The 55,455-nt window shown below is 68.6% G+C and carries 53 protein-coding genes and 1 other RNA gene (1 of these 54 only partly in view); 32 read left to right on the top strand and 22 right to left on the bottom strand.

Going from position 1 to position 55,455, the window contains the following annotated elements; genetic code table 11:
• On the top strand, positions 1-78 hold the 3' portion of the coding sequence (gene leuC, locus ACE3OK_RS08290; RefSeq protein ID WP_374249069.1) for a 3-isopropylmalate dehydratase large subunit. Its footprint begins 1,344 nt before the window's first position; 78 of the gene's 1,422 nt are visible here — the last part of the coding sequence; its start codon lies off the left edge, out of view; it ends in the stop codon at positions 76-78.
• A complete protein-coding gene (leuD, locus tag ACE3OK_RS08285; RefSeq protein WP_374249068.1) occupies positions 75-719 on the top strand; it encodes a 3-isopropylmalate dehydratase small subunit in 645 nt (214 codons plus the stop codon). The genes leuC and leuD overlap by 4 nt, the downstream gene beginning before the upstream one ends.
• 109 nt (positions 720-828) lie before the next feature.
• On the opposite strand, the gene leuB is transcribed toward leuD, so the two are convergent.
• The 6 genes from leuB to ilvC are packed head-to-tail and all read right to left on the bottom strand — an operon-like array spanning position 829 to position 7,528.
• Complete coding sequence (gene leuB, locus ACE3OK_RS08280; RefSeq protein ID WP_374249067.1) at positions 829-1,920, bottom strand: 3-isopropylmalate dehydrogenase; 1,092 nt, start codon at positions 1,918-1,920, stop codon at positions 829-831.
• A gap of 21 nt (positions 1,921-1,941) precedes the next feature.
• The gene (locus tag ACE3OK_RS08275) at positions 1,942-3,480 is read right to left on the bottom strand and encodes a 2-isopropylmalate synthase (RefSeq protein ID WP_374249066.1); all 1,539 of its coding nucleotides are present in this window, start codon (positions 3,478-3,480) and stop codon (positions 1,942-1,944) included.
• Entirely contained in the window at positions 3,477-4,580 is a 1,104-nt protein-coding gene (locus ACE3OK_RS08270) for a threonine dehydratase (protein WP_374249065.1), read from the bottom strand. Before ACE3OK_RS08270 ends, ACE3OK_RS08275 begins: the two co-directional genes overlap by 4 nt.
• Positions 4,577-4,810, bottom strand: a complete 234-nt coding sequence (locus tag ACE3OK_RS08265) for an ACT domain-containing protein (RefSeq protein WP_374249064.1) — start codon at positions 4,808-4,810, stop codon at positions 4,577-4,579. The genes ACE3OK_RS08270 and ACE3OK_RS08265 overlap by 4 nt, the downstream gene beginning before the upstream one ends.
• Positions 4,794-6,536 (bottom strand): acetolactate synthase 2 catalytic subunit, encoded by a 1,743-nt coding sequence (gene ilvG / locus ACE3OK_RS08260; RefSeq protein WP_374249063.1) that lies wholly within the window; start codon positions 6,534-6,536, stop codon positions 4,794-4,796. The genes ACE3OK_RS08265 and ilvG overlap by 17 nt, the downstream gene beginning before the upstream one ends.
• Positions 6,536-7,528 (bottom strand): ketol-acid reductoisomerase, encoded by a 993-nt coding sequence (ilvC, locus tag ACE3OK_RS08255; protein ID WP_374249062.1) that lies wholly within the window; start codon positions 7,526-7,528, stop codon positions 6,536-6,538. Before ilvC ends, ilvG begins: the two co-directional genes overlap by 1 nt.
• 366 nt (positions 7,529-7,894) lie before the next feature.
• On the opposite strand from ilvC, the gene ilvD reads away from it, so the two are divergent.
• On the top strand, positions 7,895-9,736 hold the full coding sequence (ilvD, locus tag ACE3OK_RS08250) for a dihydroxy-acid dehydratase (RefSeq protein ID WP_374249061.1): 1,842 nt from the start codon (positions 7,895-7,897) through the stop codon (positions 9,734-9,736).
• A 9-nt stretch (positions 9,737-9,745) separates the two neighbouring features.
• On the opposite strand, the gene rpiA is transcribed toward ilvD, so the two are convergent.
• From rpiA to ACE3OK_RS08215, 7 genes are all read right to left on the bottom strand, one after another.
• Positions 9,746-10,393, bottom strand: a complete 648-nt coding sequence (rpiA, locus tag ACE3OK_RS08245; protein WP_374249060.1) for a ribose-5-phosphate isomerase RpiA — start codon at positions 10,391-10,393, stop codon at positions 9,746-9,748.
• A 4-nt stretch (positions 10,394-10,397) separates the two neighbouring features.
• Positions 10,398-10,868 (bottom strand): EVE domain-containing protein, encoded by a 471-nt coding sequence (locus ACE3OK_RS08240; RefSeq protein WP_374249059.1) that lies wholly within the window; start codon positions 10,866-10,868, stop codon positions 10,398-10,400.
• Positions 10,865-11,482 (bottom strand): 5-formyltetrahydrofolate cyclo-ligase, encoded by a 618-nt coding sequence (locus ACE3OK_RS08235; RefSeq protein ID WP_374249058.1) that lies wholly within the window; start codon positions 11,480-11,482, stop codon positions 10,865-10,867. The genes ACE3OK_RS08240 and ACE3OK_RS08235 overlap by 4 nt, the downstream gene beginning before the upstream one ends.
• A 29-nt stretch (positions 11,483-11,511) precedes the next feature.
• Positions 11,512-11,694: non-coding RNA, 6S RNA (ssrS, locus tag ACE3OK_RS08230), on the bottom strand.
• A gap of 61 nt (positions 11,695-11,755) precedes the next feature.
• The gene (locus ACE3OK_RS08225) at positions 11,756-12,046 is read right to left on the bottom strand and encodes a cell division protein ZapA (RefSeq protein ID WP_374249057.1); all 291 of its coding nucleotides are present in this window, start codon (positions 12,044-12,046) and stop codon (positions 11,756-11,758) included.
• Positions 12,043-12,264: a TIGR02449 family protein gene (locus tag ACE3OK_RS08220; protein WP_374249056.1), complete on the bottom strand. Its 222-nt coding sequence runs from the start codon at positions 12,262-12,264 to the stop codon at positions 12,043-12,045. Before ACE3OK_RS08220 ends, ACE3OK_RS08225 begins: the two co-directional genes overlap by 4 nt.
• A gap of 9 nt (positions 12,265-12,273) precedes the next feature.
• Positions 12,274-14,583: a putative bifunctional diguanylate cyclase/phosphodiesterase gene (locus tag ACE3OK_RS08215; protein ID WP_374249055.1), complete on the bottom strand. Its 2,310-nt coding sequence runs from the start codon at positions 14,581-14,583 to the stop codon at positions 12,274-12,276.
• A gap of 88 nt (positions 14,584-14,671) precedes the next feature.
• Between ACE3OK_RS08215 and ACE3OK_RS08210 the strand changes: the two genes are divergently transcribed.
• Both ACE3OK_RS08210 and ACE3OK_RS08205 read left to right on the top strand, forming a co-directional pair.
• The gene (locus ACE3OK_RS08210) at positions 14,672-15,211 is read left to right on the top strand and encodes a UPF0149 family protein (protein WP_374249054.1); all 540 of its coding nucleotides are present in this window, start codon (positions 14,672-14,674) and stop codon (positions 15,209-15,211) included.
• A 6-nt stretch (positions 15,212-15,217) separates the two neighbouring features.
• On the top strand, positions 15,218-16,540 hold the full coding sequence (locus ACE3OK_RS08205) for an aminopeptidase P N-terminal domain-containing protein (protein WP_374249053.1): 1,323 nt from the start codon (positions 15,218-15,220) through the stop codon (positions 16,538-16,540).
• Positions 16,541-16,611: 71 nt separating this feature from the next.
• Here the strand turns inward: ACE3OK_RS08205 and pepQ are convergent, their stop codons facing one another.
• From pepQ to rph, 6 genes are all read right to left on the bottom strand, one after another.
• The gene (gene pepQ, locus ACE3OK_RS08200) at positions 16,612-17,928 is read right to left on the bottom strand and encodes a Xaa-Pro dipeptidase (protein ID WP_374249052.1); all 1,317 of its coding nucleotides are present in this window, start codon (positions 17,926-17,928) and stop codon (positions 16,612-16,614) included.
• 76 nt (positions 17,929-18,004) lie between these two features.
• Positions 18,005-18,346: a PilZ domain-containing protein gene (locus tag ACE3OK_RS08195; protein ID WP_374249051.1), complete on the bottom strand. Its 342-nt coding sequence runs from the start codon at positions 18,344-18,346 to the stop codon at positions 18,005-18,007.
• A complete protein-coding gene (locus ACE3OK_RS08190; RefSeq protein ID WP_374249050.1) occupies positions 18,336-20,678 on the bottom strand; it encodes a DUF1631 family protein in 2,343 nt (780 codons plus the stop codon). Before ACE3OK_RS08190 ends, ACE3OK_RS08195 begins: the two co-directional genes overlap by 11 nt.
• A gap of 134 nt (positions 20,679-20,812) precedes the next feature.
• Positions 20,813-21,964 carry a radical SAM family heme chaperone HemW gene (gene hemW / locus ACE3OK_RS08185; RefSeq protein WP_374249049.1) on the bottom strand — a complete coding sequence of 384 codons (1,152 nt, stop codon included), beginning with the start codon at positions 21,962-21,964 and terminating at the stop codon, positions 20,813-20,815.
• A 108-nt stretch (positions 21,965-22,072) separates the two neighbouring features.
• A complete protein-coding gene (rdgB, locus tag ACE3OK_RS08180; protein WP_374249048.1) occupies positions 22,073-22,651 on the bottom strand; it encodes an RdgB/HAM1 family non-canonical purine NTP pyrophosphatase in 579 nt (192 codons plus the stop codon).
• A 13-nt stretch (positions 22,652-22,664) separates the two neighbouring features.
• Positions 22,665-23,408 carry a ribonuclease PH gene (rph, locus tag ACE3OK_RS08175; RefSeq protein WP_374249047.1) on the bottom strand — a complete coding sequence of 248 codons (744 nt, stop codon included), beginning with the start codon at positions 23,406-23,408 and terminating at the stop codon, positions 22,665-22,667.
• Between the two features lie 66 nt (positions 23,409-23,474).
• Here rph and ACE3OK_RS08170 point away from each other — a divergent pair, with 66 nt between their 5' ends.
• The 6 genes from ACE3OK_RS08170 to recG all read left to right on the top strand — a co-directional run bounded on the left by ACE3OK_RS08170 (position 23,475) and on the right by recG (position 30,357).
• On the top strand, positions 23,475-24,338 hold the full coding sequence (locus ACE3OK_RS08170) for a YicC/YloC family endoribonuclease (RefSeq protein WP_374249046.1): 864 nt from the start codon (positions 23,475-23,477) through the stop codon (positions 24,336-24,338).
• Between the two features lie 133 nt (positions 24,339-24,471).
• Positions 24,472-25,089, top strand: a complete 618-nt coding sequence (gene gmk / locus ACE3OK_RS08165) for a guanylate kinase (protein ID WP_374249045.1) — start codon at positions 24,472-24,474, stop codon at positions 25,087-25,089.
• Positions 25,090-25,205: 116 nt separating this feature from the next.
• Entirely contained in the window at positions 25,206-25,505 is a 300-nt protein-coding gene (gene rpoZ, locus ACE3OK_RS08160) for a DNA-directed RNA polymerase subunit omega (RefSeq protein WP_374249044.1), read from the top strand.
• Positions 25,506-25,603: 98 nt separating this feature from the next.
• Positions 25,604-27,775 (top strand): bifunctional (p)ppGpp synthetase/guanosine-3',5'-bis(diphosphate) 3'-pyrophosphohydrolase, encoded by a 2,172-nt coding sequence (locus tag ACE3OK_RS08155; RefSeq protein WP_374249043.1) that lies wholly within the window; start codon positions 25,604-25,606, stop codon positions 27,773-27,775.
• Between the two features lie 86 nt (positions 27,776-27,861).
• Positions 27,862-28,245: a RidA family protein gene (locus ACE3OK_RS08150; RefSeq protein ID WP_374249042.1), complete on the top strand. Its 384-nt coding sequence runs from the start codon at positions 27,862-27,864 to the stop codon at positions 28,243-28,245.
• Positions 28,246-28,263: 18 nt separating this feature from the next.
• Positions 28,264-30,357, top strand: a complete 2,094-nt coding sequence (gene recG, locus ACE3OK_RS08145) for an ATP-dependent DNA helicase RecG (RefSeq protein WP_374249041.1) — start codon at positions 28,264-28,266, stop codon at positions 30,355-30,357.
• 3 nt (positions 30,358-30,360) lie between these two features.
• On the opposite strand, the gene ACE3OK_RS08140 is transcribed toward recG, so the two are convergent.
• The gene (locus tag ACE3OK_RS08140) at positions 30,361-30,660 is read right to left on the bottom strand and encodes an ArsR/SmtB family transcription factor (protein ID WP_374249040.1); all 300 of its coding nucleotides are present in this window, start codon (positions 30,658-30,660) and stop codon (positions 30,361-30,363) included.
• A gap of 157 nt (positions 30,661-30,817) precedes the next feature.
• On the opposite strand from ACE3OK_RS08140, the gene ACE3OK_RS08135 reads away from it, so the two are divergent.
• The 11 genes from ACE3OK_RS08135 to ACE3OK_RS08085 all read left to right on the top strand — a co-directional run bounded on the left by ACE3OK_RS08135 (position 30,818) and on the right by ACE3OK_RS08085 (position 42,041).
• A complete protein-coding gene (locus ACE3OK_RS08135; protein WP_374249039.1) occupies positions 30,818-32,107 on the top strand; it encodes an NAD(P)/FAD-dependent oxidoreductase in 1,290 nt (429 codons plus the stop codon).
• A gap of 40 nt (positions 32,108-32,147) precedes the next feature.
• Complete coding sequence (locus ACE3OK_RS08130) at positions 32,148-32,363, top strand: DUF2892 domain-containing protein (protein ID WP_374249038.1); 216 nt, start codon at positions 32,148-32,150, stop codon at positions 32,361-32,363.
• A gap of 23 nt (positions 32,364-32,386) precedes the next feature.
• Positions 32,387-33,478 (top strand): efflux RND transporter periplasmic adaptor subunit, encoded by a 1,092-nt coding sequence (locus ACE3OK_RS08125; RefSeq protein ID WP_374249037.1) that lies wholly within the window; start codon positions 32,387-32,389, stop codon positions 33,476-33,478.
• Positions 33,479-33,488: 10 nt separating this feature from the next.
• Positions 33,489-36,725, top strand: coding sequence for an efflux RND transporter permease subunit (locus ACE3OK_RS08120; protein WP_374249234.1), 3,237 nt, complete (start codon positions 33,489-33,491; stop codon positions 36,723-36,725).
• Positions 36,722-37,165 carry a thioredoxin TrxC gene (gene trxC / locus ACE3OK_RS08115; protein ID WP_374249036.1) on the top strand — a complete coding sequence of 148 codons (444 nt, stop codon included), beginning with the start codon at positions 36,722-36,724 and terminating at the stop codon, positions 37,163-37,165. The genes ACE3OK_RS08120 and trxC overlap by 4 nt, the downstream gene beginning before the upstream one ends.
• A 16-nt stretch (positions 37,166-37,181) precedes the next feature.
• Positions 37,182-37,541, top strand: coding sequence for a carboxymuconolactone decarboxylase family protein (locus tag ACE3OK_RS08110; RefSeq protein WP_374249035.1), 360 nt, complete (start codon positions 37,182-37,184; stop codon positions 37,539-37,541).
• Positions 37,538-38,056 carry a beta-lactamase hydrolase domain-containing protein gene (locus tag ACE3OK_RS08105; protein WP_374249034.1) on the top strand — a complete coding sequence of 173 codons (519 nt, stop codon included), beginning with the start codon at positions 37,538-37,540 and terminating at the stop codon, positions 38,054-38,056. The genes ACE3OK_RS08110 and ACE3OK_RS08105 overlap by 4 nt, the downstream gene beginning before the upstream one ends.
• Positions 38,057-38,064: 8 nt before the next feature.
• On the top strand, positions 38,065-39,195 hold the full coding sequence (locus ACE3OK_RS08100; protein ID WP_374249033.1) for an NAD(P)/FAD-dependent oxidoreductase: 1,131 nt from the start codon (positions 38,065-38,067) through the stop codon (positions 39,193-39,195).
• 30 nt (positions 39,196-39,225) lie between these two features.
• Entirely contained in the window at positions 39,226-40,173 is a 948-nt protein-coding gene (locus ACE3OK_RS08095; RefSeq protein ID WP_374249032.1) for a nucleoside hydrolase, read from the top strand.
• Positions 40,174-40,322: 149 nt separating this feature from the next.
• Positions 40,323-40,565, top strand: a complete 243-nt coding sequence (locus tag ACE3OK_RS08090) for a type B 50S ribosomal protein L31 (protein ID WP_374249031.1) — start codon at positions 40,323-40,325, stop codon at positions 40,563-40,565.
• A gap of 186 nt (positions 40,566-40,751) precedes the next feature.
• Positions 40,752-42,041: a citrate synthase gene (locus tag ACE3OK_RS08085; RefSeq protein ID WP_374249030.1), complete on the top strand. Its 1,290-nt coding sequence runs from the start codon at positions 40,752-40,754 to the stop codon at positions 42,039-42,041.
• Positions 42,042-42,065: 24 nt separating this feature from the next.
• On the opposite strand, the gene ACE3OK_RS08080 is transcribed toward ACE3OK_RS08085, so the two are convergent.
• Together ACE3OK_RS08080 and ACE3OK_RS08075 are read right to left on the bottom strand one after the other, a co-directional pair.
• A complete protein-coding gene (locus ACE3OK_RS08080; protein WP_374249029.1) occupies positions 42,066-42,728 on the bottom strand; it encodes a hypothetical protein in 663 nt (220 codons plus the stop codon).
• Between the two features lie 47 nt (positions 42,729-42,775).
• Positions 42,776-45,274, bottom strand: coding sequence for a penicillin-binding protein 1A (locus tag ACE3OK_RS08075; protein ID WP_374249028.1), 2,499 nt, complete (start codon positions 45,272-45,274; stop codon positions 42,776-42,778).
• A 238-nt stretch (positions 45,275-45,512) separates the two neighbouring features.
• Between ACE3OK_RS08075 and ACE3OK_RS08070 the strand changes: the two genes are divergently transcribed.
• The 10 genes from ACE3OK_RS08070 to ACE3OK_RS08025 all read left to right on the top strand — a co-directional run.
• Positions 45,513-46,571, top strand: coding sequence for a pilus assembly protein PilM (locus tag ACE3OK_RS08070; protein WP_374249027.1), 1,059 nt, complete (start codon positions 45,513-45,515; stop codon positions 46,569-46,571).
• A complete protein-coding gene (locus ACE3OK_RS08065; protein ID WP_374249026.1) occupies positions 46,571-47,257 on the top strand; it encodes a PilN domain-containing protein in 687 nt (228 codons plus the stop codon). Before ACE3OK_RS08070 ends, ACE3OK_RS08065 begins: the two co-directional genes overlap by 1 nt.
• Complete coding sequence (locus tag ACE3OK_RS08060) at positions 47,254-47,922, top strand: type 4a pilus biogenesis protein PilO (protein WP_374249025.1); 669 nt, start codon at positions 47,254-47,256, stop codon at positions 47,920-47,922. Before ACE3OK_RS08065 ends, ACE3OK_RS08060 begins: the two co-directional genes overlap by 4 nt.
• A gap of 8 nt (positions 47,923-47,930) precedes the next feature.
• Positions 47,931-48,446, top strand: coding sequence for a pilus assembly protein PilP (locus ACE3OK_RS08055; RefSeq protein ID WP_374249024.1), 516 nt, complete (start codon positions 47,931-47,933; stop codon positions 48,444-48,446).
• A 15-nt stretch (positions 48,447-48,461) separates the two neighbouring features.
• A complete protein-coding gene (locus tag ACE3OK_RS08050; RefSeq protein WP_374249023.1) occupies positions 48,462-50,426 on the top strand; it encodes a type IV pilus secretin PilQ in 1,965 nt (654 codons plus the stop codon).
• Between the two features lie 140 nt (positions 50,427-50,566).
• Positions 50,567-51,559: an AAA family ATPase gene (locus ACE3OK_RS08045; RefSeq protein ID WP_374249022.1), complete on the top strand. Its 993-nt coding sequence runs from the start codon at positions 50,567-50,569 to the stop codon at positions 51,557-51,559.
• A 43-nt stretch (positions 51,560-51,602) separates the two neighbouring features.
• Positions 51,603-52,520 carry a DUF58 domain-containing protein gene (locus tag ACE3OK_RS08040; protein WP_374249233.1) on the top strand — a complete coding sequence of 306 codons (918 nt, stop codon included), beginning with the start codon at positions 51,603-51,605 and terminating at the stop codon, positions 52,518-52,520.
• Entirely contained in the window at positions 52,517-52,990 is a 474-nt protein-coding gene (locus ACE3OK_RS08035) for a DUF4381 family protein (RefSeq protein ID WP_374249021.1), read from the top strand. Before ACE3OK_RS08040 ends, ACE3OK_RS08035 begins: the two co-directional genes overlap by 4 nt.
• A complete protein-coding gene (locus ACE3OK_RS08030; RefSeq protein ID WP_374249020.1) occupies positions 52,987-54,000 on the top strand; it encodes a VWA domain-containing protein in 1,014 nt (337 codons plus the stop codon). The genes ACE3OK_RS08035 and ACE3OK_RS08030 overlap by 4 nt, the downstream gene beginning before the upstream one ends.
• Positions 53,997-55,455: VWA domain-containing protein (locus ACE3OK_RS08025; RefSeq protein ID WP_374249019.1), on the top strand; the 1,459-nt coding region annotated here is incomplete at its 3' end. The genes ACE3OK_RS08030 and ACE3OK_RS08025, both read left to right, overlap by 4 nt.

Below are 55,455 nucleotides of genomic sequence, written 5' to 3'. Positions count from 1 at the left end.
ACCCATCTGGTCAGCCCGGCGATGGCAGCCGCCGCCGCCATCGCCGGCCACTTCATCGACGTGCGGGAGCTGCAATGATTCCGTTCACTACGCATACGGGCGTGGCGGTACCGCTGGATCGTGCCAACGTCGATACCGACCAGATCATCCCCAAGCAGTTCCTGAAGTCGATCAAACGCAGCGGCTTCGGCCCCAACCTGTTCGACGAATGGCGCTACCTCGACGTCGGCCAGCCGGGGCAGGACTGCTCGACGCGGCCGCTGAATCCGGACTTCGTGCTCAACCAGCCGCGCCATGCCGGCGCCAGCGTGCTGCTGGCGCGCGCCAACTTCGGCTGCGGCTCCAGCCGCGAGCACGCGCCGTGGGCGCTGGCCGAATACGGCATCCGCGCGATCATCGCGCCCAGCTTCGCCGACATCTTCTACAACAACAGCTTCAAGAACGGGCTGTTGCCGATCGTGCTGGAGGACGACGAAGTGGATGCGCTGTTCGCGCAGTGCGCGGCGACGGAGGGCTATGCGCTGGCCGTGGACCTGGTCGCGCAGACCGTCACCCGCCCCGATGGCGTGCAGTACCGCTTCGACGTCGATGCCTTCCGCAAGCATTGCCTGCTGCACGGGCTGGACGACATCGGCCTGACCCTGCAGCAGGCCGACGCCATCCGCGCCTTCGAGGCGCGCCATCGCGCGGCGCAGCCGTGGGTGTTCGCGCGCGGCTGAGCGCGCTCACTCAGGCGCAGCGGAGCGGGGATCGAGGCGCGACGAATGGGGTCTGAGGTCTTTTCGCTTCGCTGGAAAGACCCCCGACCCCATCTTCAAACAGTTCGCCTCAGTCGCGCAGCTCCATCACCTGGCAGGGCAGTTCCAACTGCTCCAGCACCGCCTCGGTCACGGCGCGGGTGCCAACGGCGCGCGCGCGGTCGCCGGCCAGGTCGGCGGTGAACGCGCCGTCTTCGAGCGCGCGCGATACCGCCAGCTCCACGCACTGCGCCTCGCCCTCCAGCCCCAGCGCATGGCGCAGCAGCATCGCCGCGCTGAGGATGGCGGCGCAGGGATTGGCGATGCCCTTGCCGGCGATGTCCGGCGCACTGCCGTGGATCGGCTCGAAGATCCCGCAGCTGCCGTCTCCAAGGGAAGCCGACGGCAGCAGCCCCAGCGAGCCGGCCAGCATCGAGGCTTCGTCGGTGAGGATGTCGCCGAACATGTTTTCGGTGACGATCACGTCGTATTCGCGCGGGCGCGCCAGCAAGTGCATCGCCATTGAATCCACCAACTGGTGTTCCAGCTGCACGTCCGGGAATTCCTCGTGGACGACGCGCGTCGCCACCTCGCGCCACAGCCGAGAGGTTTCCAGCACGTTGGCCTTGTCCACCGAGGTCAGCCTGCCGCTGCGCGCGCGCGCCAGCCGGGCGGCGTGGCGTACCACGCGTTCGATCTCGGCCACGCTGTAGCGGCACAGGTCGCTGGCATCGGTGTCGCTGCGGGTCTTGTCGCCGAAATAGATGCCGCCGGTGAGTTCGCGCACCACCAGCAGGTCCACGCCCTGCAGCAAGTGCGGTTTGATCGGCGATGCCGCCAGCGTGGCTGGATGCGGCGCCACCGGGCGCAGGTTGGCGTACAGGCCCAGCGCCTTGCGGATCGCCAGCAGTCCCTGTTCCGGGCGCACTTTTGCGCCGGGATCCGACCACTTCGGGCCACCCACCGCGCCCAGCAGGACGGCATCGGCGCGCTTGGCGGCCTGCAGGGTGGCCTCGGGCAGGGCCGTGCCGGTGGCGTCGATGGCGGCGCCGCCGATCAGGTGTTCGCTGAAGTCGAAGTCGTGGCCATAGCGCGCGGCCACCGCGCGCAGGACGGCAACGGCGGCGGCGGTGACTTCGGGGCCGATGCCGTCGCCGGGCAGGACAAGGATGTTGGCATTCATGAGGAAGTCCGGAAGAGGGGGTCAGGCGAAGGCGGCCACGCGCTGCATGGCATGGCTGCGCAGCACGCGGTTGGCCACGTCCAGCCAGGCGATGGCGGACGCTTCCAGCACGTCACGGCTGGTGCCCTGGCCGCTGTAGGTATCACCGCCGATGCGGGTGCTGAGGTTCGCTTCGCCACGGGCGTCGCGACCTATGCCCATGCTGTGCACTTCGTAGCTTTCCAGTTCGAAATCCACGCCGGTGGCACGCGCCAGCGCGGCGAACAAGGCGGCGATCGGGCCGTCGCCGCGGGCATCCTGCTTCACCCGGCGGTTGTCGGGGTCGGACAATTCGACATGCGCGCGGGTGTGCTGGCCTTCGTCGATCAGGCTCATCGCGGCAATGCGCCAGCCGCTATCGCCGTGGTCCCCGGCCACCAGCCGCAGCAGGTCGGCATCGCCGACCACGTGCTGGGTGTGGGTGAGGGTCTTGGCGGCGGCAATCACCTGGTCCAGGCGTGCATCGTCCAGCACATGGCCCAATGCGCGCAGGCGGTTGGCCATGGCGGCGCGGCCACTGTGGCGGCCCAGCACCAGCTGTGAATCCGGCCAGCCGATATCCTGCGGGCGCATGATTTCGTAGGTATCGCGGTTCTTCAGCATGCCGTGCTGGTGGATGCCGGATTCGTGCGCGAACGCGTTCAGGCCGACGATGGCCTTGTTGCGCTGCACCTGGATGCCGGTGATGCGCGAGAGCAGGCGCGAGGTGTCCAGCAGCTTCTGGGTGTGGATGCCGGTGTCGGCGTTGTACCAGCCGCCGCGCACCTTCAGTGCCATGACGAGTTCCTCCAGCGCGGCGTTGCCGGCGCGCTCGCCGATGCCGTTGATGGTGCACTCCACCTGGCGTGCGCCGCCTTCGATGGCGGCCAGCGAGTTGGCCACCGCCAGCCCCAGGTCGTTGTGGCAGTGGGCGCTGAACACCACGTCGTCGGCCCCCTGCACGTGTGCGCGCAGATGTCGGAACAAGGCGCGTATTTCATCGGGGGTGGCATAGCCCACGGTGTCGGGTACGTTCAGGGTGGTGGCCCCGGCGGCCACCGCGGCGTTGAACACCTCGACCAGGAAGTCCGGCTCGGTGCGGAACGCGTCTTCGGCGGAAAACTCGACATCGTCCACGTGTTTGCGCGCCAATGTGATACCCATGCGGGCGTGCTCGATCACCTGCTCGCGGGTCATGTTCAACTTGAACTGGCGATGCAGCGGGCTGGTGGAAATGAAGACGTGGATGCGCGGTGCGGCGGCACCGTCGAGTGCGCGCGCGCACGCGTCGATGTCGCCGGGATGGCAGCGTGCCAGCGCAGCGATGGTGGTGTCGCGCACCGCGCGGGCGATGCTGTGCACGGAATGGAAATCGGCCGGCGAGCTGCAGGGGAAACCGGCTTCGATGACGTCCACGCCCAACTCGGCCAGCGCGTGGGCGAAGGCGATTTTCTGCGCGCCACTCATGGTGAAGCCGGGGGATTGTTCACCGTCGCGCAGGCTGGTGTCGAAAATACGGATGTGGTTGTTGGATGCGTTCATGCAGGGAGCTCTTCTTTGAAGGTGGCGTGCGCTTTGTGCGGCGTGGGATGCGGGTGCGACAAGGAACTGGGCAAGCCGGCAGGCAGTGGAAGGGGTGTACCTGCCGGCGGCATAAGTCGCTCCTGCCTGCGTTGCCGCGGTTTGCGCGGCGGGCGCGGGCGCACGTCCTGCAGCAGCCCCGCCAGCACAGCTGCATCGAGATTGCCGCCGGAGACCACCGCGCACTTGCGCTTGGCGGCGACGCGCTTGCCCGCGGCCAGCGCCAGCGCGCCCGCGCCCTCGGCGATCAGGTGCTCCTCCAGTGCCAGCCGCACCAGCGTCTCGCGCAGCTCGGCTTCGCGCACGATGACCACGTCGTCCAGCAGCTCCGCCAGCACGCGGCGGGTCAGCGCGCCCGGGATCTTCACCTTCACGCCGTCGGCCAACGTGGCCACCGGTTCGATGATCCGGTCGTCGCCACGCAGCGCGCGCGCCATCGCATCGACGCCTTCCACTTGCGCGCCGATCACCCGCACGCCTTGTGTCTTCAGCGCCAGCGCAACGCCCGCTGCCAGCCCGCCGCCGCCGATCGGCACGATCACCGCGTCCGGCGACAGCGCGCTGGCGATTTCCAGGCCCACGGTGCCCTGCCCGGCGATCACGTCGGGGTCGTCGAAGGCGGACAGCAGCCGGTAGCCATGCTGCGCGGCCAGCTCGGCGGCGAAGGCCCTGGCTTCGTCGTAGCTGTCGCCGTGCAGGCGCACGGTGGCGCCCCAGTGGGCGACGCCGGCGATCTTGGTGGCCGGCGCGGTTTTCGGCATCACCGTGATCGCCTGCATGCCCAGCCGGTAGGCGGCCCAGGCCAGGCCCTGCGCGTGGTTGCCGGCGGAGGCGGCGATGGTGGGCCGCAGGTCGCCGCGTTCGCGCGCGGCCAGCAGCGCGTTCATCGCGCCGCGCACCTTGTACGAGCCGGTGCGCTGCAGGTTCTCGAGTTTCAACCAGCAGCCGGAGCGCTCGGCGTAGTGCAGCGGCGTCGGCCCGAGGTGGCGGCGCAGCCGCGCCTGCGCGGCCAGCACGTCGCTGGCGGTGGGTGCGCGAGGCGTGGTCGCATCCGTGTTCATGCTTCGCGTACGTCCACCGCCAGGCAGTCGTACAGCCCGGCCAGCTGGTGCCGCAGGCTTTCCGGTTCGCGGCTGCCTTCCACGGTCATGCGCAGGTGCCAGCGATCGCCGTCGTCCTGGGTTTCGCCATCGACGCTGACGGGCTGGAAGCCTCGGCGCTCGGCGGTGCCCAGCACGCGGGCCAGCGCGCCCTCGGCGCGGCGCAGGGTGAGATCAAGCTGGTAGCGCATGGGGCGTCTCCGTGGCGGTTCGGGCGGGCGCGACGACCGCGTCGTCGACGGCGGGATCGAGCATCTGCGCGTTGTTGCGGTTGGGCGGCACCAGCGGCCAGACATTGGCGGCGGTGTCGATGGCCACGTGCAGCAAGGCCGGGCCGTCGGCATCCAGCAGCGCCTGCAGCGCGGCATCGACGCCATCGGCGCGGTCCACGTGCAGGGCGGTGATGCCGAAGGCGGCGGCGACCGCGGCGAAGTCCGGGTTGTCGGACAGGTCGATCTCGGAATAACGCCGGTCGAAGAACAGTTCCTGCCACTGCCGGACCATGCCCAGCGCCTGGTTGTCCAGCAGCACGATCTTCACCGGCGAGCGGTAGCGCTTGAGCGTCGCCAGCTCCTGGATGTTCATCATGATCGAGCCGTCGCCGCTCACGCAGACCACCCGCGCATCGGGATGGGCCTCCTGCGCGCCCAGCGCCGCCGGCAGGCCGAAGCCCATCGCGCCGAGGCCGCCGGAGGTCAGGTGCTTGCGCGGATGGTCCAGGCGCCAGTGCTGCGCCACCCACATCTGGTGCTGGCCGACGTCGCAGGCCACGGTGGCATCCGGCGCCAGCTCCGACAGCCGCTTCAGCAGCATGGGCGCGTACACGCCGCTGCCGGGCGCGTCATAGCGCGGGGCGAACTGCTGCGCGCGCTGCCGGCACTGCGCGCGCCAGGCCTTGCGCGCGGCACCGTGGCGGCCGTGCAGGTGGGCGGCGCAGGCGAGTGTCAGCCGCGTCAGGGTGGTGGCGATGTCGCCGCGCACGCCGGCATCGGCGTGGCGCAGCTTGCCGATCTCGCAGGCGTCGATGTCCATGTGGACGACGCGCGCATGCGGCGCGAACTCGGCCAGCTTGCCGGTGGCGCGGTCGTCGAAGCGCGCGCCCACCACCACCAGCAGGTCGGCTTCCTGCACCGCCAGGTTGGCAGCGCGGCTGCCGTGCATGCCCAGCATGCCGAGGTTGAGCGGGTGCTGCGTCGGCAGTGCGCCGAGGCCCTTCAGGGTCAGCACGGCCGGGATCTGGGTGGCATCGACGAAGGTGCGGAACGCCTGGACGGCATCGCCCAGCACGATCCCACCGCCGCCGTACAGCACCGGCCGCTGCGCCTGCGCGATCAGCGCCAGCGCTTCGTGCAGGGAGGCGTCCTTGGGCGCTTCCGGCGCGTCGGTACCGGACGACATATGCGGCGGCAGGTGCGTGGCATCGGCGACCTGCACGTCCTTCGGCAGGTCGATCAGCACCGGGCCGGGGCGACCGCTGCGCGCCAGCCGGAACGCCTCGCCCACCATCAGCGGCAGGTCCTCGACGCGCCGGGCGATGAAGCTGTGCTTCACCATCGGCATCGTCATCCCGAACACGTCCAGCTCCTGGAACGCGTCCGTACCCATCAGGTGGGTGGGCACCTGTCCGGTGATGACCACCATCGGCACCGAGTCCAGCATCGCATCCGCGATGCCGGTGACCAGGTTGGACGCGCCGGGGCCGGAGGTGGCCACGCATACGCCGACGCGCCCGCTGGCCCGCGCATACCCGTTCGCCGCGAACGCCGCGCCCTGCTCGTGGCGGGGCAGCACGTGGCGCAGCCGGGGGGTGTCGTGCAGGGCGTCGTAGAACGGCATGATCGCGCCGCCCGGATAGCCGAACAGCGTGTCGACGCCTTCGGCCACCAACGCCTGCGCCAGCCAGCGGGCGCCGTTCATCACGCGGCCTCGGCTTGCTTGGCAGCCGGCTGCGGCGCGTTGGCCAGCCACTGCATGTTGGCGCGCAGCTTCCTGCCGGTGGCCTCGATCGGGTGCTCCAGGTCGGCCTGCTTCAGCGCCTTGTAGTTGGCATTGCCGGCCGCGTACTCGGCAATCCACTGGCGCGCGAAGGTGCCGTCCTGGATCTCGGTGAGCACCTTCTTCATCTGCGCGCGGGTATTGGCGTCCACCACGTAGTCGCCGCGGGTCAGCGCGCCGTACTGCGCGGTCTCGCTGATGAACTCGTGCATGCGGGTGATGCCGCCTTCGTAGAACAGGTCGACGATCAGCTTCAGTTCGTGCAGGCATTCGTAGTAGGCGACCTCGGGCTGGTAGCCGGCTTCGACCAGCGTTTCCCAACCCGCCTGCACCAGCCGCGTGGCGCCGCCGCACAGCACCGCCTGCTCGCCGAACAGGTCGGTTTCGGTTTCCTCCTTGAAGGTGGTCTTGATGGCGTTCTGGCGCGCGCCGCCGATGCCGGCGCAGTAGGTCATCGCCAGTTGCTCGGCCTGGCCGCTGCGGTCCTGGTGCACCGCATACACGGACGGCACGCCGCGGCCGATCTCGTATTCGCGGCGCACCAGCGCGCCCGGACCCTTGGGTGCGACCAGCACCACGTCGAGGTCGTCGCGCGGGGTGATCTGGCCGTAGTGGACGTTGAAGCCGTGCGCGAACAGCAGGCAGGCGCCCTGGTCGATGTTCGGCTCGATGACTTCGCCGTACAGCTGCGGCTGCACCATGTCGGGGGTGAGCACGGCGACGATCTGCGCGCCCTTCACCGCCTCGGCGGGGGTCTTGACGCTGAAGCCGTCGGCCTTCGCCTTGAATTCGGTCGGGCCGCCCGGGCGCAGGCCGATGGTGACGTCGAAGCCGGAGTCGCGCAGGTTGAGCGCATGTGCGCGGCCCTGGCTGCCGTAGCCGATGATGGCGATGCGGGGTTTGTTGCTGGTCATTGCGGTGGTTCCTGTCGGGAGGGGTTTGCGAAGGGCCCACAACGAAAAACCCCGCACCTTGCGGTGCGGGGTTCTGCGATTCGGGCGTTGGTTTGTTGCCTGTCTTACACGCCGGATCGTCCCGCACCTGTGGGCGAGGTAATAAGTACGAGGACGAGGAGGGACGCCGCCTTCGAGGCGGTCATCGGGGTCGGCGGTGGCATATGGCGCTGCAACATGGCTTCAGGTAAACATGATTCCGCAGTGCCTGTCAACTGTCCCGCACATGCCGTTTTCGCATGAGCGAAGGTTGCAAACGAAACCGCGCAAATGCAGCAGGATCAAGGCCTGCAGAGATGCCCGCACCCCCGCCACGGATCCCCCACGATGCCCGACTACCGTTCCAGGACTTCCACCCACGGTCGCAACATGGCCGGCGCGCGCGCGCTGTGGCGCGCCACCGGCATGGTCGATGCCGACTTCCACAAGCCGATCATCGCGATCGCCAATTCCTTCACCCAGTTCGTGCCCGGCCACGTGCACCTGAAGGATCTCGGCCAACTGGTCGCGCGCGAAGTCGAGCTCGCCGGCGGCGTCGCCAAGGAGTTCAACACGATCGCCGTGGATGACGGCATCGCGATGGGACACGACGGCATGCTGTATTCGCTGCCCTCGCGCGAAGTGATCGCCGATTCGGTCGAATACATGGCGAACGCGCACTGCGCCGACGCGCTGGTGTGCATCAGCAACTGCGACAAGATCACCCCCGGCATGCTGATGGCCGCGCTGCGGCTGGACATCCCCACGGTGTTCGTGTCCGGCGGGCCGATGGAAGCCGGCAAGACCGCGCTGGCGGATCAAAAACTCGATCTGGTCGACGCGATGGTGATGGCGGCCGATGCGGCGGTGAGCGACGAACAGGTGGCGGCGGTGGAGCGCAGCGCCTGCCCGACCTGCGGCTCGTGCAGCGGCATGTTCACCGCCAATTCGATGAACTGCCTGACCGAGGCACTGGGCCTGTCGCTGCCCGGCAACGGCACCACGCTGGCCACCCACGCCGACCGCGAGGCGCTGTTCAAGCGCGCCGGCCGGCTGATCGTCGAGTTGTGCCATCGCTGGTACGGCGGCGGGGACGCCAGCGCGCTGCCGCGCGGCATCGCCACCTTCGAAGCGTTCGAGAACGCGATGGCGCTGGACATCGCGATGGGCGGCTCCACCAACACCATCCTGCACCTGCTCGCCGCGGCGCAGGAAGCGGAGGTCGCCTTCGACCTGCGCGACATCGACCGGTTGTCGCGGCGCATTCCGCAGCTGTGCAAGGTGGCGCCGAACTCACCGAAGTACCACGTCGAGGACGTGCATCGCGCCGGCGGGATCATGGCGATCCTCGGCGAACTGGCACGCGGCGGCTTGCTGCACACGGGCGTGCCGACCGTGCACGCGAAGTCGCTGGGCGAGGCGATCGCGAAGTGGGACATCGCCTCTGTCGATGACGAAGCGGTGCGCACGTTCTACCGGGCCGGCCCGGCCGGCATCCCGACCCAGGTCGCCTTCAGCCAGTCCACCCGCTGGCCGACGCTGGATGCGGATCGCAGCGAAGGCTGCATCCGCGACTTGGCGCATGCGTATTCGCAGGAAGGTGGCCTCGCCGTGCTGTACGGCAACCTCGCGGCCGATGGCTGCGTGGTCAAGACCGCAGGCGTGGACGAGTCCATCCACGTGTTCGAGGGCCGCGCGCGCGTCTACGAGAGCCAGGACGCGGCGGTGGCCGCCATCCTTGGTGACGAGGTGCAGGCCGGCGACGTGGTGGTGATCCGCTACGAGGGCCCGAAGGGCGGGCCGGGCATGCAGGAAATGCTGTACCCGACCAGCTACCTCAAATCGAAAGGCCTCGGGAAAGCCTGCGCGCTGCTCACCGACGGGCGTTTCTCCGGCGGCACCTCGGGCCTGTCGATCGGCCACGTCTCGCCGGAAGCGGCGGCGGGCGGGGCGATCGCACTGGTCCACGATGGCGATCGCATCCGCATCGATATTCCCGCCCGCGGCATCGAACTGCTTGTTGCGGACGAGGAGCTTGCCGCCCGCCGTGCCGTGCAGGCCGCGCGGGGCTGGAAGCCCGCGCAGCCGCGCGCCCGCAAGGTCAGCGTGGCACTGAAGGCCTACGCCCTGCTGGCGACCAGCGCAGACAGGGGCGCGGTGCGCGACCGCGCGCTGCTGGAAGGCACCTGACGCGCGGCGTCAGAGCACCTGCGGCGGCTGCCTGCCGACGATCACCACGTCGGCCGGGCGGCGCGCGAACAGGCCCACGGCGACCACGCCGGGGATCTGGTTGAGTTCACGCTCCATCGCCACCGGATCGACGATGGCCAGGTTGTGCACGTCGAGGATGATGTTGCCGTTGTCGGTGGTGACGCCGTCGCGCCACACCGGCTGGCCGCCGGTCATGCGCAGGATTTCGCGGGCCACCAGGCTGCGCGCCATCGGGATCACTTCCACCGGCAGCGGGAACTTGCCCAGCACGTCCACCTGCTTGGAGGGGTCGATGATGCAAATGAAGCGCTCGCTGGCCTCGGCGATGATCTTCTCGCGGGTCAGCGCCGCGCCGCCGCCCTTGATCAGGTGCTTGCGCGGGTCGCATTCGTCGGCGCCGTCGACATACAGCGACAAGGTGCCGGCGGCGTTGAGGTCGATCACCTCGATGCCATGCGACTTCAGCCGCGCGGTGCTCTGCTCGGAGCTGGACACCGCGCCCTGGATGCGGTCCTTCCACGCCGCCAGCGCATCGATGAAATAGGCCACGGTGGAGCCGGTGCCGACGCCGACGATCATGCCGTCTTCGAGATAGTCGATGGCCTTTTCGGCGGCCAGTTTCTTCATGTCACTCATTGCGTCATTCCAGTGAGAGCAGCAGATGCCATTGCGCGTGGGTGACCGGGAACACCGACAGCCGGCTGCCACGCGCGGTGAGGGGAAAGCCTTCGCCGAGGGCATCGACGTGCCGGCGGATTTCCTCGAGCGCGATGCAACGCCCGAGCTTGCGTTCGAAGGCGACATCCACCAGGAACCAGCGCGGCGTTTCGCGGGTGGCCTTGGGGTCGAAATAGTGCGAGGTGGGGTCGAACTGGGTGTCGTCCGGATACGCATGGCTGGCCACGCGGGCCACGCCGACGATGCCCGGTATCTTGCAGTTGGAGTGATAGAACAGCACGCCATCCCCCACCCGCATGCCATCGCGCATGAAGTTGCGGGCTTGATAGTTGCGTACGCCGTTCCACGGTTCGGTACCGGCCCGTTCGAGATCGTCGATGGAGAACGCGTCGGGCTCCGACTTCATCATCCAGTAGCGCTTGCGCGTGCTCATGCGGACTCCTGTCCGGCGGGGTGGGCGAGGAAGGTGGCGTCTTCGCAGCAGACCGCATCCAGCCGCACGTCCCAGGCCGCGCGCGGCAGTGCGTCCACCCGCTGCGCCGCGAACGCCGCGCCGACCAGCCACGGCGGAGCGGGGCGGTCGTGGCGGAAGGCGAGGCTGCGGTCGTACCAGCCGCCGCCCATGCCCAGCCGGTGGCAGTCGGCGTCGAAGCCGACCAGCGGCATGACCAGCACCGCCATGTCCTCGGCGCGCAAGGCGCCGGCGGGGGTGACGTCCGGTTCGGGAATGCCGTAGCGGTTGGTGACCAGCGGGTCGCCGCTGCGCCACGGTGCGAACCGCAGGCTGCCGTCTTCATGCAGCAGCGGCAGGCAGTACACCAGCGATGCAGGCAGCCGCAGTTGCAGCGCGTGCAGGCCGATTTCGCCATCCATCGCCCAGTAACCGGCAACGTATCCCGAGCCGGGCAGGAACGGCAGTGCCAGCAGTCGATCGGCCAGCGTGTTGGCGGCGGCGATGCGATGCTGCGGCGGGAGGTTGCGGCGGTACTCGCGCAGTGACTTGCGCAGTGACTTGCGCAACGCGGCGCGGTCGTTGTGCGGGCTCACGCGCGGCGGGCTCGGGCGGCGGGAAGGAAATGTCTCCGCTGTGGCGATGCATGCGAAACGACCTTGAACCCGGGGTTCAAGTGGGAACGCGTGGTGGCCATCGGGCTTCCCGCTCGGGGCGGACTTGCACTCCCGGCAACCAGTGCGTCCCCGTGGTCGTCATTAAGGGACAAGGCGAATGTTGCGCACGCCGTCGCACACAGCAGAGGACGCGCGCAGTATAGCCGTTCGCGGCGCGGATGCGCAGGTGCGTGCAGGTTCCTGACGGGTGGTTCAGCCCAGTGCCAGCAAGGCTTCCAGCTTGCGGTTGGCTTCGTCCAGCAGCGTGAACGGGTCGCCGCCGCGCGTGGCAGGCGGGTGTTGTTGCTGCAACAGTTCGTGGGCCAGGTTCAGGGCGGTGAGCACGGCCAGGCGGTCGGGGGCCACCAGCTTGTTGCCGCCGCGCACTTCGCGCATGCGGGTATCCAGCATGCGTGCCGCAGCAGTCAGGCTGTCGCGTTCGGCATCGCCCACGCCGACGGTGTATTCGCGATCGAGGATGCGGACGGTGACCGGTTCGCTCATGTGTGCTGCTCCAGCGATTTGAGCCGGCTGATCATCGCCTCGACGCGGCTGCGCGCCTGTTCCTGCTTGGTCAGCAATTGCACGCGCTCACCGGCCATTTGCTCGACTTGCTGGCGCAGGCTGCGGTTTTCCTCATGCAGGCGTTGCATGCGGCCGGCCAGCAGATCCACCCGCGCCAGCAGCTTGTGCAATTCGCCATGCAGGTCGCGGTTGTCCATCCGCCCACCTTAGGCAGGCAGGGCACCGTGGTCAAGCTGCAGCGGGGCTGGCCCGGCGCGATCCTGGGCGTCCAGCAGGAAGCGCAGGCAGGCGTCGGCCCCCATCGGTCGTGCGATCCAGTAGCCCTGCGCGATGTCGCAGGCGTGGCGGCGCAGGAAATCCAGCTGGGCGGCGGTTTCCACGCCCTCGGCCACGGTGCGCAGACCCAGTGTGCGTGCCATCGCGATCACCGTGGTGGTGATGGTGGTGTCTTCCTGGTCGCCGGGGGTGGCGAGGCCGTCGATGAAGGCCTTGTCGATCTTCAGGGTGGTGATCGGCAGGCGGTGCAGGTAGGCAAGCGAGGAGTAGCCGGTGCCGAAGTCGTCCACCGCGATCGACACGCCGTGGTCGCGGAAGGCCTGCAGGCGTTCGCTGGCCAGCGCGGCATTGGCCATCAGCACGCTTTCGGTCAGCTCCAGCTCCAGCGCCGTGCTTGGCAGGGCGGTGTCGGCGAGGATGCCGGCCACGCTGTGCGAAAGCTCGCCACGCAGCAATTGCACTGCGGATACGTTGACCGACATCGCCAGGCGCGGGTCGAGGCCGGCGCTGCGCCAACTGGCCAGCGTGCGGCAGGCCTGTGCCAACACCCAGTGGCCGATCGCCACGATGCTGCCGCTGTCCTCGGCCAGCGGGATGAATTGCTGGGGCGGCACTTCGCCGAATTCGGGACTGTCCCAGCGCAACAATGCCTCGACCGCGGCAAAGCGGTTGTCGGCCAGTGCCAGTTGCGGCTGGAACACCAGCCGCAGCTCGCCGCGTTCCACCGCGCGCCGCAGGCCGGCCACCATCCCGGCGCGGCGGCGGATGTCGCCTTCCATCTCCGGGGCGTAGCGCATGAAGGCGTGCTTGCCGGTGCCCTTGGCGCGGTACATCGCGGTATCCGCGTGCTTGAGCAGGTCGGTGGGGACCAGGGCGTGCTCGGGGAACAGGCTGATGCCGATCGACGGCGAGATGGTGAAGTCGCGGCGGTCGTCCAGCGCCAGCGGGGCATCGAAGGCATCGAGGATGGCGCGCGCCAAGGCATCCGCTTCGGCCGGGTCGCCGAGATTTTCCAGCAGGATCGCGAACTCGTCACCGCTGATGCGGGCCACCGTGCACGCCGTCCCGGCCACGTCCTGCAGGCGCTGTGCGGTGGCCCGCAGCACGCGGTCGCCGGTGGCGTGGCCCAGCGAGTCGTTGATGTCCTTGAAATTGTCGAGATCGAGGAACAGCAGTGCCAGGCGGCGGCCGTGCCGGCGCGCCTGCACGATGGCATGCGACAGGCGTTCGGCCAGCAGGGTGCGGTTGGGCAGGTTGGTCAGCGGGTCGAAGTTGGCCAGATAGCGCAGTTCCTGCTCGATCCGCCGGCGCTCGGTGATGTCGCTGGTGACCAGCACGTACAGGCGCTGCTGGGTGCCCGGGTCTTCGATCGCGTTGCATTGCATCGCGCACAGGAACTCCCGCCCGTCCTTGCGCCGTTGCCACATTTCGCCGGTCCAGCTGCTGCGCGCCAGGATCTGCTGGCGGGCCTGCTGGTGGAATTCCGCCGGATGGCGGCTGCCGTTGAGCAGGGCGGCATCCCTGCCGATCACCTCATCCCCGTCGTAGCCGCTCATCTGGCTGAAGGCGGGGTTGACCGCGACGAAATGGAAATCAGCGTCCAGCACCACCACCGACTCGGCCATGTTGCGCAGCACTTCCCCGGCGATCTGGCGCTGGCTTTCCAGTTCGCGCAGGGCATCGATGTTGCGTGCGGTACCGGCGATGCGGGTGACCCGGCCATTGGCATCGTGGCCCACCGCGCGGCCGCGCACGCGCACCCATTGCCACTGCCCGTCGTCGCCGCGCATGCGGTGCTCGGAGCGGAAAATCGGTGATTTGCCGTGCAGGTAGGCGCGCAGCTGCGCCAGCGTCCGTGGCAGGTCTTCCGGATGGATCTGCGGGCCGTGGTCCAGGCCGAAATGGGCGACGAGGTCGTTGGTCTTGTCCGGGGAGACTTGGGTTCTTTCCAGCTCGCGGCGGCGCAGGTCGTACTGCCAATACAGTTCGTTGGAAGCCCACAGTGACAGTCGCAACCGTTGGTCGTGTTCACGCAGTGCCTTGAGGTGGGCTTGCTGGTCGCGCACGCGACGCTGGTGGCTGGCGATGGCCAGCCATGCCAGCAGCAGCACCAGCAGCGCCAGCAGCAGGACCAGCCAGTGGTCTCCCGGTGTGCCGAGATCGGCGGCCAGCGCCGGCAGCGGGGCCAGCAGCATGCTGCCGCCCAGGGCCCGGTTGCCGGAAGAGTGATGGCGCGCCATGGTGCCGAGTGTAGGCTCCGGGGTGCGGATGCAACAAGCCGCAGGCCGTGGTTGTTACACTCGCGGGATCGAGTGGCGAGGGGTGTGCGTGGCTTCCAACGAATTGCCGGATTGGATCGAGGTGGCCCAGGTCGCCGACCGTATGCAGCTGGCCAGCACGCCGGCGGAATTGCATGGCGCACTGTGCGGCTGGCTTTCGGGCGGTGGTGCCGATGCCACCGGCTGGCCGGCGCTGGTGCTGGCCGATCCCGGCCTGCCGGCACCCAAGGCCGGCGATGCGCTCGACCGCTTGCGGTGTGCCAGTGCGGCCCAATTGGCGGACCCGGGGTTCGGCTTCGAGTTGCTGCTGCCCGAAGACGCCGGCACCAAGCCGCGCGCGGAAGCCCTGTTTGCCTGGTGCCGCGCTTTCCTTGGCGGGTTCGGGTTGGCGGTGGGGCAGCGGCCGTTGTCCGAAGAAGGGCAGGAGGCCTTGGGCGATCTGGCCAACCTGGCCGGCGCGCAACTGGATACCGAAGAGGACGACGACGAGGAGTCGTTGGCCGAAATCGAGGAATACCTGCGGATGGCGGTGCTGCTGCTGCACGCCGACTGCGTGCTGGGGGCACGGCAGCGCCAGCGGCTGCACTGACCGGCCATGCCCGCACTTGCTTCCGGCGAACGCAAGGCTCTGGCGCGTCGCCGCCGCCAGTTGATGCAGGCGGCCGGTGATGGCGCCATCCTGATCCTGCCGGCGGCCCCCGTGCGCGTGCGCAGCCACGACACCCATTACCCGTACCGCCAGGATTCCGATGTCCTGTATCTCACCGGCTGCGAAGAGCCTGACGCAGTGTTGGTGCTGGTGCCGGGGCGCAAGCACGGCGAGGCGATCCTGTTCTGCCGCGAGCGCGACCCCGAGCGCGAGGGCTGGGACGGCCCGCGGCTTGGCACGCAAGGTGCGATCGACGTGCTGGGGCTGGACGATGCCTATCCCATCGACGACATCGACGACATCCTGCCCGGCTTGCTGGAAGGGCGGCGGCAAGTGCATTACCACCTCGGCCGCGATGCCGAGTTCGACCTCAAGCTGATCGGCTGGATCAACCGCGTGCGCGCGCAGGCGCGCCATGGCGCGCAGCCGCCGCAGGAGTTCCTCGAGCTGGGGCATCTGCTCGACGAAATGCGGCTGTTCAAGACCGCGGATGAAATCAGGCACCTGCAGCGCGCCGCCGACATCAGCGTCGAAGCGCACCGCGCGGCGATGCGGGCGGTGCGCCCGGGCATGCATGAATATGCATTGCAGGCGGAGCTGGAATACGTGTTTCGCAGGCACGGTGCGCAGCCGGCCTATGCCAGCATCGTGGGGGGCGGCGTCAATGCCTGCGTGCTGCACTACATCGAAAACGACGCGCCGTTGCGCGCCGGCGAGTTGGTGTTGATCGATGCCGGCGCCGAATATCGCGGCTATGCGGCCGACATCACCCGCAGTTTTCCGGTCGATGGGCACTTCAACAAGGCGCAGCGGGCGCTGCACGACCTGGTCTGCGCCGCACAGGCCGCCGCCTTGGCGCAGGCGCGGCCGGGGCTGCCTTACGAGGCGGGCCATGATGCGGCGGTGGCCACGCTGGTGGACGGCTTGCTGTCGCTGGGGATTTTGCGCGGGGACGCGCAGGCGCTGATCGCCGGCGGCGCGCACAAGCGTTATACCCGCCACAAGACCGGGCACTGGCTGGGGCTGGACGTGCACGATGTCGGCGAGTACCGCATCGACGGGGCCTCGCGGCTGTTGGAGCCGGGGATGGTGTTCACCCTCGAGCCCGGCCTCTACATCCCCGCCGACGACGCTTCGGTGGCGTCGAAGTGGCGCGGCATCGGCATCCGCATCGAAGACGACGTGCTCATCACCCGCGACGGCCACCGCGTGCTGACCGGCGCGCTGGAACGCAGCGCGGACGAGGTCGAGGGGTTGATGGCCGGCTGAGTGGGCGCAACGGCGTCGCTCCCTCCCTTGCGCAACAGGGAGGGAAGCGGCGGAGGGGCTGTTGCCCGGGTTTACCCTGCAAACGCCTCGCGGGTCAGGTTGATCGGTTCGGCGTCGGTGCACACCACGTCGTCCTCGATGCGGATGCCGCCGTAGGGCTTGAACGCCTCCACGCGGTCCCAATCCACCGCATCGCCCTGGCCCTTCGCTTTCAGTTCGTCCAGCAGCATGTCGATGAAGTAGATCCCCGGCTCGATGGTCACCACCATGCCGGGTTCCAGCGTGCGTGTCAGGCGCAGATAAGGGTGGCCATCGGGCTTGGCGATGCTGCCGCCGGCGTCGGTGGCGGCGAAGCCGGCCACGTCGTGCACCTGCAGGCCGATGCCGTGGCCGATGCCGTGCGGGAAGAATGCGCTGGAGACGCCGCTGGCAAGGGCGGCCTCCGGCGTGACCTTGAGCACGCCGAACTCGCGCAGCACGCCGGACAGCAGCAGGTGCGCCTGCAGATGGATCCGCGCGTAGTCGGTGCCGGCCCGCACCAGGTCGCACAGCGCGAGCTGCGCGGCGTCGACGGCGCGGATCATCGCTGCGAACTCATCGTCCTGCGCCGAATAGGTGCGGGTGATGTCGCTGGCGTAGCCGCCGAAGCTGGCACCGGCGTCGATCAGGAAGCTGCGCGAGGGCTTCGGCGGCAGGCGGTCGCGGTCGGTGTAGTGCAGCACCGCACCGTGTTCGTTCAAGGCGACGATGTTGCCGTAGGGCAGGTCATTGGCATCTTGTCCGGCGGCCTGGCAATAGGCCAGGTGGATGCCGAATTCGCTGGCACCGGCGCGGAAGGCGCGTTCGGCGGCGCGGTGCGCGCGCGCGCCGATGCGGTTGGCCTGCCGCATCAGCTCGATTTCATAGGGCGTCTTGAACGCGCGGTGGTAGTCCAGGTATTGCAGCGCCGGCTCGGGATTGTTCGGCAGGTAGCCACCCAGCGCGCTTTGCGGTTCGCCGAGGATCGCGCAGCCCGCCATGCCGGGCAGGTGGCGCACGGCTTCATCGGCGGTGCGGATCACTTCGATGTCGACATGCTCCACCCAGTAGTCGGCGGGCGTTGCCGGCACCACGTGCCAATAGTCGTGCGGTTGCAGGAACAGCAGCTTCGGCCGCTGGCCCGGGGTGATGAGCAGCCAGCTGCCCGGCGCGCGGGTCAGTGGCAGCCAGGCCTTGAAGTGCGGGTTCACCGCATAGGGGTAGTCGCGATCATCGAAGGCCTGGTAGTGCAGGGTGCCCGAGGGAATCAGCAGGTGGTCGTGGCCGCTGCGGCGCAGGGCTTCGGCGGCGCGCGCCAGCAGGGTTTCGAGGTGTCGGGGGTACAGCGATGCGGTCAGGGCGTTGGACATGGCGCTGGCGACAGGTAGGGGGATGTTGCCGATTGTGGCCCAGGGCGATGCCGGTTGCAGGTGCCGTTGGGCAGGGTCAGGCGTCCGGCTGTTCGGCCCAGTTGCGCAGGCGACGGGTGGCCTCGGGCGACAGCCCAAGGAAGCGCAGGCCCACCCAGGATTGCCCGGGCGCGCCGGCCTTGTCTTGCCACAGCACGTGCGCGCCCACTTCCAGCGGTTGCGCGCCGGGCAGGCCGTCGGGCAGTTGGAAGCGGAACTGGAACAGGGCGTTGTCGGGCAGGTTGCGATTAGCGATCAGCAGCATGCCGCCCACCGAGACATTGCCCACGTAACCCACGGCTTCCTCGAGGATGCTGTCGACGACCTCCACCATGCCGGGAACCGCGCGCCGCGGCTGGCGACGGGATTCAATCCCCATGATCGTCCTCCTGCGCGTCGAAGGCGTCTGCCGGGGTGATGTGTTGCAGGTTGTCCAGGGTGGCGTCCCATGCGTCATCCGCCGGGGTGGTGTCCTGCGCCAGCAGGCGCAGGCCGCCGGTGGTCAGCAACCGGGTCAAGGCATCAAGATCCTCGCTGCCCACCCGCAACCCGCGCCGGTTCACCAGCAATACCTGCGGGGTGTGCCGGCTCACCCAGGCCAGGCGGCGGCGCAGGGGGTGGCTGCCGGCATCGTCCAGTTCCACCCAGACCGGCAGCTTGAGGGTGCGCAGTTCTTCCCCGGCCAGCCGTTCTTCCGGACTCAGGGGGGTGAACGCATCGGTGTCGGTGACGCCGCTGCCTTCTCCCAGGCGGGCACGGGCACGCAGTTGCACCAGCAGTTCGGTGCGCGAAGCCATGTCGCCCTGGCCGCTGGGGCCATTGGTCAGTTGCCGCGCGATCGCGCCGGCATCGTCGGCGTGGTAGCCCACCTGTTCCAGCGCGCCGCGCACCTGCTCGAAGAACGCCATGTCGGCGATGTCCGGCGAATCGCTGGTGCAGGCGTCGAGGATGCGTCGGGTGGCGTCCAGCAATTGTTGCCAGCCGTCGGAGTGTTCGCCGCCGCGCAGATGGGTGAGCGACAGCACGTCCATCCAGGCATGTTCCACCAGGATCGCATGGAACCGCGGCAGGCTGCGGCCCTGCAACAGCCCGTCGACTTTGGCGCGCGCCTGCTGCCGGGCCACCGCCAGTTTCTCGCGCCCGCGGGCGGCTTCCACCTGCCGGCGTTCGGCCATTTCGGCCTTGCGGGCCAACGCCTGCAGACCCGATTGCAGGGTCTGGTTGGCCTCGACGAAGGTGTCCAGTGCGCCGTCGCTGTCTTGCTGCACCGACGTCACCGCGCGCTGCAGCAACCCCAGCCATTGGTTGTCGAGGTCGTCTTCGGCCAGCCATTGCGCGCCCGCCAGCGAGACCGCCCCCAGCAACTGCCGCGCCGGGTGGCTGGCATCGGTGAAAAAGCGTTGGTCGCGCAGCGCCAGCTGCGCCAGCGGCAGGCGCAGGCGCTCCACCAGCACTTGCCCCGGGCTGGATTTGCGCAGGACGCGCTGCAATTGGGCGAAAAACAGGGTCAGCAGGTCGAAGCTGTCGTTGTCGATGTCGGACAGCGCCACGCCGTGGCCATGCAGTTGCCGGGCCTGGGCCAGCAGGATCTGCCGGTAATCGCCCAGGGTATTGGCCTTGGTGGCGTTGTTGCGCATGCGCTGCAACGCATCCAGCACCTCGTTGTGTTGCAGGGGCTCGCGCACGCGTGCGTCGCTGTCGCCCGGGCGCAGTTTCGCCAGCAGTACCCGGCGGCGCTGCAACAGCGTTTGCAGGGCGGCAAACCCCGGCACCGCCGGCTTGGTCTTGGGCAACAGTTGCTTCAGCGTCTGCCCGAACGCCCGGGCGATGCCGCCACCTGCCTCGCCGCCGCCCGCGGGCGCAGCGCCGGCGGTGGGCGTGTGCGCGGCGGCATGGCCGGAAGTCTGCCCGGTGCCATGGCTTGGGGCCTGGCCTGCAGGCGTGGCCGGTGCGCCGCTGCCGGTGTTCTCCTCGGCGGCCTGGCGGGCAAGGATGGCTGCCGGGGCTGCCGATCCGGGGCGCACGCGCACGGGCACGTAGCTCAGGTACGGCAGGATGCCGTCTTCGGCCAGGCGCATGTTCAGGGTGTCGAGCAGCGGCGGATAAAATTCCGCCATGGCCCGCTCGAACTGCTGGAACAGCTGCATCCGCGCATAGCGCGACAACTGCATGCCATCGGCAGCGTCCGCCAGCGCATTGCAAAGCGCAAGCGGGCCCAGCGGCAGGGTTTCGCTCTCGAAGGCCGGGGCGCCGGCCAGCACGCCGAAGCGTTGCCCCAGCAGCTGCAACCCGAGACTGTTGCGGGATTCCACCCGGTTGGCGATGTTCGCCAGCGTGGCCTCGTCGCTGACCACGTCGTCGTCCAGCAGGCTCAGGGTCAGCACCGGCGGTGCGTCCGGGGCGTCGTGCTTGCGCCGTGCCGTTTGCAGGTTGGCCAGCGAGGCTTCAAGGCCGGCCATGAAGCGCCGGGTGAAGGCCTGCCCGCCACCGCCGAGGCTGCGCATCGAGGCCAGCCGGTCGTTTTCCAGCTTGGCGTCGCTGCTGGGGGTGGCGCGGGCCAGTGCCAGTTCGGTTTCCTGCAGCAGTTGCGGGATCTGCTGGCCCATCTCGGCATGGAGATCCACCAGCAGGCGCTCCAGCGCATGCCGCGCACGCCGGGGCAGCGAGGTGTCCGCCAGCGTTTGCGTCTTGCTGCCTGCCGTGTGGAACATCGATGCCACCGTGGTATGCGCCCCCCGACGCAGCCAAGAACTACCGCATGGTAAGCGGGAACCGCCGGGGCCTCAATCCATCTCGTGACGGACGGCGGGATTGGTTCAGGTGGAAGGTTGCCGACGGGAACCTTTCAGTCCAGGAACAGCCCGATCACGTCATTGGTGAAGCGCCGGCCCAGTTCGGTGGGGCGCAGCCAGCCGGGGGTGTCTTCCAGCCAGCCGCGCTGCCGCGCCTGCGCCAGCGGGGTGGCGATGGCCTCCACCGCAAGCCCGGTGCGGGCTTCGAACAGCGCCAGCGGCACGCCTTCGTTCAGGCGCAGGGCATTGAGCATGAAGTCGAAGGGCAGCCGGTTGGCCGCCAGATACTCATCGCCGCCGATGGCCTCGGGCGTGCCGGCCTTCTCGATGTAGCGATCCGGGTGCCGCAGCTTCCAGCGCCGCAGCACCTGCTGCTGCGCGCCCAGCGTGAGCTTGCCGTGGGCACCGGCACCAATGCCGAGGTAGTCGCCGAACTTCCAGTAGTTGAGGTTGTGCCGGCATTGTCGGCCCTCGCGGGCGTAGGCGCTGACTTCGTACTGGGCGAATCCGGCAGTCGCCAGCTGCGCCTGGCAGGCTTCCTGCATGTCCCAGGCGGCGTCGATGTCCGGCAGCCCCTCCGGCGGACGCGCGGCGAAGCGGGTATTGGGCTCCAACGTCAGCTGGTAATGGCTGAGATGGGTGGGGGCCAGCGCGATGGCGCGGGCAACGTCATCCTGTGCCATCGCCAGCGTCTGCTGCGGCAGCGCGTACATCAAATCCAGGTTGAAGTTGTCGAAGCCGGCATCCTGCGCGAACTTCACCGCGCGCGTGGCGTCCTGGCTGGAATGGATGCGGCCGAGCCGTTGCAGGCAGCCGTCGTCGAAGCTCTGCACGCCGAAGCTGAGCCGGTTGACCCCGGCGGCGCGGTAGCCGGGGAACGGCCCGTGTTCCACCGTGCCGGGGTTGGTTTCCAGGGTGATTTCGGCATCCGGCGCGATGCGCAGCCGCGCGCTGGCCTGCTGCAGGAAGCGGTCGATGGCATCCGGCGGGAACAGCGACGGGGTGCCGCCGCCGAAGAACACGCTGTGAACGACGCGACCCCAGACCAGCGGCAGGTCGGCATCCAGGTCTTTCAGCAGCGCATCGACATAGGCATCGAACGAGGCGTCGTCGCGCAGTTGGTGCGAATTGAAATCGCAATACGGGCATTTGCGCACGCACCAGGGCAGGTGGACGTAAAGAGCGAGGGGTGGGGTGGCGAGCATCGGCTTTTGATCGTCATTCCCGCGCAGGCGGGAATCCAAGGGCGTTACCGCATTGAACAACAAGGTCCATGGATTCCCGCCTGCGCGGGAATGACGGAATCAGGGGGATCACAATTTCGCGCGCAGTGTTGCCAGCGCCAGCCCGCGGTGGCTGTCGCGGTTCTTCACCGCAGGTGCCAGCTCCGCCGCGCTGCAGCCGTGCGCTGGCGAGAAGAACACCGGGTCGTAGCCGAAGCCGCCGCTGCCGCTGCGCGCAGGCAGGATGCGGCCTTCCCACCGGCCTTCGGCGACCAGCGGCAGCGGGTCGTCGGCATGCTGCACCAGTGCCAGCACGCAGACGAAGCGCGCGCTGCGGTTTTCGTCAGGCACGCCGTCGAGTTCGCGCAGCAGCTTGTCGATGTTTGCTTCGCTGTCGCCGTGGCGGCCGGCATAGCGGGCGGAATACAGGCCGGGCGCGCCATGCAGCGCATCGACGCACAGCCCGGAGTCGTCGCCCAGCGCCGCAAGCCCGGTGGCGCGGGCGGCGTGGCGGGCCTTGAGGATGGCGTTCTCGAAGAAGGACAGGCCGGCTTCCTCGGCATCGGCCACGCCGAATTCGGACTGCGCGTGCAGCTCGAAGCCTGCACCGAGCAATTCGCGCAGCTCGGCCAGCTTGCCGGCGTTGCCGCTGGCGAGAACCAGCTTCATCGGGCGGCCGGCTTCACGCCAGCCCCAGCGCCGCGCGTTGCGCGGCGAACAGTTCGGCACAGCCCTTCTCGGCCAGCGCCAGCAGCGCGTCCAGCTCGTCGCGGCGGAATGCATGGCCCTCGGCGGTGCCCTGCAATTCGATGAAGCCGCCGCCGTCGTTCATCACCACGTTCATGTCGGTGTCGCAGGCGCTGTCTTCGGCATAGTCCAGGTCCAGCACCGGCACGCCCTGGTAAAGGCCCACCGATACCGCCGCCACGGCACCCACGATCGGCACGCGGCCATTGGCCGGCAGCTTGAGTTCGCGGCGGTCGATCAGCCCCTGCACCGCATCCGCCAGTGCCACGTAGGCACCGGTGATGGCGGCGGTGCGGGTGCCGCCGTCGGCCTGCAACACGTCGCAGTCCAGGGTGATGGTGCGCTCGCCCAGCAGCGCGCGGTCCACGCAGGCGCGCAGGCTGCGGCCGATCAGGCGCTGGATTTCCAGCGTGCGCCCACCTTGCTTGCCGCGCGCAGCCTCGCGGTCGCTGCGGGTGTGGGTGGCGCGCGGCAGCATGCCGTATTCGGCGGTGATCCAGCCTTCACCCTTGCCGCGCAGGAAACCCGGCACCTTGTTTTCGATGCTGGCGGTGCACAGCACGCGGGTGTCGCCGAAGCTCACCAGCACCGAGCCTTCGGCGTGCCGGGTGAAGCCGCGCTGGATGGAAACGACGCGCAGCTGGTCCGCGCTGCGACCGCTGGGACGGGCAAAGGCCATGGTGAAAACCGGAAATCGATGGGGCGCTAGATTACCATTCGCACTTTGCAGGCACTGGAATTCCGCATGATCCGCAGCATGACCGCCTTCGCCGCCGGCGAGCGCAGCACCGAATGGGGCGTGCTTTCCGGCGAACTTCGCGCGGTGAATCACCGTTTCCTGGAACTGGGCCTGCGCCTTCCCGACGAGCTGCGCGCATTCGAGGCCGCGCTGCGTGAGCGCGTGTCCGCGCGCGTATCGCGTGGCAAGCTCGACCTGGTGCTGCGCCTGCGCACGACCGTTGCCGGCGATGCGCTGCAAGTGGACGAGGCGCTGGTGGGCAGGCTTGCGGCGCTGGCGCAGCGGCTGGACGCCGGCTTTCCCAGCCTGCAGGTGCAGTTCACCGAGCTGCTGCAGTTCCCCGGCGTGCTGCAATCGCGCGGACTCGACGCGGACGCGCTGCAGCGCGAGGCGCTGGTGGTGGTGGACGCGGTGCTGGATGACTTCATCGCCGCGCGTGAGCGCGAGGGCGGCAAGCTGGCGCAGGTGATCGGCGAGCGCGCCGAGGCCATCGCCGGGATCGCCGCCGAGGTGCGCACGCTGGTGCCGCTGATCCGCGCCGGCCAGCGCGCCAAGCTGGAAGCGCGGCTGGCCGACCTGGCGCAGCCGGCGGACCCCGGCCGCCTGGAGCAGGAACTGGTGATCTGGCTGCAGAAGCTCGACGTGGACGAGGAGCTGGACCGCCTCGACAGCCACCTGGTCGAACTGCGCCGCATCCTCAAGGGCGGCAAGGAACCGGTGGGCCGACGCCTCGATTTCCTGCTGCAGGAATTCAACCGCGAGGCCAACACCCTGGGCAGCAAGTCGGTGGATGCGCGCACCAGCAATGCGGCGGTGGAGTTGAAGGTGTTGATCGACCAGATCCGCGAGCAGATCCAGAACATCGAATGAGCGCGAAGACCGGGCATCCTGCCGCGGCTTCGCGTCGCGGCCCGAAAAGCGCGGTTTTCGGGCCGCTGCGCCGACGCTTCGCGCCGACGTCGGCATATCCCCGTGCCGAATCCTTGAACAGGTGGGCCTGAGCATGCGCGGAACCCTCTACATCGTCGCCGCGCCGTCGGGCGCCGGCAAGTCCAGCATCGTCAACGCCGTGCTGGCACGTGATCCGGGCATCCGTCTGTCGATCTCGTTCACCTCGCGCGCACCGCGTCCGGGCGAGCGCCACGCCGAGCATTACAACTTCGTCAGTGCGGCCGAGTTCGAGGCGATGGTGGCTGCCGGCGATTTCTTCGAACACGCGCGCGTGCACGGCGACTGGAAAGGCACCGCCCGGCAGTCGGTGGAGCCGCACCTGGCGCAGGGGCGCGATGTATTGCTGGAGATCGACTGGCAGGGCGCGCGGCAGGTGCGGGCGATGATCCCGGATGCGGTCAGCGTGTTCATCCTGCCGCCCTCGCGCGCCGCGCTGGAAGAGCGCATGCGCAAGCGCGGGCAGGATTCCGAAGCGGTGATCCAGCAGCGGCTGGCCGCCGCGCACGAGGAAATGAGCCATTACGGCGAGTTCGACTACGTGATCGTCAACGAGGTGTTCGAGGTCGCGGTGGCCGAGATGTGCAGCATCTTCACCGCCAGCCGGCTGCGCAAGGACGCCCAGGTGGCACGGCATGCGACGCTGCTGGGAGAGCTGCTGGGAACGCCGTGAGCGGGGCGGGATGGCTAAGTTTCTGATTTGCAAGGCATCTGCTTGCGGTGCGCTGACATTTTGATTAGACTTCGCGGTTCCTTGAACCATCGCGCGGCCGTGGCCGCAGGACAGACATGGCCCGTATTACCGTCGAAGACTGCCTGCAGGTGGTCGACAACCGCTTCGAACTCGTGATGATGGCGGCCAAGCGTGCGCGCCAGCTGGCTGGCGGCGTGGAGCCGAAGCTGGACAACAGCGAGGCCCACGACAAGCCCACCGTGCTGGCACTGCGCGAGATCGCGGCCCGCGCCATCGACACCGATTTCATCGATGCGGTGGAAAAGGCCGAACGCGAACGCAAGGAGCGCGAGGCACTGGAGTGGGCGGCTGCCGAAGTGGTGGCCGGCGACGACGACATGAAAGGCGACGACTGATCCTGCCTGGCGTGCATGTCGGCACGAGCATCGAACAACGGCCCTGCGGGGCCGTTTTCCGTTTGCGGCCATGCCACGGCAAAGGTTAGGCTCGACGCATGACGCCCGGCGATCCTGCAACTGCCCCCCCGCCTGCCCCCGCATCCGTTGCGGATGCGGTGCCGGACTATGTGCAGGCGCTGGAACGGGCGGCGTTTTACCTGTCCCCGGAGCAGAAGGCGCTGTTGCGCCGTGCATGGTCGGTGGGTGCGGCCGCGCACGCGGGGCAGACCCGCAAGTCCGGTGAGCCCTACATCACCCACCCGGTGGCGGTGGCGCAGGTGCTGGCCGAGCAGGGGCTGGACGTGGAAACGCTGGTGGCGGCGATCCTGCACGACACCATCGAGGACACCCCGCTGACTCGTGTCGACGTGGCGGCGCAGTTCGGCGAGACCGTGGCCGAATTGGTGGATGGCGTCACCAAGCTGGAAAAGGTGAGTTTCGCCGATCGCCAGGAGGCGGCGGCCGAGAGCTTCCGCAAGATGCTGCTGGCGATGTCGCGCGACCTGCGCGTGATCCTGATCAAGCTGGCCGACCGCCTGCACAACATGCGCACGCTGGGGGCGAAGTCGGCGGAGTCGCGACGCCGGATCGCGGTGGAGACGCTGGACATCTACGCGCCCATCGCGCAGCGGCTGGGCATGAACCTGATCAAGGCCGAATTGCAGGATCTCGGCTTCAAGGCATTGCATCCGTGGCGGCACGCGGTGATCGCCAAGCGCATTCGCAGCGCCCCGCTGGTGCGGCGCGAGGCGTTGGCGCAGATCGAGGCGCGGTTGGCGCAGCGGCTGGCGCTGGAAAAACTCGAGCATCGCCTGGTGGGCCGCATCAAGACGCCGTGGAGCGTCTACACCAAGATGCACGCGCAGGGGCGCAGCTTCACCCAGGTGATGGACGTGTTCGGCTTCCGGGTGGTGGTGGATTCGGTGGCCGACTGCTACCACGCGCTGGGTGTGGTGCACGCCGTCTACAAGCCGCTGGACGGGCGCTTCCGCGACTTCATCGCCATCCCCAAGGCCAACGGCTACCAGTCGCTGCACACGGTGCTGTTCGGTCCTTACGGGTCGCCCATCGAGGTGCAGATCCGCACCCGCGAGATGGATTTGATCGCCGAGCGCGGCGTGGCCGCGCACTGGGCCTACAAGATCGGCGCGGAAGGTGGCGGCAACAGCGCGCAGGGGCGGGCGGCGGCGTGGATTGCCAACCTGGTGGAAAGCCAGCGGGGCACCGGTTCGTCGCTGGAGTTCCTGGAAAACGTCAAGGTCGATTTGTTCCCGGACGAGGTCTACCTGTTCTCGCCGAAGGGCGACATCCTGTCGTTGCCGCGCAATGCCACCGCGCTGGATTTCGCCTACGCGGTGCATACCGACGTCGGCAACCATGCGGTGACCGCGCGCGTGGACAAGCGGCTGGCGCCGTTGCGCACCAAGCTGGTCAGCGGGCAGACGGTGCAGATCATCACCGCCAAGGCGGCGGTGCCGTCCACCCAGTGGCTGGAATTCGTGGTGACCAGCAAGGCGCGCACCGCGATCCGCCAGCAGCTCAAGCAGCTGGAGCACGAGGACGCGGTGCAGCTGGGGCATTACATGCTGGATCGCGCGCTGGGCGCGCAGGGCACCGCGCTGGACCGCATCCCGATGCAGCGCGTGGAGGCGTTCCTGGCCGACAACCGCTACCCGCGGCTGGAATCGATGCTGGCCGACATCGCGCTGGGCAATCGCATGCCCTCGCAGGTGGCGCTGGCGTTGGCGCAGCAGCACAGCAACGGGCAACCGGCGGCCGGCGCGCCGCAGGAGCGCATCCTCATCACCGGCAGCGAGCGCGGCGTGATCAGTTTCGCGCAGTGCTGCCTGCCGATCCCGCGCGACGAGATCATGGGCTACCACACCGCCGGCAAGGGGATCGTCGTGCACCGGATGGGATGCCCGAACGTGTCCGAATACCGCAAGTCGCCGGAGCGCTGGGTGGCGATCGGCTGGGACCGCGAGGTTTCCGGCGATTTCAGCGTGGCGATCCGGATCGAGGCGGAGAACCGCCCGGGGGTGCTGGCGCAGATCGCCGCCGCCATCGCCAACGCGGAGTCCAACATCGATCGCGTGGAGTACCTGGAGCGCGACAGCAACATCGCGGTACTGCGGTTTGCCATCGATGTCACCGACGACCGCCACCTGGCCGAAGTGATTCGCGGCGTGCGCCGCCTGCAAGTGGTGCAGGACGTGCAGCGCTGCTGAGCGTGGCGGGTTGCCTCCGTACCGTGCTGGTGGAGCAGGCTCCGCCCTACAATGAGGCGTTTCCCAACTCACCGAGAGGAGTCGCCATGCCCCGCACCGCCATCCATACCGATGCCGCCCCGGCCGCCATCGGCCCGTATTCGCAGGCCACCCGTGCCGGCAACATGGTGTTCTTCAGTGGCCAGATCCCGCTGGACCCGGCCACCGGCAACCTGGTCGAAGGCGGGATCGAGGCGCAGGCGCGGCGTGCCTTCGACAACCTGAAGGCGGTGTGCGTTGCCGCCGGCGGCACGCTGGATGATGTCGTCCGCGTCGGCCTGTACCTCACCGACCTGTCGCAGTTCGGCGCAGTCAACGCGGTGATGGGCGAGTACTTCAGCCAGCCGTATCCGGCCCGTTCCACCATCGAGGTCACGGCCCTGCCCAAGGGTGCCGCGTTCGAGGTGGATGCGCTGATGGTGCTCGGATAAGGGCGTCGCGCCGTTCCGATGCCGGCCGCCCGTTTCCAAGCCATCGCGGGTGCGGATGCCCCGCTTTCCAGTCTGGCCGGCGTGGGCCCCGCGCTGCGCGAAAAGCTGGCCGCGCGCGGGTTGGTGACGGTGCAGGATCTGTGGCTGCATCTGCCGCGTGGCTATGAGGACCGTACCCGGCTGACGCCGATCCATGCGTTGCAGGCCGGCGTGGCGGCGCAGGTGGAAGGGCGGGTGGAGGCGGTGGAACGCAGCTTCCGCTATCGGCCGATGCTGCGGGTGGCAATCGCCGATGCTGCGCGCGGCACGCTGGTGCTGCGATTTTTCCATTTCCGCGCGTCGCAGGTGGCGCAGTTCGCGCCGGGCACGCGCATCCGCGCCTACGGCACCCCGCGTCCGGGCCAGCATGGGCTGGAGATCGTGCACCCGGCCTATCGCGTGCTGGGCGAAGGCGAGCATGCGCTGGGTGAGGCGCTGGATCCGGTGTATCCGGAGATCGAGGGCGTGGGCCCGGCCAGTGTGCGCAAGTGGGTGGTGCAGGCCTTGCAACACCTGCCTGCTGCCGAAGCTCTGGAGTTGCTGCCGCCGGATTGGCTGCGACAGTGCGGTTTGCCTTCGCTGCGCGAGGCCATCGTGACCCTGCATGCGCCGCCCGCCGATGCCGACGTGGCGGCACTGCAAGGTGGCTTGCACCCGGCGCAGCGGCGCTTGGCGCTGGAAGAATTGTTGGCCCACCAACTGGGCCTGCGACGGCAACGGCTGGCGCTGCAAGCCGAGGGTGCGCGTGCGTTGCGTGGCGATGAGCGGCTGGTGGCGCAATTGCAAGCCGCCTTGCCGTTCGCGCTGACCGGGGCGCAGGCGCGCGTGTATGCGCAATTGCGCGAGGACCTGCGCCAGCCGCGGCCGATGCTGCGGCTGGTGCAAGGTGATGTCGGCAGCGGCAAGACCGTGGTCGCGGCGATGGCGGCGTTGCTGGCGGTGGCCGATGGCCGCCAGGCGGCACTGATGGCCCCCACCGAATTGCTGGCCGAACAGCACTTCCACAATCTGCGCGGCTGGCTGGACAGCATCGGCGTGCGGGTGGGCTGGCTGGCGGGGAAGGTGACCGGCAAGGCGCGGGCGCAGGTGCTGGAGGCGGTGGCCTCGGGTGCGGCGCAGGTGGTGGTGGGCACGCATGCGCTGATGCAGGAAGGTGTGGCCTTCCACGACCTGGCGCTGGCCGTCGTCGACGAACAACACCGCTTCGGCGTGCACCAGCGGCTGGCGCTGCGCGACAAGGGCCGCCAGGGCGTGCCGCACCAGCTGGTGATGACCGCCACCCCCATTCCGCGCACCTTGGCGATGAGTGCGTATGCCGATCTGGATGTCTCCGCGATCGATGAGCTGCCGCCGGGGCGCACCCCTGTCACCACCGTGGCCTTGGCCGCCGAGCGTCGCCCGGAGCTCATCGAACGCATCCGCCTGGCTTGCGCCGAAGGCCGGCAGGCGTATTGGGTCTGCACCCTGATCGATGACTCCGACGAGGTGCAGGCGCAGGCTGCGCAATCCACCTTCGAGGCCTTGCAGGCGGCATTGCCGGCGCTGCGGGTCGGGTTGGTGCATGGGCGGATGAAGCCGGCCGACAAGCAATCGGCGATGCTGGCATTCAAGGCGGGCGGCATCGATCTGCTGGTGGCCACCACCGTGATTGAAGTGGGCGTGGATGTGCCCAACGCCTCGCTGATGGTGATCGAAAACGCCGAGCGGCTGGGGCTGGCGCAATTGCACCAGTTGCGCGGGCGGGTGGGGCGCGGCAGCGCGGCGTCCAGTTGCGTGCTGCTGTTCCAGCAGCCGCTGTCGGCGATGGCACGGCAGCGCTTGGACACCCTGCGGCAGACCAACGACGGCTTTCTGATCGCCGAAAAAGACCTGCAACTGCGTGGCCCCGGTGAATTGCTGGGCACCCGCCAGACCGGCATTGCCGGCTTTCGCATTGCCGACCTGGCACGCGATGCCGATCTGCTGCCGCAGGTGCATGCACTGGCGGATCGCCTGCTGCACGAGACGCCGGACGTCGCCGGCGCGGTGGTTGCCCGCTGGGTGGGCGGCGCCGCGCGCTACGCCGCCGCCTGAGGCTTACGTGGTGCAGGCGGGCTGCGCGCCGCAGTAGATCCCGTGCAGGGTTTCGATGATGCGTTGCGCCGGGCCGTCGGCAAGCTGGTAGTAGATCGTCTGCGCTTCGCGCCGGGTGGTCACCAGCCCGTCGTTGCGCAGCACCGCCAGATGCTGCGACAGCGCCGACTGGCTCAGCGCCACCTTGGCATTGAGCTCGCCCACCGAACGCTCGCCGTCCACCAGCAGGCACAGCAGCATCAAACGCTTGTCGTTGGCCAGTGCGCGCAGCAGTTGCGCGGCATCGCCGGCGTGCAGGCGCATCGCTTCTGGGTCCATCGCGGGGGTTGGCTTGGCGGCAGGAGGGGGGGCGCGCATCGTTCGAGCGGGTTGCAGTTGGGGTATTGATTTTATATCAGTTGACACTAATATAAGCAACTGCTAATTTACGCATGTCGATTCGACAGACCGGGGGTGGACGATGGCCAGGATCGTGGTGATGGGTGCGGGGCTGGGCGGCATGAGTGCGGCCTACGAGCTGCGCGAAACGCTGGGCAAGGGGCATGACATCGTGCTGGTGGGCAACGGCGAGCGCTTCGGCTTCACGCCGTCCAACCCGTGGCTGGCGGTGGGCTGGCGCAAGCAGGAGGAGATCAGCCTGAACGTGGCCGAGCACGTCGCTCGCCACGGCATCCGCTTCGACGGCAGTGGCGTGGCGCAGATCGATGCCGCCGGCGATGCAGTTATCACCGGCAAGGGCGAGCGCATCGGCTACGACTACCTGCTGGTTTGCACCGGCCCGAAACTGGCCTTCGAGGAAGTGCCCGGCACCGGCCCGGACGCCGGCTTCACCCAGTCGGTCTGTACCACCCCGCACGCCGCGCATGCGTGGGAGGCCTACCAGGCCTTCCTGCAAAATCCCGGCCCGGTCGTGATCGGCGCGGTGCAGGGCGCTAGCTGCTTCGGCCCGGCCTACGAGTTCGCGATGATCGTCGACGCCGACCTGCGCAAGCGCAAGCTGCGCGACAAGGTGCCGATGACGTTCGTGAGCAGCGAGCCGTACATCGGCCACATGGGCCTGGGCGGCGTGGGCGATTCCAAGGGATTGATGGAATCGGAGATGCGCCAGCGCCACATCAAGTGGATCGAAAACGCCAAGGTGGCGGAGGTCCGCGAGGGCGAAATGACCGTGGTGCCGCACGACGACAAGGGCCAGCCGCTGGAGCCGCAGGTGGTGCCGTTCAAGTTCTCCATGCTGCTGCCGGCGTTCAAGGGCGTTGAGGCGGTGGCCGCGGTGGAGGGCCTGTGCAACCCGCGCGGCTTCGTCATCGTGGACAAGCACCAGCGCAGCCCGAAGTACCCGAAGATCTTCTCGGCCGGCGTGTGCGTGGCGATCCCGCCGGTGGAAGCGACCCCGGTGCCCACCGGTGCGCCCAAGACCGGCTTCATGATCGAGTCGATGGTCACCACCATCGTGCGCAACATCCAGGCCGAGCTGAAGGGCGAAACGCCCAACTTCGAGGGCACCTGGAACGCCGTGTGCCTGGCCGACATGGGCGACACCGGCGCGGCCTTCGTGGCGCTGCCGCAGATCCCGCCGCGCAACGTCACCTGGACCAAGATCGGCAAGTGGGTGCACCTGGCCAAGATCGGCTTCGAGAAGTACTTCCTCTACAAGATGCGCAACGGCACCAGCGAGCCGATCTACGAAAAGCACATCCTCGGCCTGCTCGGCATCGAGCGCCTGAAGGACGTGAAGCGTTCATCCTGATCCTGCATTCCACCAACACACACAACCCAAGGAGATTCCCATGACCCTCGATCGAGCCGTACAAGCCTTTGCCGGCGTGATGGTGCTGGTGAGCGTGGCCCTGACCCATTTCGTGCACCCCGCGTTCTTCTGGATGACCGTGTTCATCGGTGCCAACCTGTTCCAGTCCGCGTTCACCGGCTTCTGTCCCGCCGCGATGGTGATGAAGAAGCTCGGCATCGGCCGCGGTAATGGCACTACGTGCAGTCGTTGCTGACGTTGCTGCCGGAGGGTGAATACATGATGCGTACGATGCGGCCCCTGCTGTTGCCCGCCCTGCTGGCATTGGCTGCCTGCGGTGGCGAAAAACCGGCAGCCACGCCGGTGCTACCCGGCGATCTGGCCACCTTCACCGTGGCCGCCAGTGGCGCGTTGCCGGGGCGTGGCTGGGACGGCGTGGTCGAAGCGGTCCGCCGCGCCGACCTGGCCGCGCAGACGGCGGGCCGCGTGCAGGCCGTGCTGGTGGACGTGAACCAGCCGGTGCGCGCCGGCGACGTGCTGCTGCGGATCACCGCGGTGGAGCAGGACGCCGGCGCCGCCGCGGCCCGCGCGCAGCTGCGGGCGGCGGAGGCCGCCGCCGCGGAGGCCCAGCAGAACTACCGGCGCTATGCCGCCCTGGCCGATGCGCAATACGTGTCCAAGGCGCAGATCGACCAGGCCCGCGCCGCCCGCGATGCGGCGGTGGCCGCCCGCAACGCCGCCGCCGCGGTGGTCGCGCAGGCCGCCCAGCAGGCGGCCTACACCGTGGTGCGTGCGCCATACGACGGCGTGGTGGCGCGCCGCGACGTCGAGCCGGGCGAAACCGTCGCGCCGGGCATGCCGCTGGTCAGCGTGTATGCGCCGGACGCGCTGCGCATCGAAGTGGCCGTGCCGCAGAGCCGCGCCGAGGCGATCCGCCGCAATCCGGTGGCTACCGTGGTGTTGGCCAATGGTGAGCGCGTGGTGCCTGTGGACGTGGTGGTGTTCCCGGCGGCCGATCCGGTCAGCCACAGCGTCAACGTGCGGGTGACCCTGCCTGTGCGGGATCCGGCACCCGCCCCGGGCACCACCGCCAAGGTCGTGTTCGCCGCCGATGCCATCGACCCGGGCGAAGCCGCGGGCGGCGTGCGCATCCCCGCGGCCAGCGTCGCCCAGCGCGGCGAGCTGTCCGGCGCGTACGTGGTGCAGGACGGGCGCCTGCTGCTGCGCCAGCTGCGGCTCGGCGCGCGCAGCGGGGAGACCGTCGAGGTGATTTCGGGCCTGCGGGCCGGCGACGTGGTGGCGCGCGACCCGGTCGCCGCCGTCCAGGCACTGGCCGCGCAGCGCAAGGCGGCGGAGGCCGGTCGTGAATAAGGACGCGCGCATGGGGATCTCCGGCCGGTTGGCCGCGGCGTTCCAGAGCAACCCGCTGACGCCGATCCTGGCGGTGATGGGCCTGCTGCTGGGCCTGCTGGCGGTGATGATCACGCCGCGCGAGGAAGAGCCGCAGATCGACGTGACGATGGCCAACGTCATCGTTCCGTTCGACGGCGCCAGCAGCCGCGACGTCGAGCAGTGGGTCTCCACCCCGCTGGAGCAGAAGCTGTCCGAGGTCGAGGGCGTCAAGCACGTCTATTCGATCAGCCGGCCCGGCATGGCCGTGCTGACGGTGGAATTCGAAGTGGGCGTGCAACGCCAGCCGGCGCTGGTGCGCCTGTACAACCAGGTGTTCTCGAACGCCGATTTCCTGCCGGCCCGTGCCGGCGTCGGCCAGCCCATCGTCAAGCCCAAGGGGATTGATGATGTGCCGGTCATGGCATTGACCCTGTGGAGCGACGATCCGCAGATGGATGCCAGCCGGCTGGCCGAGGTGGCGCATACGCTGGAAGCCGAGCTCAAGCGCATCCCGGGCACCCGCGACATCACCACCATCGGCGCGCCGGACCGCAGCGTGCTGGTCACGCTGGATGCGGCCAAGCTGGCGGCCTACGGCATGGGGGCGAACGACCTCGCGCAGGCGCTGCAGGCGGCGAACTTGGTGCACCAGGCGGGCGAGCGCGTGGACGCGGCGCAGGGCGCGGTGCCGGTCACGGCGGGTGCGTACCTTGCGACCGCCGACGACGTGGCCAACCTCGTCATCGGCAGCCGCGACGGCAAGCCGCTGCTGCTGTCCGACGTGGCCACCATCGCGCCGCGCGGCGACATCGCCACCCGCTACGTTTGGCACGGCGCGCCCGCCGGGCGCGCGGGCCCGCAGGCCGGCACCACCCCGGCGGTCACCCTGGCCATCGCCAAGAAGCCGGGCAGCAACGCCAGCGACATCACCACCGCGATTGCCGGGCGCATCACCCAGCTGCAGGGCGAACTGATCCCCGCCGGGGTGCACGTCAGCGTGACCCGCGACTACGGCGCAACCGCCAGCGACAAGGCGCAGAAACTGATCCAGAAGCTGGTCTTCGCCACCGCCAGCGTGGTGCTGCTGGTGCTGTTCGCGCTGGGCTGGCGCGAGGCCATCGTGGTCGGCACCGCGGTCATCCTGACCCTGGCCGTGACCCTGTTCGCCTCCAAGGTGATGGGCTTCACCCTCAACCGCGTGTCCCTGTTTGCGCTGATCTTCTCGATCGGCATCCTGGTCGACGACGCCATCGTGGTGGTGGAGAACATCCACCGGCACATGGCGCGCGACGGCAAGTCGCTGCGCGAGGCGATCCCGCCCGCGGTGGACGAGGTCGGCGGCCCCACCATCCTGGCCACCTTCACGGTGATCGCGGCGCTGATGCCGATGGCGTTCGTGTCGGGCCTGATGGGCCCGTACATGCGGCCGATCCCGATCAACGCCTCGGTGGGCATGCTGCTGTCGCTGGCCATCGCGCTGGTCGTGACGCCGTGGCTGTCGCTGAAGCTGCTGTCCCGTCACGGGCATGCGGCCGCAGGCGAGCACGCCCACGAAGGCGCTCCCGATGAGAGCGGGCAGGCGGGCTGGCTGCACCGGCTGTTCGAGCGGGTGATGTCGCCGTTCCTGCGCGGCGCCGGCGCCGGCCGCAAGCGCACCCTGTTGTTCGCCTCGATGGCGGGGCTGGTGGTGCTGGCCGCGTCGCTGGCGGTGTTCAAGCTGGTGGTGCTGAAGATGCTGCCGCTGGACAACAAGTCCGAGGTGCAGGTGGTGGTGGACATGCCGGAGGGCAGCACGCTGGAGCAGACCAACGCGCTGCTGGCCGAGCTGGCCGCAAAACTCGACACCGTGCCGGAGGTGCTGGATTACCAGGCCTACGCCGGCACCGCCGCGCCGATCAACTTCAACGGGCTGGTGCGGCAGTACTTCCTGCGCAGCGGCAGCAATGTCGGCGACCTGCAGGTGAACCTGGTGGACAAGCACCACCGCAAGCGCCAGAGCCACGAGATCGCGCTGGCGATCCGGCCGATGCTGGCGCAGGTGGGCAAGCGGTACGGCGCCTCGGTGAAGGTGGTCGAAGTGCCGCCGGGTCCGCCGGTGCTCTCGCCGCTGGTGGCGGAGGTGTACGGGCCCGACTACGCCGGCCAGCGCAGGGTCGCGCTGGCGCTGGCGAAGGAGCGCTTCGCCGCTACCGAAGGCATCGTCGACGTCGACACCAGCGTGGAGGCCGCCGCGCCGCGCGAGCAGATCGTGGTGGATCGCGAGCGCGCCGCGCGCCTGGGCGTGCCGCAGTCGGCCATCGCCGACGCCATCGCCATGGGCGTGTCCGGGCTGGACGCCACCTACGTGCACGACGGCGCCTCGAAGTATCCGCGCCCGGTGCGCCTGCGCCTGCCGGCGCAGGACCAGGCCGCGCTGGCCTCGCTGCTGGCCCTGAAGGTGCGCGGTGCGCAGGGCCAGCTGGTGCCGCTCTCCGAGCTGGTGCGCGTGGAGAAAGCGACGTGGGACGGTGCCATCCACCACAAGGACGGCTTGCCCGTGGTCTACGTGACCGCGGACGAAGCCGGCAAGCTCGACAGCCCGCTGTACGGCATGTTCGGCATCGTCGGCCAGCTCGGCGACCACAAGGTCGCGGGCCAGACGCTGGCGCAGACGTTCATCACCCAGCCGGCCGATACCAGCGACTATGCGGTGAAGTGGGACGGCGAGTGGCAGATCACCTATGAAACCTTTCGCGACATGGGGATTGCCTATGCCGCCGGCATGGTGCTGATCTACCTGCTGGTGGTCGCGCAGTTCCGCAGCTACCTGGTGCCGCTGGTGATCATGGCGCCGATCCCGCTCACCGTGATCGGCGTGATGCCGGGCCACGCCCTGCTGGGCAAGCAGTTCACCGCCACCAGCATGATCGGCATGATCGCGCTGGCCGGGATCATCGTCCGCAATTCGATCCTGCTGGTGGACTTCATCAACCAGGAGACCGAACGCGGCGTGCCGCTGGTGGAGGCGGTGATCGATGCCTGCGCGGTGCGCGCCAAGCCCATCGTGCTGACCGGTGTGGCGGCGATGCTGGGCGCGTTCTTCATCCTGGACGATCCGATCTTCAACGGCCTGGCCATTTCGCTGATCTTCGGCATCCTGGTCAGCACCGTCCTCACGCTGGTGGTGATCCCGTTGCTGTATTACGTGTTGAAGCGGCGCGCGCTGCCCGCGCAGGAGGCGACATGACAACCGAATCGACGGCGCTGGTCGTTGCCTGCCCGCGCTGCAACGGGCTCAACCGGGTGCCGCAGGAGCGCATGGCGGAGGCACCGAAGTGCGGCAAATGCGGCGCTGCACTGTTCGCAGCGCATCCGCTGGCGCTGGACGATGCGGGCTTCCATGCGCATGTCGAGCGCGCCGACCTGCCGGTGCTGGTGGATTTCTGGGCGACGTGGTGCGGCCCGTGCCGGATGATGGCGCCGCAGTTCGAGGCCGCCGCCGCGCAATTGGAGCCGCAGGTGCGGCTGGCCAAACTCGATACCGAGGCGCAGCCGGCGCTGGGTGGGCGTTTCGGCATCCGCAGCATCCCCACGCTGGTCCTGTTCCGGCAGGGCCGCGAGCTTGCGCGCCAGTCGGGCGCGATGGGCACGGCCGATATCATCCGTTGGACCCGCCAGAACCTTTGATTGCAGGAGTGTTTCCGTGAGCCAGTCCTTTCCCGACCTGATCGATGACCTCAACGCAGCCATCGGCACGCTGCGCGAGGGGGCGCCGGACCCGATGCGGGGCTTTTCCGCATTGGCCCGCGAAGCGCTCAAGCCCGGTGCGCTGGACGTGAAGACCAAGGAGCTGATCGCGCTGGGAATCGGCATCGCGGTGCGCTGCGACGGCTGCATCGGCTTCCACGCCAAGGCCGCGATCAAGGCCGGTGCGACCCGTGAAGAGATCCTCGAGACCCTGTCGATGGCGATCTACATGGGCGCGGGCCCGTCGATGATCTACGCCGCCGAAGCGCTGCGCGCCTTCGACGAGCTGTCGCCGTCACGGGAGGCGCAGGCATGAGCCCCCGTCTGCGAATGGCGCTGCCCGTAGCGCTGCTGGTGGCCGCGTTGGCGACCGGCTGCGCGCATGCCCCGCCGGCGGCGACCTCGGTGGCGCTGCTCCAGCCGTTGCCGGGGCTGTACACCGCGGGCCAACCCGCGGTCGGCGATTGGCAGTCGATCAAGGCGCGCGGCGTGCGCACCGTGATCAACCTGCGCACGCGTGGGGAGCTCAAGGATCGCGACGAGGCGGCCGAAGTGCGCGCCGCGGGTCTGCGCTACATTGAACTCCCGGTCAGTGGCGCCAACGGCATCAATCCGGCCAATGCGCGCGCCCTGCATGCGGCGCTCGCGCCGGCCCATGGCGGCGGGGGGCTGGTGCATTGCGCCAGTGGCAACCGCGCCGGCACGCTGCTGGCTCTGGAACAGCGCGACTTCGACGGCGTCGCCGCGCCGCGCGCGCTGGAGATCGGCAAGTCGTCCGGCGTCACCGGGCTGGAAGGCAAGCTCCGGCAGGCGCTGGGGATCGCGGAGTAGGGGGCGAGATGGGCGCACGCATCACCGTTGTCGGCGCTGGCTTCGCCGGCCTGACCGCCCTGCGGACGCTGCGCAGGCACGCACCCGACGCCTCGCTGACGCTGGTTGCGCCGCGTGCTGAGCTGCACTACCTGCCGGGCACGATCTGGATTCCCTCGGGCCTGCGCAGCCGTGCCGACTTGGTGGTGCCACTGGACGACTTCCTGCGCCGTGAACGCATCAGCTTCCATCGTGCGCGCGCCACCGGGCTGTCGGCGGACGCGCGCGTGCTGCACACCGACGCCGGCGACGTCGCCAACGACGGCCTCGTCATCGCCAGCGGCGCGCGCTTCCTGCGCAAGCTGCCCGGCATCGAGCACGCCATCATTCCCTGCGCGGGCGTGGACGCCGGCGAGGCGATCCGCGACCGGCTGGCCGCGCTGGACGGCGGCACCCTCTGCTTCGGCTTCGGCAGCAACCCGAACGAACCCATCGCCATGCGCGGCGGCCCGATGTTCGAGTTCGCGTTCGGCATCGAGACCCTGCTGCGCAAGCAGCGCCGGCGCGACCGCTTCCGGCTGGTGTTCTTCAGCCCGTCGGAAAAGCCGGGCCAGCGGCTGGGCGACAAGGCCGTCGGCTTGATCCTGGGCGAGTTGCGCAAGCGCGGCATCGACACCGTGCTGGGCGAGAAACCGCAGCGCTTCGAGGCCGACGCGGTGCAGCTGGAGCGCACCCGCATCGACAGCGCCATGACCCTGTTCATGCCGGGGCTGACCGGGCAGGCGTGGCTGGACGACACCCCGCTGCCGCGCTCGCCGGGCGGTTTCGTGCAGGGCGATGCGCAGTGCCGCGTGCCCGGCTTCGACCGCACGTTCGTCGCCGGCGACGGCGGCAGCTTCCCCGGCCCGGACTGGCTGCCCAAGCAGGCGCACCAGGCCGACCTGCAGGCGGAGGTGGCCGCGCGCAACCTGCTGCGCACCCTGCGGGGAGAGCCGGTGGAGGAAGCGTTCGCCGCCGAGCTGGTCTGCATCGTGGATACGCTGGACCGCGGCCTGCTGGTCACCCGCAAGGCCGGCGGGTCACGCGCGTTGCCGCCGCTGCGGGCGATGCACTGGGCCAAGTCCGCGTTCGAGAAACGCTACCTGCGCCGCTATCGCTGACCGCTGGCTGCTTGCGGTCATAATGCGGCGATGACAACCGACCGCATTCCGCTTCTCATCGACACCGACCCCGGCGTGGACGACGCGCTGGCCCTGCTGATGGCCTTCGACGACATGCAGTCCGAAAGCGGGCGCCATCAGGTCGTCGGCCTGACCATCGCCGCCGGCAACGTCGGCCTGGACCACACCGTCGCCAACGCGCTGAAGCTGTGCGAGGTCTGCAGCGTGGACGTGCCGGTGTTTGCCGGCACCGATGCACCGCTGGTGTTCCCGGCCCGCGATGCCGCCTACGTGCACGGCCGCGACGGCTTCGGTGATACCGGCTACGCGCCGGCCGCCCGTGCTGCCGAAGCCGAGCACGCCGCGCTGGCCATCCTGCGGCTCTCGCATGAACACGCCGGCAAGCTGCTGCTGGTGGCGCTGGGCCCGCTGACCAACCTCGCGCTGGCGCTGAAGCTGGACCCCACCCTGCCGCAGCGCATCAAGCGGTGCGTGGTGATGGGGGCCGCCGTCACCGCGCACGGCAACATCACCCCGGCCGCCGAGTTCAACATCGCCTTCGACCCGGAGGCGGCGCACATCGTGTTTTCGGCCTTCCCGAAGATCGAGCTCGCCGACTGGGAGGCGGTGCTGGCGCATGGCTTCCTGCATGCGGATGCCGAACGCTGGCTGGCTGCGGATTCCGGCCGTGCCCGCTTCTATGCGGGCATCTCCGCCCATACCCGCGCCTGGGCCAGGACCGGCCGCGGGGCGCGTTGGCATGCCGCCGATGCGCTGGCAATGGCGCTGGCCCTGCAGCCGGAGGGGGCGCTGGAGTTGCTGGAGCGCCCTCTGGCAGTGGAGACCGGCGGCACCCATGCGCGTGGTGCCACCATCGTCGATTGGAATCGGCAGACCGGCGCGGCCGACAATGTGGCGATCCTGACGCACTACGAGCAGGTCCGGTTCGAGCGGATGATCGAGCACGCCCTGGCCTGACGCATTGCGCCGGCCACCGGGGTGGAGGCTTCGTGAACGATGGCGTGGTGAACGGCAGGAGGTGCCGGCAACGGCGGCGCTTGCAATGCCGCCCGAACTGCCATTAGAATGCGCGGCTCACACCCGTTCCACTTCCCAGAGTTTGCATCATGAAAGCCGGCATCCATCCCGAATACCGCGACGTCGTCTTCCAGGACGTGACCTCGGACTTCAAGATCCTGACCCGTTCCACCCTCGCCAGCAAGGAGACGGTGAAGTGGGAAGACGGTAACGAATATCCGTTGATCAAAGTGGAAGTTTCGTCGTCGTCGCACCCGTTCTACACCGGTCAGAACAAGCTGGTGGACACCAGCGGCCGCGTCGACAAGTTCCGCAAGCGCTACCAGAAGTAAGCGCCAGCCAGTTCGCATTTCGCCAGCGGCCGCCTTCGGGCGGCCGTTGTCTTTTGTGATTCACGCCCGCCGGATGCGACCTTGGTACGGGTTCGCGGGTGGGTGGCGTATGCGATAATTCCGGTTTCCCCATGCGCGGGCGCATGGCCGGTCGGCCGCGTCGCGCACCCCCACTGGAGCTGCGCCATGTCCGAGTTCGACCAGATCACCCTGACTGCAGGCGAAAAATCGTTCGCCCTGCCCGTGCTCAAGCCCACCCTGGGCCAGCCCTGCGTGGACATCGCCGCGCTGCCCAAGGAAACCGGTTGCTTCACCTTCGACCCCGGTTTCGGCGCGACCGCCAGCACCAGGAGCGCGATCACCTACATCGATGGCGATGCCGGCGTGCTGCTCTATCGCGGTTACCCGATCGAGCAGTTGGCGGAAAAATCCAGCTTCCTCGAAGTGGCGTACCTGTTGCTCAACGGCGAGTTGCCGGACAAGGCCGCCTTCGCCGCGTTCGAACACGACGTGTCGCACCACACCATGATGCACGAGTCGCTGAAGCACTTCTTCCGCGGCTTCCACCACGACGCGCACCCGATGGCGATGCTGGCCGCCTCGGTGGCCTCGTTGTCGGCGTTCTACCATGACGACCTGGACGTGGATGACCCCGGCGACCGCAAGATGGCCGCGGTCCGCCTGATCGCGAAGATGCCGACCATCGCCGCGGCGTGCTATCGCTATTCGATCGGCTGGCCGATGGGCTACCCGCGCAACAACCTCGAATACGTCGAGCGCTTCCTGCACATGATGTTCGAGGTGCCCAGCGAGCCGCTGCAAATGAACCCGGTGGCGGCCAAGGCGCTGGACCTGTTGTTCATCCTGCATGCCGACCACGAGCAGAATGCCTCCACCTCCACCGTGCGCCTGGTGGGCTCCACCGGTGCCAACCCGTATGCCTCCATCGCCGCCGGCATCACCGCGTTGTGGGGCCCCGCACACGGCGGCGCCAACGAGGCGGTGCTCAAGCAGCTGGAGGAAATCGGCTCGCCGGACAACGTGGCTTCCGCGGTGCTGCGCGCCAAGGACAAGAACGACAGCTTCCGCCTGATGGGTTTCGGCCATCGCGTGTACAAGAACTTCGACCCGCGCGCCAAGATCATCCGCGAGATGTGCCACAAGGTGCTGGCCGAGCTGGGCGTGAACGACCCGCTGCTGGACGTGGCGATGAAGCTGGAAGAGGCGGCGCTGAAGGACGATTACTTCGTCGAGCGCAAGCTGTATCCGAACGTCGATTTCTATTCCGGCATCATCTACAAGGCGCTGGGCATCCCCACCGAGATGTTCACCGTGATGTTCGCCATTGCCCGCACCGCCGGCTGGATCGCGCACTGGATCGAGCAGCACGAAACCCCCGGTGCGCGCATCGGTCGCCCGCGTCAGCTCTACACCGGCAGTGCCGTGCGCGATTACGTCGCGCTGGACCTGCGCTGACCTGCGCCTGGCCGCCGTTCCCGTTCAGCGCGGGACGGCGGCATGGGCGGCGATTTCCGCTTCGGCCAGCAGCGCCCGCAACTGCAGGGCAGAGGCGCGCGGCATCGGTCGTCCATCCACCCCGGACCGCGGGGCCTGGCGCAAGCCATCCAGCGGCAGCACGCTGGCATCGAAATCCAGTCCCTCCGCCTCGAACAGCCACACGGGGACTTCGCACGCACGCTCGTGATCCAGCCGCAGGTTCCGGCTGCGCGCGCGCGCCGGAATGCCGTGCTCGTCCAGCCAGCGCGACACCGCATCGGGGTCGTCGCAGTGCAGGTGCAGCGCCACCGGCGAGTGGGCATCGGCGGTGCCGTCCAGCACCGGCCCGACCAGGCGCGGCCGGAACGCATCGAAGAATGCCAGCGCCCGCAATGCCGCTTCACGTCGATGGCGCAAGGCATCCAGCCGGTCCTGGCCGCTGAACAGGCGCTGGTACTCGCGCAGCGCGTCCTCGATTTCACGATTGCGTGGCAGCGAGGCGTCATCGAAAATGCCCAGCCGTTGGGCGGCCTTGCGTTTGGCCAGGTGGAAGTCGCGCATGCCGCTTTCGGCGATCAGCCGCGCGGCCTCGTGGGCCAGCCGCTGGCGGCGCTCGCGGGTGCGGGTTTGCGCATGCAGGTGGGCGTGCGGGTGTGTCCCGGTCATGGCGATCCCCTCCGGCATGGGCCCTGGAGGGGACTGTAGCGAGTTGCTCAGAAGATGTCGAAGGACTCTTCGGTGGGCGGGGCCTCGGTGTCGGGCTCGGTCAGGGCCTCATCCTCCATCCGCTGCAAGTCTTCGGCCTTCACCCATTCCGCGATGCCGCCCTCGACGCCGGGCAGCAGGCGTCCGCCCGCGCTGACGCCGACCTTCACCATGCCGGCCGGAGGCTCGGGCAGCCGTTGCGGCTGGTCTTTCAGGGCCACCTGCATGTAGTTGATCCAGATCGGCAGCGCGGCCTTGCCGCCGTATTCGCGGTAACCCAGGGACTGGAAATCGTCCCGGCCCACCCAGACGGTGGTGACGAAAGCGCCGCCGAAGCCGGAGAACCAGGCGTCGCGGTGGTCGTTGGTGGAACCGGTCTTGCCGCCCACGTCGTCGCGGTTCAAGACCCGCGCGGCGGTGGCGGTGCCGCGCCGCACCACGTCCAGCATCATCGAGCGCAGCTGCCAGGCCACCCGTGGGTCCAATGCCAGCGGGGCGACCTTGGTGCCTTCGACGGGGGCGGCGGCGGTGGTCGGCTTCGAGGCCGGAAGCGCGGCCGCCGACGGGCCGGCGGTGGTGCCGGCGGGGCCGAGGTTGAAGCCGTCCACCTTGCCGGGCGGGCTGGTGGCCGTGGGTGCATTGCCACTGGGCACGCCGGCCGTGGCGCAACCGGGGCACGCCACCGCCGGGTTTTCCTTGAACAGCTCCTTGCCGTCGCGGTCGCGCACGCTGTCGATCACCCACGGCGTGGTCAGGAAGCCCCCGTTGGCGAAAGCGGTATAGCCGCGTGCCACCGAGATCGGGGCCAGCGAGGCGGTTCCCAGCGACATCGACAGGTTCGGCGGCAGGCTGGCTTCGTCGAAACCAAAATGACTGATGTAGCGGCGGGCGTAGTCCACCCCGATGGCGTCCAGCAGGCGCACCGACACCAGGTTGCGCGACTGCACCAGTGCTTCGCGCAGGCGCATCGGGCCGGCGAAGTTGCCGCTGTCGTTTTGCGGCCGCCATTCGTGGCCCTTGCGATCCTTGAACACCACCGGGGCATCCAGCACGATCGAGGCCGGGTTGAAGCCGCGTTCGAAGGCGGCGGCGTACAGGAACGGCTTGAAGCTGGAGCCGGGCTGGCGACGCGCCTGGGTGGCGCGGTTGAACTTGTTGCCGGCAAAACTGTAGCCGCCCACCAGTGCCCGCAGCGCGCCGTTGTCGGCGTCCAGCGACACCAGCGCCACCTGTGCCCGGGGGATCTGGTCGATTTCCCATTGCGCCGGTGCTTCCGGCGTGTCTTGCGGCAGCCGGCGCAGCCGTACCAGGTCGCCGCGCTGGGCCAGGGCGGCGGCCGGTTTCCCGGTCCAGGCCAGCGCCTTGCCGGCCAATTCCAGTGCGCTGCCGTCGGCCAGCACCACGCGCAGGCGGCCGCCGCCGTTGTCGGTCACCACCGCCGGCAGCAGCCCGCCTTGCGCGGGAATGGCGTGCAGCAGGCGACCGATGGCACGGTCGTCGGCACCGGCGGGAATCGGTGCCACTTGCTCCGGCTTGCGCCAGCCATGGCGGCGGTCGTACACGCGCAGGCCATCCACCACCGCGCGATCGGCGGCGGCTTGCAGGGTAGGGTCGATGGTGGTGGTGACGTGGTAGCCCTTGTTCAGCACGTCGCCGCCGTAGCGTTCCACCATTTGCTGGCGCACCATTTCCGCGACATACGGGGCGTATACCTCCACCTGGCGCTCGTGCGGCGCGGCGTGCATGGGCACCTTGCGTGCGGCCTCCATGTCGGCACGGGACACGAAGCCCAGTTCGGCCATGCGCGGCAGGATGTAGTTGTCGCGACGGATGCGGGCGCGCTCGGGGTTGCTGATCGGGTTGCCACTGGACGGGAACTTGGGGATGCCGGCCAGGGTGGCGGCCTCGTCCAGCGTGAGCTGGTCCAGGGTCTTGCCGTAGTAGTACTCGGCAGCGGCGGCCACGCCATAGGCGCGGTTGCCGAAGAAGCTCTTGTTCAGGTACAGGCCGAAGATTTCGTCCTTGCCAAGCTCGCGTTCCATCTTCATGGCCAGCAGCATTTCGGAAAATTTGCGGCGGAAGCTGTATTCGGAGCTGAGGAAGAACTGCTTGGCCACCTGCTGGGTGATGGTGGAGCCGCCGGCTACGCGCTCCTGCCCGCCGGTCTTGGCCAGCAGCCACACCGCGCGGGCGATGCCGGTGACATCGATGCCGTGGTGCTGGTAGAAATTGGCGTCCTCGGCCGCCAGGAACGCCAGCTTCACCCGCGGCGGTACCTTGCGGATATCCACCGGATAACGTCGCATTTCACCGAACAGGCCGATCAGGCGGCCGTCGCGGGCGTGCACGTACATGGGCTCCTGCAATTCGATGTGGCGCAGGCTCTGCACGTCCGGCAGGCGCGCGCTGACCACGTAGACCAGGGCGCCCAGCGCCACCGCACCCAGCAGGAACAATGCGGCGCTGGCCAGCAAGAACCAGCGCATCAGGCGGAAAAGACGGGGCATTGGCACAAATTCCGTTTGCTTCGAACGTGGTCTCGGAGTATAGATTACGCGCTGGCATCAGCCGGCCCACGGGGGTGGCCGGCCTGCATCGACCTTTGCGTTGATGGGGCCGAGCGGGACGGATTGCGGGGTTTTGGGTGGCAAATCGCCTTCGATGGCTTGCCATGCGGTAAAAAGTCCGTTATTCATGTAGTACTGCACAAGGTGCGCGTAAGCGCCCGTGGGAAGGGGAGATACCGTGGGTCTGGGGACAAAGACACAAACGCCGTTGATCGGCGTCGATATCAGTTCGACCGCAGTCAAGCTGCTGCAGCTTGCGCGGACGGGCGACCGCTACCGCGTCGAGCATTACGCGGTGGAGCCGTTGCCGCCGAACGCCGTGGTCGAGAAAAACCTGGTCGAGGTCGAGGCGGTGGGTGAAGCCATCCGCCGCGCCGTGGCCCGTTCCGGCACGCGGGTCAAGCAGGCCGCTGCAGCGGTGTCCGGCTCGTCGGTGATCACCAAGCTGATCACCATGCCGGCCACGCTGGACGAGGACGAACTGGAATCACAGATCGAACTCGAGGCGGTCAACTACATCCCGTACCCGGTCGAAGAGGTCAACCTCGACTTCGAGGTGCTCGGGACCGTGCCGGGCAACAGCGAGATGGTGCAGGTGCTGCTGGCGGCCTCGCGTTCGGAGAACGTCGAGGTCCGGGCGTCCGCGCTGGAGCTGGGGGGGCTGACCGCCAAGGTCATCGACGTGGAGGCTTTCTGCATCGAAAACGCCTTCACCCTGATCGCGCCCACCCTGAACGTGCCGCGCGACGGCTTGGTGGCCCTGGTGGATGTGGGAGCCACCATGACCACCCTGAACGTGCTTCGCGGCGGCCGCAGCATCTATACCCGCGAGAATGTGTTCGGCGGCAAGCAGCTCACCGACGAGGTGATGCGCCGCTACAGCCTGAGCTACGAGGAAGCCGGCCTGGCCAAGCGTCAGGGCGGGCTGCCGGAGAGCTACGAGATCGAGGTGCTGGACCCGTTCAAGGAAGCGATGGTGCAGCAGGTCAGCCGCCTGTTGCAGTTCTTCTACGCCGGCAGTGAGTTCAACCGCGTCGACCAAGTGGTGCTGGCCGGTGGCTGCGCATCGATTCCGGGTATCGCGGCGATGGTGGAAGAGCAGCTTGGCATTCCCAGCGTGATGGCCAACCCCTTGGCGCAAATGACCCTGGGCCCGCGTGTCCAGGCACACGCGTTGGCGCAGGATGCACCGGCACTTCTGATCGCCTGCGGGCTCGCACTGAGGAGCTTCGACTGATGGCACGGATCAATCTCCTCCCCTGGCGTGAGGAACGCCGGAAGGCGCGGCAGAAGGAGTTCATCGGGATGTTGGGGCTGGCAGTGCTTGCCGGCATCCTGCTGTCCATCCTGATCTACAGCTTCTACAGCGGTCGCATCGCCAGCCAGAACTCGCGCAATGAATTCCTGCGTGGCGAGATCACCAAGGTCGATGGCCAGATCAAGGAAATCGAGGCGCTGGACCAGAAGAAGAGCAAGCTGCTGGCGCGCAAGGAAGTCATCGAGCAATTGCAGGCCAACCGCTCGCAGATGGTGCATCTGTTCGACTCGCTGGTGCGCACCATTCCCGATGGGGTGGCGCTGACCGCGATCAAGCAGGAGGGTGACATCCTCACCCTGACGGGTCGTTCGCAGTCCAATGCCCGCGTGTCCACCTACATGCGCAATCTGGAAAGCTCGGGCTGGATGACCAACCCTGATTTGAACGTGATCGAGGCCAAGGACGGCAATCCGGGCTTGCCCTACGAGTTCAACCTGAAGGTCAAGCTGGCGGATCCCAGCGCCCCGAAGGATGGGGATGCCCCGGCTGCGGCTGCCGCCGCTCCCGCGGCTGCCCCGGCAGCGGCGATGCCGGCTCCGGCGGCTGCGCCGGCTCCTGCATCCGCGCCGGCTCCTGCGCCCGCTGCTGGAGGTAAAGCCTCGTGAACAACAAGAAGAAACTCAATCTCCGCGAACTGGATATCAACAACATCGGCGGCTGGCCGAAGGAAGCGCAGTTGGGCTTCTGTGGGCTGGTGGCATTGCTGATCGTGGTGGTGGCATGGTTCGTGGCGGTCAATGGCAAGCGCGACGAGCTCAAGGGCCTGGAAGCGCAGGAAAACGACCTGCGCACCGAGTTCGAGACCAAGCAGGGCCGTGCCGCCAACCTCGAGCCGCTCAAGCAACAGCTGGCGCAGATGGAGCAGCAGTTGCAGCAGATGCTGCGCCAGCTGCCCAGCAAGACCGAGATGCCCGACCTGATCGTGGACATCTCGCAGACTGCGCTGGCCACCGGCATCCAGAACGACCTGTTCCAGCCCGGTCCCGAGGCCAAGCAGGAGTTCTACGCCGAGAAACCGATCATGTTGCGGATGGTGGGCACCTACCACCAGTTCGGCGCCTTCGTCAGCGGCGTGGCCTCGCTGCCGCGCGTGGTCATCATGACCATGCACGACATCTCGCTGCAGCCGAAGAAGACCAAGGACAACCCCAACGCCCGCATCGGCCCCAACAGCGCCCTGGAGCTGGCCGGGACGGTCAAGACTTATCGCTATCTGGATGAAGAGGAGTCGGCGCAATCCGACACCCCCGCCAAGAAGGAGGGCAAGTGACCATGCGCATGTCATCGCTCAGCCGCCTGCCCGGTCTGCTTCTGTTGCTGCTGCTCTGTGCCGCTCTTTCGGCCTGTGGTGGCAGCCGCGGCGACCTTGAAAAATGGGTGGCGGAAGTCAAGGCCAAGCCGGCCCCGGCGCTGCAACCCTTGCCGGTGATGAAGCAATTCGAGACATTCGAATACACCGCCCAGAGTTTGCGCGACCCGTTCGACCAGGCCTTTACCGGCGATGGTGGCAACGGCCCGCGCCCCGATCCCAACCGGCCGAAGCAGACGCTGGAAATGTTTCCGCTGGACAGCATGAAGATGGTGGGTTCGCTGGGTAGCGGCAAAGGCTTGGTGGCACTGGTGATGGCACCCGACAAGGTGACTTACCGCGTGCAGCCCGGCAATTACATGGGGCAAAGCGACGGTCGCGTGACCGCCGTATACGAAGACCGGGTCGAACTCGTCGAACTGGTTCCTGATGGCGCTGGCGGCTGGCTGGAACGCCCCGCCAAGATGACGCTCGAAGACAATTGATTGGGGAATAGACCGATGACCCTCACCAAAGCCAAGCACATGCAGCCTGCCCGGCGTCCCTTGCCCCTCGGGGCGCTCGCCGCGGGACTCGCGGTGGGCCTCTACGCCACCGGCGCGAGTGCATTCCCGGCAACCGTGGTCGCGGCCGGCATGGGCCAGTCCGCCACCGGGGCCATGGCCGATCCGGCCAAGCGCACCCCGGACGCAGTGACCGTGTCCGCGATCGACTTCAAGCGCGGCGACGGCGGCTCCGGCAAGCTGATCCTGCGTTTCTCCGGCAACGGGGCGGCCCCCGACCTGCGCACCAACGGCAGCAACGTGGTCGTGGACATCGGCAACGCGCAATTGCCGGCAGCCCTGCAGCGACCGATCAACGTCACCGATTTCGCCACGCCCGTGCAGCGGATCGATGCCCGCTCCACCAGCAGCGGTGCACAGCTGGTGCTGGCCACGCAGGGGGCGTTCGAATCGCTGGCCTACCAGACCGGCAATGAATACATCGTCGAACTGGTGCCGCGTGCCACCCCGGCGGTGGCGGCCAACAAGACCGCTGCTCCGGCCATGGGTGCTGCGGCAACCGCCGCATCCGCGAGCAACGCCAGCGTGCGCTACAGCGGCAAGGCGGTGACCTTCAACTTCCAGGACGTGCCGGTGCGCACCGTCCTGCAGCTGATCGCCGAAGAATCCAACCTCAACATCGTGGCCGCCGACAGCGTGCAGGGCAACGTCACCCTGCGGCTGGTCAACGTGCCGTGGGACCAGGCATTGGATCTGGTGCTGCAAGCCAAGTCGCTGGACAAGCGCCGCAACGGCAATGTGGTTTGGGTGGCCCCGCAGAAGGAAATCGCCGACTTCGAACAGGCCAAGGAAGATGCCCGCATCAACCTTGAGGAACGCGCCGAAAAAGTCACCGAGTACATCCCGGTCAACTACGCCAACGCCGAGGACATTGCCCGCCTGCTCACCGACGAAAGCAAGGGCAACCAGCAAGGCGGCGGGCAACAGCAGGGCCAGAACGCGCAGGATCGCGGTTTCCTGTCCGGGCGCGGCAGCATCAGCTTCGACAAGCGCACCAATACCCTGCTGGTGATCGACATCCCGCAGCGCGTGGCCAACATCAAGGGCCTGGTGCAGCAGCTCGACAAGCCGGTGGACCAGGTGGTGATCGAGGCCCGCATCGTGATCGCCAACGAAACCGTGGCCCGCGAGCTGGGTGCGAAGTTCGGCATCAACGGTGTCGGCAACAACGGCAAGGTGTATTACGGCAACAGCGTCAGCAACAACATCGCGACGCAGAACTCGCTCGCCAACGCCGCCGTGCAAAATTCCACCGTGCCGCCGCCGACCACGCCCGTGTTGCCGACGCTCTATCGCGGCATGAACTGGAACATGCCCGCCGTGTTGCAGAATCCGGGTGGCTCGCTGGCGCTGTCCATCCTCAATGCCGGCTACGCGCTCGACGTCGAACTGTCGGCGATCCAGGAGCAGGGCCGTGGCGAGGTGATCTCCAACCCGCGCATCGTCACCAGCAACCAGAAGGAAGCGGTGATCCGGCAGGGCAAGGAAATCGGCTACCTCACCGTCTCCGGTGGCCAGGGCGGCAATGTGCCGACCGTGCAGTTCAAGGAAGCCCTGTTGGAGCTGAAAGTCACGCCCACCATCACCAACGATGGCCGCGTGTTCCTGAACATGGGCGTGAAGAAGGACGAGCTGGACGGTTTCATCAGTCTGGGTAGCTTCGGCGAAGTGCCGCAGATCGCCCGCCGCGAGGTCAATACCGCGGTGCTGGTGGAAGATGGCCAGACCGTGGTGATCGGTGGCGTGTACGAGTTCAGTGACCGCACCGACATCTCCAAGGTGCCGTTCCTGGGCGACATCCCGATCGTGGGCAACCTGTTCCGCAACAAGAGCCGCAGCAAGAGCAAGGCCGAGTTGCTGATTTTCGTGACCCCCAAGGTGATGCGCGTGACCCAGCGCTGAGCGGGGCAGTCGCAGCAGGAACGAAGACGGGAGCCACGCGGCTCCCGTTTTCATTTGCGGCACGGCGTCCGGGGTTGGACCGCGCGTGCGAACCTTCACGCCTGGCGCAGGTCGAATGCGCGTCAACCGGAGTTCTGGACATGGAAACAGCTGCGGCCGGCAGCCCCCGCTTGCATGATGTCTTCCACGGTCTGCGCGAAGACCTCGCGCGGGAGATCGTGGGCCAGCGCGATTTTGTCGAGCGCCTGCTGATCGCCCTGCTGGCCGATGGCCACCTGCTGGTGGAAGGCGCGCCGGGACTGGCCAAGACCACCGCCATCCGGGCGCTGGCCGCGCGTCTCGAGGCCGATTTTGCCCGCGTGCAGTTCACCCCCGACCTGTTGCCGGCCGATCTGACCGGTACCGAGGTCTGGCGCCCGCAGGAGGGACGCTTCGAATTCCAGCCCGGGCCGATTTTCCATTCCCTGCTGCTGGCCGACGAAATCAATCGCGCGCCGGCCAAGGTGCAATCGGCGCTGCTGGAGGCGATGGGTGAGCGGCAGGTGACGGTGGGCCGGCAGACTTGGCCACTGCCGGCACTGTTCCTGGTGATGGCCACCCAGAATCCGATCGAGCAGGAAGGCACCTACCCGCTGCCGGAGGCGCAACTGGACCGCTTCCTGATGCATGTGCGGGTGGACTATCCGCAGGCCGATGCCGAGCTCGAGATCCTGCGGTTGGTGCGCGAGCGCGCGCGCGAGGCATTGCGTCCCACCCCCGGAGCCACCCCCGGCATCACCCAGGCCGACGTGTTCGCTGCCCGTCGGGAGGTGCTGGAGCTGCACGTGGCACCCGCATTGGAACGCTATCTTGTCGAACTGGTGCTGGCATCGCGCACGCCGGCACGTTACGAACAGGCGCTGGCGCGACGCATCGCCTGGGGGGCCAGCCCGCGCGGCTCGATTGCGTTGGAACGCTGCGCGCGTGCGCGAGCCTGGCTGGATGGGCGCGATTTCGTCACCCCCGACGATGTGCGCGCGGTGGCGCCGGACGTGCTGCGCCATCGCGTGCTGCCCAGTTTCGAGGCGACCGCCGAAGGATGGGATGGCGGGCGCCTGGTCGACGAACTGCTGCGGCTGGTGCCGCTGCCGTAACGGGGCTGCCGTGAAGGGTGTGCCCGGCCATGCCGAACCCGCGATGGTCGCCCAACCGGCGGCGTCGGCAGGGGTGGCCCCCACGCTGGAGGCGTTGATCGCGCTGCGGGCGTTGGCCGGTGCGCGCCACCCGGTCGGGCGTGGGCTGGTGGGAATGCATGGTGCCGCCGCATCCAGCCTGCGCGGGCGCGGCATGGAGTATGCAGAGTCGCGCGAGTATGCCGCCGGCGACGATGCCCGCCATATCGATTGGCGGCTGACCGCGCGCAGCGGCAAGCCACATACCAAGCTGTTCCAGGCCGAGCGCGAACGGCTCACGCTGGTGGTGGCCGATACCGCGCCGGTGCTGTACTTCGGCACCCGGGTGCGGTTCAAGTCGGTGCAGGCCGCGCGGGTCGGGGCGGTGATGGCCTGGTTGGCGGCGCGTGATGGCGACCGCATCGCGGCGTTGCGAGGCAGCTTGCGGGAGGGGCCGTTGCCGCCGCTGGCAGGTACCCGTGGCGCGTTGCGCGTGCTGGACACCCTGGTGCGCTGGTACACACGCCCGCCGGAAGAAGACGCCGGGCTGGTCACGGCACTGACGCACGCATTGCGCGTGGCGGGTGCCGGTACGCGGGTATGCGTGCTCGCCGATCCCGCCAGCGTGCTGGCGGTGGCGGACGCGCAATGGGCCGCGCTGGGGCGGCGTCACCGGGTGCACGCGGTGCTGCTGACCGATCCGCTGGAATGCGAGCCACCGGCCATCACGCTGCCATTGGCCGTCGCCGGCGGACGGCTGGACGTGCCGCTGGCCACCGCCCGCGTGCGGCAACGCTGGCTGCAGGTATTCGCGGGCACGCGCGATGCCGCGTTGGACATGCTGCGGCGGCATGGCATTCACGGCATGGTGGTATCCAGCGAGGCGGGCGGCGAAGACTGGTGGCGCGCATTGGCAACGCCGCGTCGAGGCGGTGCGCGATGAGGCCGCCGGCACTGCCCTTGCTGCCCTTGAAGGATGTGCATCCGGGACCCGCGCCCGGCTGGTGGCCGCCGGCTCCCGGCTGGTGGTGGCTGGCGGGCGTGACGGTCTTGCTGACCGTGCTGGCCGTGCTGGCGCTGGGCCGGACATGGCGGCGGCGTCGCCAACGGCGTGCGTGGCTGGCGGCCTTCGATGCGGCGGTGGCGGGTGCGGCGTCGCCGCCGGAGCAAGTCGCGGTGCTGTCGGAATGGCTGCGGCGGGCGGCACGGCGCATTGACCCGCACTCCGATCACCTGCAGGGGGATGCCTGGCTGCACTTCCTGGATGCGGGCCTGCCGGCCCCCGTGTTCGTGCGGGGCCCGGGCGCATTGTTGCGCGACGGTGCGTTCCGGCCGGCACTCGATGCGGCGGCGGTGGCCGCGCTGCGGGACGTGGCGCGGCAGCGCTTCCAGTCATGGATGCGCGACGCATGAGTGCGCTGGGCACTTGGCTGGGGGTCGATGGCTTTGCCTGGCCGTGGTTGCTGCTGGCGCTGCCCTTGCCGTGGATGATGCAGTGGCTGCGGCCAGTGCCGACAGGACCGGGCAATGCGTTGCGTACGCCGTGGGCGGCCCGCGTGCAGGCGGTGCTGGGCAGTGGCGAAGGACGCCCGTCGGCGCGTGCGTTTCCGTGGCTGGGTGGGCTGGCCTGGTGCCTGCTGTGCGTGGCGGCGGCGCGGCCGCAGCAGTGGGGGCCGCCGCTGGCAACCACGCAGGTGGGGCGCGACCTGATGCTGGCGGTGGACTTGTCGGCCAGCATGGGGGAGGACGACATGGCATTGGGCGGCAGCCCGGTGGATCGATTGACGGCGGCGAAGGCGGTGCTGGCGGACTTCCTCGATCGTCGCGCCGGTGATCGCGTCGGCTTGATCGTGTTCGGTGACCGCGCGTTCGCGCTCACGCCGTTGACGCTGGATCGCGACAGCGTGCGCCAGCAGTTGGCGGCCACCGAAGTGGGGCTGGCCGGGCGGGCCACTGCCCTGGGCGATGCGATCGCATTGGCGGTCAAGCGTTTGCAGCGGCAGCCGGCCAGCCAGCGGGTGCTGGTGTTGTTGACCGACGGCGTGAACACGGCCGGCGCGCTGGAACCGGACAAGGCGGCGCAGATTGCCCACGATGCCGGCGTGCGCATCCATGCCATCGCCTTCGGCGGCGACGGCAGCACCGCGTCCGTGTTTGGTTTCAGGCTGCCGCTGGGGGGCGGCGACGAGGTGGATGAAGCGGGCTTGCAACGCATCGCACAAGCCACCGGCGGGCGCTTCTTCCGGGCCCGGGATACCGCATCGCTGGTGGGGATCTATGCCGAGATCGACAGGCTGGAACCGGTTCGCCGGTTGGGCCCGCGCGTGCGGCCACGGATGGAGCGCTATCCCTGGCCGCTGGGGCTGGCCGTGCTGCTGGGGGTTCTGGCGGCAAGCGGGCGGCGGCGCGAGGCATGGCGATGAGCGTGCTCGCCGGTTTGCATGTCCTGCGGCCCGGGTGGCTGCTGGCATTGCCGATGGTGCCGCTGCTGGCGTTCTGGCTGCGCCGGCAGGTGCGGCGGCGCGAGCGTTGGCGGCTGGCGGTGGATGCGCACCTGCTGCCGCACCTGCTGGAAACCGGCGCTGCCGCAGGCGGCGGGGCACGGGTCCGGTGGCTGGCGTTGGCGGCCCTGCTGCTGGCCTTGCTGGCATTGGCGGGGCCGGCCTGGCGGCACGAACGGCCACCAGCCTGGCAGGCACGGCAACCACTGGTGATCGCACTGGACCTGTCCTCCGCCACGTTGGCGCGCGACCTGCCGCCCACCCGGCTGGCCCAGGCGCGGGCCAAACTGGCTGCGTTGCTGGGCGCACGGACGGGCGGGCAGGTGGCGTTGGTGGCGTTCGCGGAGGATGCCTACACGGTCGCACCGTTGAGTGAGGATGCGGCCAACGTGGCGCTGTTCCTCGATGCCGTGGCACCCGACGTGATGCCGGCGGACGGCTGGCATGCCGATCGTGCCATTGCCTGGTCACAGCGGCTGCTGCGGCAGGCGGGGGCAACGCAGGGGCAGATCCTGCTGCTGACCGATCATGCGGATGCCGCGGCACTGGCGGCGGCGGCACAGGCCGCGGCGGCCGGCGACCGGGTGTCGGTTCTGGGGCTGGGCAGCGCGCGTGGCGGGGTGTATTCCAGCCCGACCGGGCTGCGGCAGGCACGGCTGGAAAGCGCATCGTTGCAGGCGCTGGCGGCGGCCGGTGGCGGGCGTTACCAGCCGATCACTGCCGATCTGGCGGATGTGCGCGCGCTGGGGGTGCTGGACGCCCGCGCCGGGAATACCGGCACCGCCCCCGGGCATGGCGGGGAGCGCTGGCGTGACGAAGGCTATTGGCTGCTGCCATTGGCCCTGCTGTGCCTGTTGCCGGCATTCCGGCGTGGCCAATCGATCCTGCTGTTGTCGTGCGTGTTGTGGTGGTCGCCGATGCCGGCCCAGGCGCAAGCGGCGGCGGACATCCGTGGCAGCCTGTGGCAGCGCGCGGACCAGCAGGCCTACGCGCGTCAGCAGCAAGGCATCGACGCGTATCGGCGCAAGGACTATGCCCGGGCGATCACGCAGTTCTCCCGCCTGCCCGGTGCCGAGGCACAGTACAACCTCGGCAATGCACTGGCGCAGGCCGGGCGCTACGCAGAGGCCATGGCCGCCTATGACCGTGCGCTGCGGTTGCAACCGGGGCTGGCCGATGCCGCCTACAACCGGCAGGTGGTGGACAAGGTGCGCCAGCAGCAGCGCCCACCCCGGAACAACCAGCAGAACCAGCAGCAGAACCAGCAGCAGAACCAGCAGCAGAACCAGCAGCAGAACCAGCAGCAGAACCAGCAGCAGAACCAGCAGCAGAACCAGCAGCAGAACCAGCAGCAGAACCAGCAGCAGAACCAGCAGC

It is taken from the genome of Thermomonas sp. (assembly GCF_041905325.1).
Taxonomy (GTDB): domain Bacteria; phylum Pseudomonadota; class Gammaproteobacteria; order Xanthomonadales; family Xanthomonadaceae; genus Thermomonas.
This window is presented reverse-complemented; position numbering and strand designations above follow the sequence as displayed.

Excerpts from the sequence above, each read along its gene's own strand:
- leuD (WP_374249068.1), top strand. The coding sequence starts at position 75 with ATGATTCCGTTCACTACGCATACGGGCGTGGCGGTACCGCTGGATCGT.
- leuB (WP_374249067.1), bottom strand. The coding sequence starts at position 1,920 with ATGAATGCCAACATCCTTGTCCTGCCCGGCGACGGCATCGGCCCCGAA.
- ACE3OK_RS08275 (WP_374249066.1), bottom strand. The coding sequence starts at position 3,480 with ATGAACGCATCCAACAACCACATCCGTATTTTCGACACCAGCCTGCGC.
- ACE3OK_RS08270 (WP_374249065.1), bottom strand. The coding sequence starts at position 4,580 with ATGAACACGGATGCGACCACGCCTCGCGCACCCACCGCCAGCGACGTG.
- ACE3OK_RS08265 (WP_374249064.1), bottom strand. The coding sequence starts at position 4,810 with ATGCGCTACCAGCTTGATCTCACCCTGCGCCGCGCCGAGGGCGCGCTG.
- ilvG (WP_374249063.1), bottom strand. The coding sequence starts at position 6,536 with ATGAACGGCGCCCGCTGGCTGGCGCAGGCGTTGGTGGCCGAAGGCGTC.
- ilvC (WP_374249062.1), bottom strand. The coding sequence starts at position 7,528 with ATGACCAGCAACAAACCCCGCATCGCCATCATCGGCTACGGCAGCCAG.
- ilvD (WP_374249061.1), top strand. The coding sequence starts at position 7,895 with ATGCCCGACTACCGTTCCAGGACTTCCACCCACGGTCGCAACATGGCC.
- rpiA (WP_374249060.1), bottom strand. The coding sequence starts at position 10,393 with ATGAGTGACATGAAGAAACTGGCCGCCGAAAAGGCCATCGACTATCTC.
- ACE3OK_RS08240 (WP_374249059.1), bottom strand. The coding sequence starts at position 10,868 with ATGAGCACGCGCAAGCGCTACTGGATGATGAAGTCGGAGCCCGACGCG.
- ACE3OK_RS08225 (WP_374249057.1), bottom strand. The coding sequence starts at position 12,046 with ATGAGCGAACCGGTCACCGTCCGCATCCTCGATCGCGAATACACCGTC.
- ACE3OK_RS08220 (WP_374249056.1), bottom strand. The coding sequence starts at position 12,264 with ATGGACAACCGCGACCTGCATGGCGAATTGCACAAGCTGCTGGCGCGG.
- ACE3OK_RS08215 (WP_374249055.1), bottom strand. The coding sequence starts at position 14,583 with ATGGCGCGCCATCACTCTTCCGGCAACCGGGCCCTGGGCGGCAGCATG.
- ACE3OK_RS08205 (WP_374249053.1), top strand. The coding sequence starts at position 15,218 with ATGCCCGCACTTGCTTCCGGCGAACGCAAGGCTCTGGCGCGTCGCCGC.
- pepQ (WP_374249052.1), bottom strand. The coding sequence starts at position 17,928 with ATGTCCAACGCCCTGACCGCATCGCTGTACCCCCGACACCTCGAAACC.
- ACE3OK_RS08195 (WP_374249051.1), bottom strand. The coding sequence starts at position 18,346 with ATGGGGATTGAATCCCGTCGCCAGCCGCGGCGCGCGGTTCCCGGCATG.
- ACE3OK_RS08190 (WP_374249050.1), bottom strand. The coding sequence starts at position 20,678 with ATGTTCCACACGGCAGGCAGCAAGACGCAAACGCTGGCGGACACCTCG.
- hemW (WP_374249049.1), bottom strand. The coding sequence starts at position 21,964 with ATGCTCGCCACCCCACCCCTCGCTCTTTACGTCCACCTGCCCTGGTGC.
- rdgB (WP_374249048.1), bottom strand. The coding sequence starts at position 22,651 with ATGAAGCTGGTTCTCGCCAGCGGCAACGCCGGCAAGCTGGCCGAGCTG.
- rph (WP_374249047.1), bottom strand. The coding sequence starts at position 23,408 with ATGGCCTTTGCCCGTCCCAGCGGTCGCAGCGCGGACCAGCTGCGCGTC.
- ACE3OK_RS08170 (WP_374249046.1), top strand. The coding sequence starts at position 23,475 with ATGATCCGCAGCATGACCGCCTTCGCCGCCGGCGAGCGCAGCACCGAA.
- gmk (WP_374249045.1), top strand. The coding sequence starts at position 24,472 with ATGCGCGGAACCCTCTACATCGTCGCCGCGCCGTCGGGCGCCGGCAAG.
- rpoZ (WP_374249044.1), top strand. The coding sequence starts at position 25,206 with ATGGCCCGTATTACCGTCGAAGACTGCCTGCAGGTGGTCGACAACCGC.
- ACE3OK_RS08155 (WP_374249043.1), top strand. The coding sequence starts at position 25,604 with ATGACGCCCGGCGATCCTGCAACTGCCCCCCCGCCTGCCCCCGCATCC.
- ACE3OK_RS08150 (WP_374249042.1), top strand. The coding sequence starts at position 27,862 with ATGCCCCGCACCGCCATCCATACCGATGCCGCCCCGGCCGCCATCGGC.
- recG (WP_374249041.1), top strand. The coding sequence starts at position 28,264 with ATGCCGGCCGCCCGTTTCCAAGCCATCGCGGGTGCGGATGCCCCGCTT.
- ACE3OK_RS08140 (WP_374249040.1), bottom strand. The coding sequence starts at position 30,660 with ATGCGCCTGCACGCCGGCGATGCCGCGCAACTGCTGCGCGCACTGGCC.
- ACE3OK_RS08135 (WP_374249039.1), top strand. The coding sequence starts at position 30,818 with ATGGCCAGGATCGTGGTGATGGGTGCGGGGCTGGGCGGCATGAGTGCG.
- ACE3OK_RS08130 (WP_374249038.1), top strand. The coding sequence starts at position 32,148 with ATGACCCTCGATCGAGCCGTACAAGCCTTTGCCGGCGTGATGGTGCTG.
- ACE3OK_RS08125 (WP_374249037.1), top strand. The coding sequence starts at position 32,387 with ATGATGCGTACGATGCGGCCCCTGCTGTTGCCCGCCCTGCTGGCATTG.
- ACE3OK_RS08120 (WP_374249234.1), top strand. The coding sequence starts at position 33,489 with ATGGGGATCTCCGGCCGGTTGGCCGCGGCGTTCCAGAGCAACCCGCTG.
- trxC (WP_374249036.1), top strand. The coding sequence starts at position 36,722 with ATGACAACCGAATCGACGGCGCTGGTCGTTGCCTGCCCGCGCTGCAAC.
- ACE3OK_RS08105 (WP_374249034.1), top strand. The coding sequence starts at position 37,538 with ATGAGCCCCCGTCTGCGAATGGCGCTGCCCGTAGCGCTGCTGGTGGCC.
- ACE3OK_RS08100 (WP_374249033.1), top strand. The coding sequence starts at position 38,065 with ATGGGCGCACGCATCACCGTTGTCGGCGCTGGCTTCGCCGGCCTGACC.
- ACE3OK_RS08095 (WP_374249032.1), top strand. The coding sequence starts at position 39,226 with ATGACAACCGACCGCATTCCGCTTCTCATCGACACCGACCCCGGCGTG.
- ACE3OK_RS08090 (WP_374249031.1), top strand. The coding sequence starts at position 40,323 with ATGAAAGCCGGCATCCATCCCGAATACCGCGACGTCGTCTTCCAGGAC.
- ACE3OK_RS08085 (WP_374249030.1), top strand. The coding sequence starts at position 40,752 with ATGTCCGAGTTCGACCAGATCACCCTGACTGCAGGCGAAAAATCGTTC.
- ACE3OK_RS08080 (WP_374249029.1), bottom strand. The coding sequence starts at position 42,728 with ATGACCGGGACACACCCGCACGCCCACCTGCATGCGCAAACCCGCACC.
- ACE3OK_RS08075 (WP_374249028.1), bottom strand. The coding sequence starts at position 45,274 with ATGCCCCGTCTTTTCCGCCTGATGCGCTGGTTCTTGCTGGCCAGCGCC.
- ACE3OK_RS08065 (WP_374249026.1), top strand. The coding sequence starts at position 46,571 with ATGGCACGGATCAATCTCCTCCCCTGGCGTGAGGAACGCCGGAAGGCG.
- ACE3OK_RS08055 (WP_374249024.1), top strand. The coding sequence starts at position 47,931 with ATGTCATCGCTCAGCCGCCTGCCCGGTCTGCTTCTGTTGCTGCTGCTC.
- ACE3OK_RS08050 (WP_374249023.1), top strand. The coding sequence starts at position 48,462 with ATGACCCTCACCAAAGCCAAGCACATGCAGCCTGCCCGGCGTCCCTTG.
- ACE3OK_RS08045 (WP_374249022.1), top strand. The coding sequence starts at position 50,567 with ATGGAAACAGCTGCGGCCGGCAGCCCCCGCTTGCATGATGTCTTCCAC.
- ACE3OK_RS08040 (WP_374249233.1), top strand. The coding sequence starts at position 51,603 with ATGGTCGCCCAACCGGCGGCGTCGGCAGGGGTGGCCCCCACGCTGGAG.
- ACE3OK_RS08035 (WP_374249021.1), top strand. The coding sequence starts at position 52,517 with ATGAGGCCGCCGGCACTGCCCTTGCTGCCCTTGAAGGATGTGCATCCG.
- ACE3OK_RS08030 (WP_374249020.1), top strand. The coding sequence starts at position 52,987 with ATGAGTGCGCTGGGCACTTGGCTGGGGGTCGATGGCTTTGCCTGGCCG.